A 55,835-nucleotide genomic window follows, 5' to 3' on the forward strand; every position below is an offset into this window, starting at 1 on the left:
GCCATGCTCGCCCCCAGCGTCACGAAGCGCATGCTCGAACGCTTCGCCTCGCCCGCCCCCGCCGACTCGGCCGCGGGGCGCGAGGAGGCGGCGCGGCGCCTGTCGGTGCTGAGCGAGCGGGAGCGGTCGGTGCTCGTGGCGGTGGCCCAGGGCATGTCCAACGCCGAGGCGGGCCGGGCCCTGGGGATGCGGGAGGCCACGGTGAAGGCGCACGTCAGCCGCATCCTGGCCAAGATGGGCATGTCCAACCGGGTCCAGGCCGCCATCCTCGCCCACGACGCGGGGTGGGCCTGAACCGCTGCGGGGAGCCCCGGCGCGGCAGGAGGACATCCGTCTCCGACAGATCCCGCGCACGTCCACCGACCGGCACGGAGGTGCCCATGCCCCCACTGATGAAGTTGACCGCGATCACACTCGACTGCGCTGATCCTGTGGCCCTGGCGGCGTTCTACCAGCAGGCCACCGGCCTCGAACCCCACCCGGGATCGGGTGCCGACTTCGCCGGCCTCACACGGGGGGACGGGCTCTTCGTCGGCTTCCAGCGGGTCGACGGCTACCGGGCTCCGCGCTGGCCCGACCAGACCGTCCCCCAGCAGTTCCACCTCGACTTCGCGGTCGAGGACCTGGACGAGGCGGAGGCCCGGCTGCTGGAGCTGGGCGCGGGCAGACCGGACCACCAGCCGGGCAAGGGGGTGTGGCGGGTCCTCACCGACCCGGCCGGCCATCCCTTCTGCCTGGTGAGGGGCTGAGAGCCCGTATCCCGTCCGGCGAGACAACGGTCACTCCGCGCGGCGCGGCGACGGGCGGCGCCGCCCGCGCCGACGCGGTGGGGCCGCATCGGGGCAGGTCCGGCCGCTTGGTGGCGATATGGAGGGCGATGTCGCTCTCCGCCTCAGTTGCGTCTACCGGCCGGTAGCTCGGTACGCTGCAATGCGATCCCACCCCCGGAACATCACGTCGTGGCTGATCACAGCAGCCGCAGGAGAAGAGGAGCCCCTATGTCGCGCTCGGTACTGGTCACCGGCGGCAACCGCGGAATCGGCCTGGCCATCGCCCGTGAGCTGGCCGCCGGTGGAGACTCCGTCGCGGTGACCTACCGTTCCGGCGAACCGCCGGAGGGCCTGCTCGGCGTCCGCTGCGACATCACCGACTCCGCCCAGGTGGACGCCGCCTTCAAGGAGGTCGAGGAGGCGCAGGGCCCCGTCGAGGTGCTCGTCGCCAACGCCGGGATCACCAAGGACCAGCTCCTGGCCCTGATGAGCGAGGACGACTTCTCGTCCGTCGTGGACACCAACCTCACCGGTTCGTTCCGCGTCACCAAGCGCGCGGTGCGCGGCATGATGCGCAAGCGCTCCGGCCGCGTCGTCCTCATCTCGTCCGTGGTGGGCCTCCTCGGCTCCGGCGGCCAGGCCAACTACGCCGCGTCCAAGGCCGGCCTGGTCGGCTTCGGGCGCTCCCTCGCCCGCGAGCTCGGCTCGCGCAACATCACGGTCAACGTGGTCGCCCCCGGCTTCGTCGAGACCGACATGACCGCGGTCCTGAGCGAGGACCGCCAGGCGGAGATCAAGAAGAACGTCCCGCTGGGGCGCCTCGGCTCGGCCGAGGACATCGCCAGGACCGTGGGCTTCCTCACCGGCCCGGGGGGCGCCTACATCACCGGCGCCGTCATCCCCGTGGACGGCGGCCTCGGCATGGGGCACTGAGCCGCCCCGCCCGGCCGCCGGCCGTTCCCCGCACCCCGCAGACCGCAGCCACCGGAGCTCCCCCTCCGGAACAGCAAGACAGGACGGACCACCCGAACCATGGGAATCCTCGAAGGTAAGCGCATCCTCGTCACCGGGGTGCTCACCGACTCCTCCATCGCCTTCCACGTGGCGCGCCTCGCCCAGGAGCAGGGCGCCACGCTCGTGCTCACCGGTTACGGCCGGATGAGCCTGGTGGAGCGCATCGCCAAGCGCCTGCCCGAGACGCCCCCCGTCCTGGAGCTCGACGTCACCGACGACGAGCAGCTCGGCACCCTCGCTGCCCGCGTCGGCGAGCACGTCGACGGCCTCGACGGCATCGTCCACTCCATCGGGTTCACGCCGCAGGACGCCCTGGGCGGGAACTTCCTCAACACGGAGTGGCCGGACGTGGCCACCGCCATGCACACGTCCACGTTCTCCCTGAAGTCCCTGACCACCTCCCTGATGCCGCTGATGGGCGGGGGCGGCTCGGTCGTGGCCCTCGACTTCGACAACAGCGTGTCCTACCCCACCTACGACTGGATGGGCGTCGCGAAGTCCGCGCTCGCCTCCACCGCCCGCTACCTGGCGCGCTACGTCGGCGACCGGGACATCCGGGTCAACCTGGTCTCCGCCGGGCCGCTCAGCACCATGGCCGCCCGCAGCATCCCCGGCTTCGCCGAACTGGCCCAGAACTGGCCCGAGCGCGCCCCGCTGGGCTGGGACATGACCAACCCCGAGCCCGCGGCGAAGGCCGTCGTGGCGCTGCTGTCCGACTGGTTCCCGGCGACGACCGGCGAGACCGTCCACGTCGATGGCGGCTTCCACTCCACCGGGGCCTGACCCGGCCGCCGAAGGCCCGCACCCCGGTGCGGTAGGTTGACGCGGTCGGGGGCCCCGGGGCTCCCGACCGCGTGCCGTCCCGGGGCCGGTCGCGGCGTGTGCACCCGTGTGCCCGGCGCCTTCCGTGTGACCCTGGTGGACGGCCGCGAAAACCCGGGAAGCACGACGGCGTCGGAGGTACGGACGGATGGATCTGGGACTGTCAGGGGCACGGGTGGTCGTCACCGGGGCGAGCCGCGGGATCGGCCGCGCCGTCGCCCAGGCGTTCGCGGAGGAGGGCGCCGACCTCGCGATCTGCGCCCGCGGCCCCGAACCCCTCGCCAGGGCCGCCGAGGAGCTGCGCGGGACCGGCGTGAAGGTGTTCTCCCGCGAGCTGGACGTCACGGACCACGACGCGCTGCCGTCCTTCGTCGACGAGGCGGTGACGGCGCTCGGCGGGCTGGACGTGCTGGTGTCCAACGTGTCCGGCGGCAGCGCCCCCACCGCGGACCAGTGGCAGCGCGGGTTCGACGCCGACCTGATGCCGTTCGTGCGGCTGACCGGGGCGGCCGGCCCCCATCTGCGCGCCTCCGGGCGCGGCGGCGCGGTCGTGCTGGTCTCCACGACCTCCGCACTGCACACCACCGCGCCCGCCGGGCCGCGGTCCTACGGCGCCGTCAAGGCGGCGCTCAACCACCACGCGTCCTCGCTGGCCCGTGCGTGGGCGCCGGACGGGGTGCGGGTCAACACCGTCTCGCCCGGTCCGACCGAGTTCCCCGGCGGGGGGTGGGAGCGCCGCCGCGAGAACGACCCCGCGTTCTACGAGAGCATCCGCGAGCGCATCCCCTACGGACGCCTGGGCCGCCCCGAGGAGGTCGCCCGCTCGGTGGTCTTCCTCGCCAGCCCGGCGGCCTCGTTCGTCACCGGGCAGAACCTGGTCGTCGACGGGGGTTTCCTCGACCGGGTCTGACCCCGGGGCACCGGTCGGCGGGGCGTGCACCCCTCCTCCGCGAGGGCACCCGCGCCACCGCCCGGCCACGTCGTCCTCCGGCTGCCCGATGCCGCCCTCCTCGCGGGCGCCCGCGCCCGCGCCACCGCCACCGCCGTACGGCTGTATGGTCACGTCGGTGCCCTGGTACCGTCTTGCGGTGCCCAGAACCGCAGACCACGCCCACCGGCGGGCGCAGATCACCGGGGCCGTGTGCGAGCTGATCGCCGACAGCGGCCTCGGCTCCGTCACCGTGGCCCGCACCGCCGCCCGCGCGGGGATGTCGGTCGGGCTCGTGCAGCACTACTTCCCGTCCAAGGACGACATGCTGCTGCACGCGTTCGAGCGCGTCAGCGGCGACGTCGCCGCCCGTGTCGCCGACATCGTCAGGACGGGCGCCCGCCACGAGCGGACCATCGCCGAGATCCTCGGCGCGGCCCTGGCCGAGCACCTGCCGCTGGACGGGCCCCGACGCGCGGAGTTCCGCGTGATCCGGACCTTCGCCGGACGGGCGCTGGACAACCCGGCCCTGGCCGAGGTGGACGCCCGCGCCGGAGCCGCCATGCACGCCGAACTCGTCCGCGCCGTGGGCAACGGCGTGGAGTGCGGCGAGGTGGCGCCCGACCTCGACGCCGACGCGGCCGCCGCCCGCCTGGGCGCGGTCACGGAGGGGCTGGCCACCCGGGTCCACCGGGGGAGCCCCGGCGCCGCCGAGCTGGCGCGGGCGGTGCTCGGGGCCGAACTCGCCTCCGTCTTCACGGGTGAGTGCCGCCAGTACGCCCGCTGAGGGCCGCCCCGCCCCGTCCCGGCCGGGACGCCGAGCCCGGGACGCCGAGCCCGGGGCGACCGCGTGGGGCTACCCCTCGCGCAGGATCCGGACCAGGAGGGTCGAGCGCTCCAGGGCGGCGTTGTCGCGCACGCCCGTCTCCAGCGCGCCCGCGGTGGCGTCCACGACCGACACGTGCCGGGTGGCGCGCGTCAGCGCCGTGTACACCTGCGGGCGCGACACGGGGACCTCGGGCGGGAACACCGCCACCACGGCGGGCCAGAGGCCGCCGTGCGCGGCGGCCACCGTCACCGCCCAGCCGTGGCGCAGCGCCGCCGGGTCGGTGACCCTCACCCGGGCGCCGCCGGAGAGCTCCACCACGGCCTCACCGTCCACCTCGCGCAGGTACCCGGTGTCGCCCGGGGCGAAGCCGGGGCCCGAGGCGGCCAGCAGCACCCGGTCGCCGACGTCGAACCCCCCGTGCGCGCCGGGGCCGGGGTTCAACCGCTCCTTGCACCCGGCGTTGAGCGAGCGCGTGCCCGCCGGCCCGTCCTCGCGGGCGGCCACCACCTGGACGTCCTCGGCGCCGATGCCCAGCGCGCGCGGGATGGAGTCGGTCACCAGCTGCACCACCCGGTGCGCGGCCTCCTCCGCGGAGGAGGCGGGCACCCGCACGACCTCGCGCCCGGGCGCCTCCACCTCGGGGACGCCGCCGGAGGCCACGGCCGCCGCGAGTTCCGCGAGGGGCCCGGGGGCCTCGGCGCCGGCGATCTCCGCCACGTGCGCGGTCCGCGAGGCGGCGATGTCGAGCGCGACCCGCCCCGGTGCGGCGGACGGGGCCTGGTGGGGGTCGGCCACGAGGACCAGGTGGGCCCCGTCGGGGCACGCCGCGGCCAGTTCGGCGGCGCGGGCGGCGCCCACGGACATGGCCTCGCACAGCACGACGAGCCCGACCGCCAGGGGAGCCCCGGCCGTCAGGGCGGCCAGCGGGACCGCGCGCAGGGGCGCGGGCGCTGCGGGGCCGTCCCCGGCGTCCCCGCCCTCCGGAGATCCTTGTTCGCCGTCCCCGGCGTCCTCCCCAGCCCCGGCGTCCTCCCCGGGGGCGCCGGGGGTACCGGAGCCCTCCTCCCCGGCCGGTCCGCTCCCGCCGCCGGGGTCCCCGGCCGGGGCGGGGGCTGCCGCCCGGTCCCCCTCGCCTGAGGCGTCCCGCGCGGGGCCGTCGCCGGGCCCGGCGTCCGTCCCGCGGATGCGCGCGATCTCGGCGTCGAGGGCCGCCGCGGCCTGCGCGGTCGGCGCGGCCACCGCGATCCCCACCCGGCTGTCGGCGGCGATCGCGTGCAGGCAGAGCAGGGCCCTGGCGATCTCCCCGGTGTCGCCCGGTCCGTGGCTCAGCACGGTCACCGGGCGCAGGGCCGCGGTCACCACGGCCTCGCGGGTCCGGTCGGAGACCGAGAACCCGCCCCGCTCCTCGGCGGCCTCCACGGTCTCCCCGGCGGTCGCCGTGTCCATGATCGGGTCGTTGCCGCTGATCAGCCGCAGCAGCTCCTCGCCCAGGCGCTGTTCGGCGCGGCCCACGTCCGCCAGGGCGTAGTAGCGGTCGGTGTCCTCGGGCAGCTCCGGGACCCCGCCCTCCTCGAAGTCGAAGTCGTCGTCGGGCTCGTCGGTGCTCTCCAGCACCACCGCGCTCCCGTCGGCCGCGGCCGCCTCCAGGGCCGCCGCGGGGGCGGCCACCCCGAGCTTGCCGACGGCCGCCGCGAGCCGCTTCTCCTCCACGACGGTGTTGCCGCGGCGTGCGGCCAGCCGCAGCACGTGGGCGGTCAGGGCCGCCAGGCGGCGGGGGTCGTCGGGGCGGGCGGCGTCGCCCAGGCGCCTGCGCGCGCAGAAGTCGGCCTGTTCCACGGTCACCTGCGGGAGGCGCAGCAGCAGCCAGGGGTTCGCGTCCAGGTCCGCGGCGGCGCCCGGTCCCAGTGCGGCCAGCAGCCGGGGAGCCAGGGCGCCGGGGGCGCCCATCCGGTCAAGGACGGCGTTGACCTGTTCGACAGCCTCGGACACCTCGGGTGGTTCCCCTCGTCACGCGGTTCGTGGACCCTGGGAGCCTATCGACTCGCGGTGACGTTCCGGTCCGGCGCCGACCCGCGCCGAGCTGCGGGCGGGCCGGCGGCGGGGTGCGTCCGCTCAGGCTCCGCGCCGCGCGCGCCCGCCCCCGCGCCCCCCGGCGGGCCCGTCGCCCCCGCCCACGACCTCGCGTACCGCGAGACAGGGGTCGGTGGTCGGGGAGGACTCCTGGATGCTGGTCGCCGCGCGCAGGGCGCTCGCGCGGAACAGGGCCCGGGCGGGCTCGTCCACGCCGGCCAGCACGCGCTCCTCGACGCGGTCCACCCGGTCGCGGGCGCCGGCCAGCACCTCGCGCCCGCGCTCGGTGGCGCACACCCGCCGCACCCGGCGGTCGCCGGGGTCGACCCGGCGGCGCACCAGCCCGGCCTCCTCCAGGTCGTCGAGCAGGTAGGTCATCACGCTGCGGTCGATCAGCAGGCGCTCGGCCAGGGCCGCCTGGGTGGGCGGCTCGGCGTGGACCGCCGCGGTGAGGACGTGGTAGCCGCGGCTGCCGTGCGGGATGTCGGTGAGCGAGGCCTCCGTGAGCTCGTGCCAGCGGCGCAGCACGACGGCCAGGGACCACCCCAGGGTCGTGCCGGGTCCGCTGTCCGGAGTGGTGGTCGTCATGTCCCCGAGAGTACCAGGAATACGTGGTGGCTAAGATAAGTTGTTGCCAACATCATTTGCTGAACAAACTAGTTTCGCCCCCTCCGAGGAGAAGCCCCATGCCCGACTACGGACACCCGCTGGAGTTCGGCGCCTTCGTCACGCCCGCGGCGCAGGACCCCGACCGGGCCGTCACCCTGGCCGAAATCGCGGACGAGGCGGGGCTGGACCTGGTCACCTACCAGGACCACCCCTACAACCCCGCGTTCCTCGACACCTGGACCCTGCTCAGCTGGGTGGCCGCCCGCACCACCCGGATCAGGGTGTCCGGCAACGTGCTCAACCTGCCCCTGCGCGGCCCCGCGATGCTGGCCCGCTCGGCGGCCAGCCTCGACCTGCTCTCCCGCGGCCGGTTCGAGCTCGGCCTCGGCGCCGGGGCCTTCTGGGACGGCATCGAGGCCATGGGCGCGCGACGCCTGACCCCGCGCCAGTCCGTCGACGCGCTCGGCGAGGGCATCGACGTCATCCGGGCCGTCTGGGACACCGACGCCCGCGGCGGGGTCCGCCTCGACGGCGAGCACCACTCCGTCCGGGGCATGAAGCGGGGGCCCGCCCCCGCCCACGACATCGGCATCCACCTCGGCGCCTACAAGCCCCGCATGCTCCGCCTGGTCGGAGCCAAGGCCGACGGCTGGCTGCCCAGCCTCGGCTACCTGCGGCCCGAGGACATGGCCTCGTCCAACAAGACCGTCGACGAGGCCGCCCTGGAGGCCGGCCGCGACCCCCGACAGGTCCGCCGGATGCTCAACCTCGCCCAGAACGCCTTCCTGCCGACCAACCGCGGCTTCCTCCAGGGGCCGCCCGAGCAGTGGGTGGAGGAGCTGCTCCCGCTCGTCCTCGAACACGGCTTCTCCACGTTCATCGCCGCCTCCGACGACCCCCGCACCCTCCAGACCCTCGCGGCCGAGGTCGCCCCGGCCCTGCGTGAGGCCGTGGCCGCCGAGCGCGCCGGAGCGGGCACCCCGACGGGGCCGGTCCGCCCCGTCGCCGCCCTGGCCGCCCGCCGCACCGGCATCGACTACGACGCCGTCCCCGAGGCCCTGCGCGCCGACGCCGTCGAGCCCGGGGACAAGGGCTACGCCAAGGTCCGCCACGGCTACATGCAGCACGGCAGCCCCGGACTGGTCCTGCGGCCGGGCGACGCCGAAGGGGTCGCCTCGGCCCTGGCCTACGCACGGGCCCAGGACGCCCCGCTCCACGTCCGCAGCGGCGGCCACGGCATCAGCGGCCGCTCCACCGGCGACGGCGGCGTCGTGGTCGACCTCTCCCGCATGGACGGCGTCCGGGTCCTGGACCCCGGCACCGGACTGGTGCGGCTCGGCGCCGGGGCCCGCTGGGGCGCCGTCGCCTCCGCGCTGGCACCCCACGGGCTCGCGCTCGGCTCGGGCGACCACGGGGGCGTCGGGGTCGGCGGCCTGGCCACCACCGGCGGGCTGGGCTACCTCTCCCGCGCCCACGGGCTGACCATCGACAACATCACCGCCGTCGAGGTCGTCACCGCCGACGGGGAGCTCGTGCGGGCCGACGCCGACCACCGCCCCGACCTGTTCTGGGCGATGCGCGGCGCGGGCGCCAACTTCGGGGTGCTGACCGCCGTCGAGGCCACCGCCGCACCGCTCCGCGACGTCGTCCTCGGCCAGTTCGCCTACGACGCGAGCGACACGGCCGGGTTCCTGCGGGCCTGGGGCGAGATCGCCGAGGCCGCGCCCCGCGAGGTCACCGCGTTCCTCACCACCGGTCCCGGGCGCGGGGGCGGCGGCCCCGTCGCGCAGGCGATGGTGGTCTACGCCGGGGACGACACCGACCTGGCGGTGCGGGCCCTCGAACCGTTCCTCGCGGCGGGGCCGGTGCTGGACCAGCGCGCCCAGGTCGCGCCCTACCCGGCGATCCTGCCCCATGACGACGCCCCGCACCGGGGCCACGGGCTGCCCGCGTCGCGGAGCGGGCTGCTGCGGCACATCACGCCCGAGCTGGCCGGGGGCATGGCCGAGCTGCTCGCCTCCGGCGACACGTACTTCATGCAGCTCCGGCAGGTCGGCGGGGCCGTCAACGACGTCCCCGCCGACGCCACCGCCTACGCCCACCGGACCCAGAACTTCTGCCTGGCCACCATGTCCTCGGGGCCGCGCGTGCCGCGCATGGACGAGCGCTGGGCGGAGCTGGAGGAGCACCTGGAGGGGATGTACCTCAGCTTCGACACCAGGACCGGGCCGGAGGTCCTCGCACGGGCCTTCCCCGAACCCGTCCTGGGCAGACTGCGCGGCCTCAAGGCCGAGTACGACCCCGGGAACCTGTTCGACAAGAACTTCCCGATCCCGCCCGCGACCCGGGACTGAGCGGGAGGGAGGGCGCGGCCGGGGGAGGGCCGGGGGTACGGCGTCCGACCGGGGGAGCCGGCGGCCGGAGGGGTCAGCGCTCCTGACGCGCCGTCGCGTCGTCGAGGGCGTCGCGGATCTCGGGCGGCAGTTCCACGCCCTCCACCCCCAGGACCTCCTCCAGCTGGGCGAGGGTCCGAGGACCGGTGACGGCGGCGGCCACGCCCTCCTGGTCGCGGGCCCAGCTCAGCGCGACCGCCAGCGGCGGCACGCCCAGGCCCTCGGCGGCCGTGCACACCGACTCCACGACGCGGCGGCTGCGGTCGTCCAGGTACGGCTCCACGTACGGGGCCATGTGCGGGAAGGCCGCCCGCGAGTCCGGCGGCGTCCCGTTGCGGTACTTGGCGCTGAGCACCCCGCGGCCCAGCGGCGCCCACGCGATCACGTGGGCGCCCGCGGCCGCGGCGGCGGGCCGCAGCCCCCGGTCGGCGCCCCGGTTGAGCAGGGAGTACTCGGTGCCCACGCTCACCAGCGGGACACGGCCGGGCTGCGCCCTCTGCCAGGTGGCCAGGGTGGCGAACTGCCAGGCCTCCAGGTTGCCCGCGCCCACGTAGCGCGCCTTGCCCGCCGCGACCGCGGCCTCCATCGCGGCCAGCGACTCCTCCGGCGGGGTGGCCGGGTCGAACACGTGGAGCTGCCACAGGTCGACGTAGTCCGTCTGCAACCGCCGCAGCGAGGCGTCCAGGGACGCCAGCAGGTGCCGCCTGGAGGCGTCCACCGGCCGGTAGCCCTCGGGGGTGTGGCCGGTCTTGGTGGCCACCACCACGTCGTCCCGGCGCACGGCCGCGCGCAGCAGCCGCCCCAGGATCCGCTCGCTCTGCCCGCCCGTGTAGATGTCGGCGGTGTCCACGAGCGTGCCGCCCGCGTCCACGAACGCGGTGAGCTGCTGCCCGGCCTCCTCCTCGGAGGTGTCCTTTCCCCAGGTCATCGTCCCGAGGGCGGTACGAGACACCCAGAGCCCTGATCTGCCCACCTGTCGCTGTTCCATGCGGCGGAGAGTACCCTGTTCACCCGGAGTCGGCCCCGAGTACACCCTCGCCGCGTAGTCTCGGCGCAGCCCGGACCGGGGACGTTCGCCACGATCGCGGCTCGAACACGGCGGGGACCGAACCCTCTCCGTCCCCCGGGCGGCACACAGCCCGCCCCTCCGCGTACGCGCGCCCCGGCCAGGCCGTTCCCCAGCAGTGCTCCGGCGCCCCCTGGCACCGGACTATCCAGAAAGTCCGAAACCGCGTGTCCATCTTCGAGGCGGTCGTTCTCGGCCTCATCCAAGGACTCACCGAGTTCCTGCCTGTCTCCTCCAGCGCCCACCTGCGGGTGTTCGCGGCCTTCTTCAACTGGCCCGACCCGGGTGCGGCCTTCACCGCCGTCAGCCAGATCGGCACCGAACTGGCCGTGGTCGTCTACTTCCGCCGACGCATCTGGGCGGTCATCACCACCTGGTGCCGGTCCCTGGTCGACCGCGACCTGCGCGGTGACGTCAACGCCCGCATGGGCTGGTACGTCATCATCGCCAGCATCCCCATCGGGGTGCTGGGCCTCCTCCTGGAGGAGCAGATCGACGGCGTGTTCCGCGACCTGCGGCTGATCGCGCTCTCCCTCATCGTCTTCGGCGTCATCCTCGGCGCCGTCGACCACTACGCCCGCCGCCAGAACGAGCTGGAGGACCTCACCCTCGGCCGGGGCCTGGTCTTCGGCATGTTCCAGTGCCTGGCGCTCGTGCCGGGCGTCTCCCGTTCCGGCGCGACCATCACCGGCGGGCGCCTGCTGGGCTTCACCCGGCCGGCGGCGGCGGAGTTCGCGTTCCTGATCGCGATGCCCGCCGTGTTCGCCTCCGGCCTCTACAAGATGCTGGACATCGGCGGCAACGAGTACGCGGGCTGGGTCGCCACCCTCGTCGGCACCCTGGTCGCGTTCGTGGTCGGCTACGTGGTCATCGCGTGGCTGATGAGGTTCATCTCCACCCACAGCTTCATGCCGTTCGTCATCTACCGGATCGCCCTGGGCGTCGTCATCCTCGCCCTGGTCCTCTTCGGCGTGCTCACCCCGGAGGGCGGAGCCGGGGTCGGCTGACCGGCTTCCCCGAGCGGTCCGGGGGCGCGGCCCGCCCAATCGGCGGGCGCGCCCCCGGACTCCGGCCCGGCGGCCCCGACCGGGCCTACCCTGGTGCCCATGGCGACACCAGCACCCCACGAGACCCCGACCGCGCCCGAGGCGGTCACACTCCTCCTCGTCCGGCACGGGATGACCGACGCCACAGGGCCCCGCCTGGCCGGGCGGGCCGCGGGGGTCCACCTCAACGACACGGGCCGCGCCCAGGCCGCCGACCTGGCGGCCCGCCTGGCCGGACTCCGCCCGGCGGCCCTGGTCTCCAGCCCGCTCGAACGCTGCCGGGAGACGGCCGGGGCCGTCGCCGAACGGCTCGGCGTCCCCGTCACCGAGGACGAGCGCTTCCTGGAGTGCGACTACGGCTCCTGGACCGGGCGCTCGCTGGCCGAGCTGTCCGGCGAACCCCTGTGGCGCGTCGTGCAGGACCACCCCAGCGCCGCCCGCTTCCCCGGCGGCGAGTCGCTCGCCGCCGCCTCGGCCCGCGCCGTCGAGGCCGTCCGCGACTGGAACACCCGCCTGCTGCTGCCCCCGGCGGTACCGCCCGCCGGCGGGGACGGGGACGCACCGGCCGCGCCGCCCGTGTACGTGGTGTGCAGCCACGGCGACATCATCAAGGCGATCGTGGCCGACGCACTCGGCATGCACCTGGACCTCTTCCAGCGCCTGCGCGTGGACCCCTGCTCGGTCACCTCCATCACCTACGCGCGCACCCGCCCGTTCCTCAACAAGCTCAACGACACGGGCGAGGGCCTGGCCGCCGGCCTGCCCACCCCGGCGGAGGCGGGCGGGGAAGCGGCCGTGGGCGGGGGAGCGGGGAGCCGGGCGACCGCCCCGGGCACCGCCTGAGGGGCCGTGGGCGCCGGGTCCCCGTCCGGACCCGGCGCCGGGCCGCCCCGCCCGGCCCTGCCGCTCCACCAGCGATCCGGGGGGTTTGGCGCGGGGCCCGCGCTATCCCTTAAGGTTCTTTCCATGCCCGTCTTTCAGTTCAACCCGCCGGAGCGGTTCGTCGCAGGAACCGTGGGCCAGCCGGGAGACCGCACCTTCTTCCTCCAAGCGGTGGGAGAGGGGCGCATCACCAGCGTCGTGCTGGAGAAGGCGCAGGTCGAGGCGCTCGCCACCCGTATCGAGGAACTGCTGGAAGAAGTGCACCGGCGCTTCGGCTCCCCGCCGGACGACGTCGCCTCGCCCGAGGACGACGGCCCCCTCGAGCAGCCCATCGAGCAGGACTTCCGCGTGGGCACCCTCGCCCTGGCCTGGGACGCCGAGGCGGCCCGCGTCATCATCGAGGCGCAGGAGGTCGACGAGACCGCCGGCGAGGACCTGGTCGAGGACGACGAGGAGGAGCTGGAGGTCTTCGCCGAGGAGGCCCCCGCCCACCGCGACGTCCTGCGCGTCTACCTCACGCCCGGCGCCGCCCGCGCGTTCGCCGGACGCGCGATGAAGGTCGTCGCCGCCGGCCGCCCGGACTGCCCGCTGTGCGGGCGCCCGCTCGACCCCAACGGCCACATCTGCGCGCGCCAGAACGGCTACCGCCCGGACCGCCTCGTCTGACCTCGCCGTCGACGACGCCGCCGGCGGTCCCGACACGCTCACTCCCGACCCCCGGAGGGCCGCCATGAGGGACACCGCCGACGCCTTCGACGGCCTCAGCCCCTCCGTGGGGCTCGAACTCCTCCTCCACGGAGAGATCACCGTGGAGGGGCGCCTGACCGCCGCGTCCAACGCCACCCTGTACTGCACGGTCTCCGACGGCGTCCGCTCGGCGGCGTGCGTGTACAAGCCGGTGGCGGGGGAGCGGCCACTGTGGGACTTCCCCGACGGGACGCTGGCCGGCCGCGAGGTCTCCGCCTACGCCGTCTCCGAGGCGCTGGGCTGGGCGGTCGTGCCGCCCACGGTCCACCGCGAGGGCCCCTTCGGCGAGGGCATGGTGCAGCTGTGGGTGCACGGCGACACGACGGTGGACCTGGTCGCCCTGTCGAGGGAGACCGACAACACCGGCCTGCGCCGCATGGCGGTGTTCGACGCGGTCGTCAACAACTCCGACCGCAAGATCGGCCACCTGCTGCCCACCCCCGGGGGGCACCTGTACGGCTGCGACCACGGCGTCACCTTCGCCGAGGACTACAAGCTGCGCACGGTGCTGTGGCAGTGGCAGGGGCAGCCCCTGCCCGAGGACGTCGTGGAGCGGCTGGAGGCGGTGGGGGCCCAGCTCGAGGACTCCGGCAGCGCCCTGTCCGCGACCCTGCGCCGCCACCTGACCGGCCCGGAGGCCTACGCGGTCCGCAGCCGGGTGGAGCTGCTCGTGCGCCACGGCATCCACCCCTACCCCGCCCCGGACTGGCCGGCCGTCCCCTGGCCCCCGGTCTGACCGCGGGCCGGGGGACGGCCCGCGCGGCGCCCCCGACCGCGCCCACGCCCCTCCCCGGCACGCCGGTCTCCGGCGCGACGATCCTGACGCGGGGCGGGCGGCCCTGGGTGTCGGAAGCGTGGACGAGCGGTGTTCTCCCGCGCCCCGTCCTGGACGGGCGGGTGTGAGTCGTGTCCACTACCGGGGGGTAGGAATGGTGCACTACCGACCACGGCATGCACAATGGTGCACGTGAGCAACGAGTGGAACTACCTTTTCGACATGGACGGCGTCCTCGTACGCGAGGAACACCTGATCCCCGGCGCCGACACGCTGATCGCGGAGCTGCGCGAACACGGGACCCCGTTCATGGTGTTGACCAACAACTCCATGTACACCCCGCGTGATCTGCGCGCGCGTTTGCTCAACACGGGCCTGGACATCCCGGAGGAGTCCATCTGGACGTCGGCGCTGGCGACGGCGCAGTTCCTCCAGACCCAGCGCCCCGGCGGCTCCGCCTACGTCGTCGGCGAGTCGGGGCTGACCACCGCCCTGCACAACGTCGGCTACGTGATGACCGAGCGCAACCCCGACTACGTGGTCCTGGGCGAGACGCGCACCTACAGCTTCGAGGCCATCACCCGTGCGATCCGCCTGGTCCGAGGCGGGGCCAGGTTCATCGCCACCAACCCCGACGAGACCGGTCCGAGCGCCGAGGGCCCGCTGCCCGCCACGGGCGCGGTCGCCGCGCTGATCGAGAAGGCGACGGGGCGGCGCCCCTACTTCATCGGCAAGCCCAACCCCCTGATGATGCGGTCGGCGCTGCGCCGGATCGGCGCCCACTCCGAGAACACGCTGATGGTCGGCGACCGGATGGACACCGACGTGCTCAGCGGCCTGGAGGCGGGCCTGCAGACCGTCCTGGTGCTGACGGGCATCTCCGGCCGGGACACGGCCGAGCAGTTCCCCTACCGCCCCACACGGGTGCTCGAGTCGGTGAAGGAGCTCGTCGGCCACACGCAGGACCCCTTCAACCGCGGCTAGGGGCCGGCCGGAGCCGTGGCCCGTGCGACGTGGGGGCCCCGGCCCGGATGACCTCGTACGTGCGGCCGACGCCGAACCCCGCCGCGGGTACGAGACCACGGGGCGGGGCCGCCGACCCCTTCGACCGCGGCCGGGGGGCACGGCCGCCCGTCCCGAGGGGCGGACCCCCGCACACGACGACGGGGGCGGCGGACGCATCGTCCACCGCCCCCGTGTGTCGCGGGGTGGTCAGGCGCTCTGCCGCTGCTTGGCGAGCTCCTCCACCTTGGCCGCCTCCTCGCGGCGGCGGGCGCGCAGGAGGGCCAGGCGTTCGGCGAGGACCTCTTCGAGGTCCTCCATGCTCCGGCGCTCCAGCAGCATGTCCCAGTGCGTGCGCACCGGCTTGGTGTTCTTGGGCTCTTCGCCGTTGCCGTCCCGCCGAAGGGCGCGGTCGCCGCAGAAGCGGCACTCCCATTCGACGGGGATCTCGGCCTCGGTCGCGAACGTGACCGAGAAGCGGTGGCCCCGGGTGCAGTCGTAGGTGACTTCCTGCCGCGGAGCCAGGTCGGTGTTGCGGTCGTTCTCGTAGCTCGTCGCCCCGAGCCGGGTGCCGCGAAGTGCTCGCTCGGCCATCGTGTGGGTGCCTCCAGGCGCTTGTGCGGTCTCGCGGGGTGTAACACGTCGTTCCACGTCAAGATTCCCCGCTGACCTGAGGTCGAATCACCCCGGGAGCTCTCGGGGCCACTCGTCCTCGGAAACTTCGTCCGGCGCGCAGAGTCTGGCACATGTGACCTGCGGCACTCCAGGGTGCCCTTTTCGGGTGTGTCTCTATTCCGCGCGTCCTTGGAAGAAAAACATCCCGTACACCCCCTTTGTTCCATCGGTCGGCGCGTCGCGGTTCACGTGCCGGTCGCGGGCGCCGCGTGTCCGCCGGTGCGGGCCGTATGCTCCCGCGCCGCGGGGCGGGGCGGTCCGACCGGCCGCCGCCCGCTCGGAGGCCGGTTCGGTCCACCCCGGCGGAACGGCGCGCAAACGCGCTCCGTGTCCGTCCGGTCGCCGCCGTTCGCGGAGTGCGGTCGCCCGCGCGGGGAGAGGTGCGCCGCGGACGCGCGGAGCGGCGGGGCGGCCGTCCGGCTGTTCCGCGACCCCGTGGGCGCGCTAGTCACATCTGCCACATCTGTAACACGGGGCGCTTGTGCATGCTGTCGTGGCTGTTCACGATATGTGCGCCCGGATTGTCCGGACAATGGCGTTTGCTCATTTTCCGAGGGGTCGCGAAAGTGCCTATCACGTTGGGGAAGTCCTCTGCCCGGCGGGATGCGGACGCCTGTGCCGTGTCCCCCATTGATTCTTCATTGTCCTGGCATGGTCGCTTCCATCGTCTGATGGTATGTTGACTCGCTGTGCGCCGAAAAGCGCTGGTTGAGACAATTACGTCCTTCCTTTCGGTGGACTCCCGTATGCGGAAAACGATCTTTCCGCGTGCCCTCGTGCACTGCCCGCAAGTGAAGACGCCGCCGGACGTGGAGCCCGATGACTGCCTGGAAGACCCCCCTCCCCCCGGGAGGCGCGCCGCAGGGGACGCGCGCCCCGCGCCGGCTCCTCCTGCTCCCGCTGGCCGCCCTGCCCTTCTGGGGCTGGACCCTGTGGGCCGTCCCCGGGCTCCGGGAACTCCCGGCCGCCGCGGTGTCCGCCGCGCCCCTCCTGCTGCTCGCGGCCCTCGCCCTGCTCCTGGACCGCCGCGACCGCCGGGTCCGCGAGCTCGGCGCCGAGCTCGCCGGCCTGCGCGCCGACACCGCCGCGCTCGCCGACGAGCACCTGCCCCGGCTGGTCGAGCGCCTGCGCGCCGGGGACTCCGCCGAGACCGCCCTGCACCGGCTGCCCCGGATCGACGACCCCGGAGCGCACGCCGCGCTGAAGGCGGTCGCCGCGGAGATCGCCGCCGCCGAACGCCGCAGGTCGGCCGCCATGGTCGCCTGCGCCACCGCGGCCGGGCGGGTCCAGGCGCTCACCACCACGATGCTCGCCGACCTGCGCCGGATGCAGGAGCGCCACGGCGACGGCTCCGGCGACGACGTCCTCGGCGACCTCATGCACCTGGACCACAGCACCGCCCAGGCGGGCCGCATCGCCGACAGCATCGCCGTCCTGACCGGGGCGCGCTCCGGCCGCCGCTGGGGCCGCGCCATCGCGATGGAGAGCGTCGTCCGCGGAGCCATGGGGCGGATCGGCGCCTACCGGCGCGTCCGCGTCCACAACGTGTCCGAGCAGGCCGTCGCCGGGTTCGCCGCCGAGGGCGTCATCCACGCCCTCGCCGAGGTCCTCGACAACGCGGCCAAGTTCTCGCCGCCCACCGCCGAGGTCCACGTGCACGTGGAGGAGGTGCAGGCCGGGATCGCCGTCATGGTCGAGGACGGCGGGCTGGTCATGGGGGAGGAGGCCCTGCGCCGGGCCCGCAGCGCGGTCGAGAACCGCCTCGACCTCTCCGCCATCTCCGGCACGCGACTGGGGCTGTCGGTCGTGGGCCGGATCGCCCACCGGTACGGCCTGTCGGTCTCCTTCCGCCCCTCCTCGCGCGGCGGCACCGCGGTCGTCCTGCTCCTGCCCCGCAAGCTCGTCAAACCGCTGCCCGAGCCCCCGGTCCGACCGGAGCCCGAGGAGGCCCCCTCCACCCCGGTCCGCCCGGGGACCGCGGACACCGGGACCGGACCGCTCCCCGCCGCGGCGCCGGCCGCCGCGGACGGCGGGCTGCCCCAGCGCCGCCGCGGGCAGACCCTCGCCGCCGCAGAGGGCGCCGGGCCCCGACCCCGTACGACACGTCCTGCCACCGCGGCCCAGGGGTTCGGCGCGTTCCGCTCCGCTGTGCGCGGCCAGGACCCGACCGGATCACCGAAGGACGCATGATGGACCTCGACACGTTGACCTGGCTTCTCGAAGGCCTCCTCGAACGCACGCCCGGCACCCGCCACGCGCTCGTCCTGTCACGCGACGGGCTCAAGCTGTGCCACAGCGCGGGCCTGCGCGCCGACAGCGCCGACCACCTCGCGGCCATCGCCGCCGGGGTGCAGAGCCTGGCGCACAGCGCGTCGGTGGAGTTCGGCGACGGAGGGGGCGGCGTCCGCCAGGCCATGGCCGAGTTCTACGGCGGGCTGCTGTTCATCGTCGAGGCGGGGCACGGGGCCCACCTCGCCGTCATCACGTCGGCGGAGGCCGAGCCCGGCCTGGTCGGGCACAACATGAACGAACTCGTCGAGCAGATGGGCGAGCACCTCACCACGCCGCCGCGCGCGGTCCCCGGACCGGCATGAGCGGCGCCCACCGCCACGAGGGGCCCGACCGGCTCTACGTGATCACCTCCGGCCGGAGCGGGGGAGCCGACGAGTCGCTGGACGCGGTCACCCTCGTCGTGGCCGAGAGCGAGGCCGTGCCCGGCATGCAGTCCGAGCACGCCGAGATCCTGCGCCTGTGCCGGAACCCGACGGCGGTGGTGGAGGTGTCGGCGCACCTGCGCCTGCCCGTGGCGGTCGTGCGCATCCTGCTCACCGACCTCCTGGACACCGGCAGGATCACCGCGCGCCACCCCCGGCCGGCCCCCTCGCCGGCCCAGCCCCTCGCCTCACCGGACGTCCTGGAGAAGGTCCTCGTTGCACTCCACAACCTCTGAGCCCCCCGCACCCGGGCCCCGCACCGCCGAGGCGCCGCTGCCCGGGACCACGGAGCAGGCCCTCAAGATCACCGTCCTCGGGGGCTTCGGCGTCGGCAAGACCACCCTGGTGCGCTCGGTCAGCGAGATCCGGCCGCTCGACACCGAGGAGACCATGACGCGGGCGGGCGCGGCCGTCGACGACCTGGAGGGCGTCGAGGGCAAGCGCGCCACCACCGTCGCCTTCGACTTCGGCCGCATCACCCTGGACGCCACCGCCGTCCTGTACGTGTTCGGGGCGCCCGGCCAGGAGCGCTTCTGGTTCCTGTGGGACCGCCTCTTCGCCGGGTCGCTCGGCGCGGTCGTCCTCGTGGACACCCGCCGCCTGGAGGAGTCCTGGTACGCCATCGACCGGCTGGAGGCCCAGGGGACCCCCTTCGTCGTCGCCCACAACGACTTCGGGGAGACCTCCCACGGCCTCGACGAGGTGCGCGCCGCCCTCGACCTCGACCCGGCCGTCCCGCTCGTGCGCTGCGACGCCCGCGAGCGCGACTCGGCCAAGCAGGTCCTGATCTCGCTGGTCCGGCACGTCCGCTCCCTCGTCGCGGCGCGGAGCGCCCGGTGAGCGGCCCCGGCGAGGCCCCCCGGCCCCGGCCGCCCGCGCGGCACTAGCACCGGTGCCGGCGCCGCCGAGGTCCGGCACACGCCCATCCCCAGGCCACGCGCGCGACCGGGCACGAGACGGTCGGCGCGGGGCAGCGCCCCCTCCAGGAGAGGAACCCCGTGCGAGGCCAGCCCGTCAAGCTGTACGACCCCGCGTTCAACGCCGACCCAGAGGGCTTCTACCGGTCCATGCGCGAGGAGCACGGGCCGGTCGTGCCCGTGCTCATGGACGGTGACGTCCCCGCCTGGCTGGTCATCGGCTACCAGGAGCTCCACCACGTGCTGAGCGACCACGGCGTGTTCGCCCGCAGCCCCCGGCGCTGGAACGCCTGGGACAGGGTGCCGGAGAACTGGCCGCTGCTGCCGGTGCTGGTCCCGCTCCCCAACCTGCTCTCGGCGGAGGGCGAGGACCACCGGCGGCGGGTGCGGGCGGTCAACGACGCCCTCGACGGCGCCGACCCGCACGAGCTGCGCATGGTCGCCACCCGCATCGCCGACCGCCTCGTCGACGGCTTCTGCGCCTCCTCCTCGGCCGACCTGCGCTCCCAGTACGCCCAGCGCCTGCCCTCCCTGCTCCTGTGCTGGATGTACGGCATGGACGACGACCGGGGCGAGAGGATCGCCTCCCTCATGGGGACCGTCTTCGACGCCGGCCCCGACTCCCAGAGGGCCCACGCCGAGATCGCCGCCGAGCTGGCCGGGCTGATCGCCGCGCGCAGGGCCGAGCCCGGTCCGGATGTGGTCTCCCGGATGATCGCCCACCCCGCCGCCTACACGGAGGAGGACCTGGTCGCCGAGCTCGTGGCGGTCCTGGGCGGGGCCCACCAGACCACCTCGGAGTGGATCGGCAACGCGCTGCGACTGATGCTCACCGACGACCGGTTCTCCGCCTCCCTGTCCGGGGCGCGCAGCAGCGTCCAGGAGGCCCTGACCGAGGTCCTGTGGGAGGACTCCCCGTCGCAGATGAACGCCGGCCGCTTCGCCGTCCACGACGTGGAGCTGGGCGGGAAGGTCGTCCGCAAGGGCGACCTGCTGCTGCTCGGGTACGCCGCGGCCAACAAGGACCCGCGCGTGCACGCCGGCCCGCGCGCGCCCGGCGGCGGGACCAACCACGCCCACCTGTCCTTCTCCCACGGAGAACACGGCTGCCCCCACGCCGCGCGGGGGACGGCCGAGACCATGGCCATCACGGCCATCGAGGTCCTGCTCGACCGTCTGCCCGACATCGAGCTGGCGGTACCCGCCGACGAGGTCCGGTGGCGTCCGTCGCCCTGGGTCCGGGGGGTCGTCTCCCTCCCGGTCACCTTCACTCCAGCACCCCCCCAAGGAGTCATCTGATGCCCTGTCCCGTTCAGCACACCCCCGACGGAGCGGTCCTCGTCCACGCGGTGCCCGAGGACGTGCAGGCCGACCGCGAGCGCCTGTACCAGGAGGGCCCGGTCGTCCGGGTGGAGCTGCCCGGCGGCGTGCGCGCGTGGGCCACCACCCACCACGAGGTCAGCCGGGCCACGCTCAACGACCCCCGGTTCGTCAAGAGCGTCGCGCACTGGGCCGACTTCCAGAGCGGCGCGGTCACCGCGGAGTGGCCGCTGATGGGGACCATCCCCACCGACGACACCAACATGCTCGCCCTGGACGGCGCGCCGCACCGCAGGATGCGCCGGCTCATCGCCAGCCCCTTCTCGGCGCGCCGGGTCGAGAGGCTGCGCCCGCGCATCGAGGCGCTGACCTCCAAGGCCCTGGACGCGCTGGAGGAGCGGGCGGGCGAGCGGCTGGACCTGAGGTCGGAGTTCACGTTCAAGGTGCCCATGGCCGTGATCGGCGAGCTGTACGGGGTGGCGGAGGAGGAGTACACCAACCTGGGCGAGATGTACGCCAAGCTCTTCTCCGGCACCACCGAGGAGGGGGAGCACCTCCAGATCTACGCGACCCTGTTCCAGTTCTTCGCGGAGATGACGGCCCGCAAGAGGGCGGCCGTGGACGAGCACGACGACTTCACCGCCGACCTGCTCCGGGCGGGCGAGGGGGAGGACGACGCCCTCAGCGACACGGAGATCGCCGTCACCCTGCTGACGGTGGTGGCGGCCGGGCACGAGACGACGGTCAACCTGCTCAACAACGTGGTGCGCGCGCTGCTCGCCCACCCCGGGCAGCTCGACCGGCTCAGGCGCGGCGAGGTCACGTGGGACGCGGTGGTCGAGGAGACCCTGCGCTACGACCCGCCCAACAACGTCATGATGTTCCGGTTCGCCACCGAGGACGTCGAGATCGGCGGCCAGACCATCCGCAAGGGCGAGGCGCTGATGACGCACTACGGCGCCGCGACGCGGGACCGGGAGGAGTTCGGGGAGGAACCGCACCCGTCGGTGTTCGACCCGGACCGGACGCAGGGCCGCCACATCTCCTTCGGGTACGGTCCGCACATCTGCCCCGGCGCGCCCCTGTCGCGCCTGGAGGCCGGGATCATCCTGCCGATGCTCTTCGAGCGCTTCCCCGACCTTCGCCTGGCGGTCCCGGACGAGGAGCTGGAGGTCGTGGCGGCGCTGTCGGTGACCAGCCTGCGGGAGTTCCCCGTCGTCCTGCGCCCGTAGACGGTCCGGCCGGGGCAGGGGCCGTCCAGGGAGGGGCGGCCCCTGCCCCGGCGGAGCGGGAAACCGTCGACAACTCCTTACGCCGACAAACCCCTGCATTGACGACGCCGAGTCATAGGATCGGCGGGACGTGGGTTCTCGCGGAGAACACGGGGGAAACGGGAATGGCGTCGATCCGGCTGGCCGCCGCCGCGGCCGTCATCCTCCTCGGGACCGCCGCGGTCGGCTGCGACGCCGCCGGGGTGCGCCTCCCGCCCGGCGGCGGGCACGCGCCGGCCGCGCCGTCCGATCCCGACGGCGCGCGCCCGGCGCCCGGGCCCGCCCGCACCCCCGGCGGGGAGGAGGGGCCCCGGACCAGTCCGGGGACGGACCCCGAGGAGCGGCCCTCCGCCTCCGACCCCGCGACGGGGGAGGCGCAGGAGCCGGAGGAGGCCCCCGAGGAGGCCGTCGCGGCGTACATGGAGGCGCTCGCCTCCGGCGACCCCGCACGGATGGCCGCCGGGCTGGCGTACGCGGCCGAGGGCTCCACGGCCCACGACTACCTCGCCCACCAGGTGTCCGTCGCCCGCGCCGGGGCCGACGGGGGCAGCCCCGCCGCGGCCTTCGAGGTCGAGCGCACCGCCCACGGCTGGAAGCTGTGCCGCGGGTCCGACCCCGGCGGCGCGCCGGGCTGCTCCGGGTACCGGGGCTTCACCGCGCAGGACGGGCTGGTCGGCGGCCTGCGCGTGAACGGCGGCGACCCCGGTCCGGGCCTGCTGGTCCCCGCCCCGGGCACGCGTCCCCGGGCGGAGTCCGCGGGGGTGAGCGCCACCCTGCTGACCGCCTACCGGTCGACCACGGCCAAGGCCCTGGTGGTGACGGTCGGCTTCGAGACGCGCGAGAACGCCGACCTCGACCTGGGGCAGGCCGTCTACCGGAGCGGGAGCGGACACGAGAGCCGGGTGGACGCCGTCGCGGGACGCCGCGAACTCGACGCGGGGACCCTCGCCCGCGCCGCCTTCCACCTGCCCGGGGCCTCCTCCGGCGGCGTCCTCCGGGTGGGCGGCTGCCTGGAGGAGTGCTCCTCGCTCGTCGAGCTGGCGGTGCCCGTCCGGTGAGCGCCGGGGCCGTGGCGGAACCGGACGGGGGCCGCCCTCCGGCGTCGCCGGGGCTGTGGCCCCACAGAGGCCCCGGTGATAGATTGTGGCGCCACACGGCGCAATTCGTACGAAAGCTATGAGGACCCCGGGCTCGCGCCCCCGGTCCGGACACCGCGGGTGACCACGCGGCCCGGCGCCCGGCCGCCGCGCAGACGGGCCGGGTCGCTCCCCCTACCCCCCGGGGGAGCGGCCCGGCCTCCCGCCGGGAGCGCCCGGGGGGACGGACCCGGTGGACGCCGCCGACAGGGCACGACCGGGCGGACAGGAAGCCCGGACCTCAGACACCGACCCTGTGTCGGACCAGCTCGAAGGCAGTGTCCGGCGTGTAGGCGGTCCTCGTCCAGAAGTCCCCGGCGTGGGCGGGGCCGCCGCGCGGCCCGGGTGAGGCCGGCCCGGCGAGGTAGCCCCTCCGTCTCCCCTTCCGCCGGTCCACCGCTGCCGAGCACCGGGAGCACAGGTGCCACGACCGCCGGTCGGGCCCCCACCCCGCCCGACGCCGACCGGTCGCCGGCCCGTGCAGCGCGTTGGCCTCGCACGGGGCATTCAGCGGGCTCTCCGGATCGTCCAGGAGCTGCTCCCCGTAGCGGACCAGGACGACGGCGCAGACCAGCGCGGTGACCGGCATCCCGGGCGACCGGGCGATCAGGCCGGCCGCGTCGTAGGCCTGCCGGGCGCCGACGGCCCCGGCGTGGTCGGAGGGCAGCCGCTCGACACGCCGGCGGAGGCGTCCGAGTTCGAGGGCCAGGAGGGGGCGGACGAACCAGCGCCGGGGCCGCGCCGGCGCCATGTGCACGCGGGTCCTGGCGGAGGCGGGGACCTCTCCGCCCGTGAGCGCCGCGTCCCGGCGGCCGGACCGCACGGCACCGCGCAGGCCCAGGAAGGCGGCGGCAGACACCACGCCGGCCGCCACCCCGTACGGGAGGGACCAGGGCACCAGGAAACCGCGGAGGAGGGAGGAGCGGCCCCCGTCGGGCGCCGCGTCCTGATCCGGGGCCCCGGGCCGGGTCGTGAACTCCATCGGGGCCCAGAACATCTCCGCGTCCGGGTCCGGGGTGATCCCGGTCGACGCCGCGGGCCCCGTCGGGGCGTCCTCCAACCGGTCCAGGACCTGGTCGGCCCTGCCCACCAGGCCCTCGGAGGGGTCGAGCAGCGCGGGTTCGACCTCCGGGGGCCGCAGAGTGCTGCCGAAGGCCTCCACCGCGATCCGGCTGTCGACGGTCAGGGCCACGTACACCCCGTCGCGCCCCGAAACCTCGTGCAGCGCGTGCAGGAACAGCGACGGCTGCCCCCCGGTCTCGTCGGAGGGCACGGACGGATACACGACCACGTGGACGGGGTGGTCCGCGAGGGGAGGCGAGCCGAGCCGCGCTCCGATCCGTTCCAGGTCCTCCTCCGACCAGTGGCCGACGGTTCCGTGGTGGACATAGAGGGGCGCCCGCTCCAGTTCGGCGGCCACGCGCTCCACGCGGGCCAGGTCCCCGATCTCCCCGACGGTCGTCGGGGGGCCCGTGTCTGCGGCCGCCCCGGGGGCGGCCGCCGTCCACACCGCCAGGCAGCAGGACGTGAGGAGGACCGCGCGAAGGAGTCTCCGGAGGCCGAGGTACGGCGGACACGGGGCGCGGTTCACCGCTTCCACCGCCCTGCCGTGCGCTGCCCGGCCACGCAGGCGGCGACCAGGCCCCACCCGGCGAAGAGCCCGGCCGAGACCCCCGCTGCCCCCGGCCACACGGACCCGGGGGCGGCGTCAGGCCCCGGGCCGTCCCCGTGCCCGTCGGACGCCGCGTGATACTCCGCCTCGGCTGCCAGGGCCATCTCCTCCACGTCGGGGTGGTCCGCCACCCGCAGGACGTGGTTCAGCTTGTCGGCGGGGTGCTCGTGCCGGACCCCCGTGTACGAGGCGTGGTCCACCGCGGCGCCGGGGATCCCCGACGCGTCGAGGTTGGCCCGGCCGATCATCGCCGTGTCGAGGGAGAGGACGAGGACCGGGTCGGCGCTCTCCTCGGTGGAGATCCGCGCGATCCGGTCGAGGGTGCCGAGGTCGGACACCCCCGAGACCACCAGCATGCTGAGCCGGACATCGTAGCCGTCGGCGACAGCGCGGAGGCCGTCGGCGGTCTCCTCCCGGTCGAGGACCCCGGCGAGCTCCTCGTCCACGAACACGCCGTCGTGCTCCTCCAGCATGAGGGCGTAGAAATCGCCCACGGGGTCGGCGTGTGCGGGGGCGGACGCCCCGACCAGGACGGCCGACAGGGCCGCCAGGGCGAGGACCGGAAGGAGCGGGGGAGGGATCATGTGCGGTCCTTCGGCTCGGGGCGGGGCTCCAGCTCGTCCGCGCAGGGGCCGCCCCGCTCGGGCCCCGCGCGTACCGTGCGGTCAGACGCCGCGCCGCTTGCCGCGGTGCCCGCCTTGCATGACGCGCCCCGGAAGGCCGGAGCCGAGGGTTCCGTATCCGGTCGCCGCCCATACGCTCTCCTCGGGCGGCACCGCGTAGTAGGGCAGGGGGCGCGCACCGCTGGAGTCCGGCACGGCGGCGGGTGTCCGGTGCGCCCGGACCTCCTTGCGGCACGCGCGGCAGGCCAGGACCCTGACCGAGTCGAACGAGGCGGGGGCGCGCCACCGGACGTGGGCGGTCCCGCCGTGGTGCCGCGGGTCGAAGAAGCAGTGCGGGGGAGGGGGCCCGCCGTCGAGGGCCGCGTCGCACATGTCGAGGAGGACGTGCGCTCCGACCAGGTCGGACATGTCGTCGGCGGCGTCGAGGACCTTCGCGGCGGCGTCGTAGGCCTCCAGCGCTGCCCCCACCTGCCCCGGGCCGGAGGTGTGGGACGCCACGCGCTGACCGCACCCGGTGAGGCGCTCGGCGAGCCGCTCCCGGTACTCGTCCTGCTGGGCCCGGTCGACGGTTCGCACGACCTCCTCGGTCAGGGGTGCCACGCGGACCGGTCTGCGCGCCCAGCGCAGCACCAACCGCCAGGCCCCCGCGCAGAGCAGCACGCCCACGAGGACGGAGGCCGCCGCGGTGAGGACGGAGGCCCAGCCGGGGGCCCCGGTCGGACCCCCCCGCTCCACGAGGTCGACCGCACGGCCGAGGCGTTCGTCCAGCGGGGCGCCGATGAGGCCCCGGTCGGCGTTGACCGCCTCCGCCGTCAGCCGGGCCGGGTCCTCCTCCCGGTCCGACGCCCCGCCCGTTCCCGAGTGCAGGCCGTGCAGCGTCTCCCCGTCCCGGCCCACGACGAAGAAGTGGCCGTCGGCGTCGGAGTGCCGGGCCAGGTCGGCGACGTAGTCGTCCAGACCGGCGTCCCGGCCGATGAGGACGACGTACACGGGGACGTCCGCCCGGGCCAGGCGTGCGCGCAGGGCCTGCGCGTCCTGCTCGGCCAGGTCGCCGGCGTGCAGGGGGCCGACGTAGAGGGGGTCCTCGGACAGGGCGGCCGCCCGGACCGTGGCCATCTCCTCGTAGCTCCAGTCCCCGGCCGCGGCCGGGGACGTCGGTCCGAGGGCGCACAGCACGGCGAGGGAGACAGGGAGGAGCGCCCGCACCGCCCGCGTCCCGGGTCTTCTCCGCCCGCCCGCGGGGGCGGGCTCGGAGGACGCCGGGGGCAGGGGGCGTGCGGGCCGTGGGGGATGCGGCATGGGGATTCTCCGGTGGATCCGGGGGATTCCCAGGAGGATACCCCCCCGCCCGGGCCAGGGACGCGCCCGCCCTACCTCGCGCGGCGCACCCGGGCCTCGTCCCACACCGGCTCGGGGGCCTCGTACACGCCCCCGTCCGCGCCGAACACGACGAACCGGTCGAACCCCCGCGCGAACCACCGGTCGTGCGTGACCGCCAGGATCGTGCCCTGGTAGGCCTCCAGCGCCGACTCCAGCGCCTCCGCCGACACCACGTCCAGGTTGTCCGTCGGCTCGTCCAGCAGCAGCATGGTCGTCCCCGACAGCTCCAGCAGCAGCACCTGGAACCGCGCCTGCTGGCCGCCGGACAGCGTGTCGAACGCCTGCTCCGCGGCCGGCGCCAGCTCGTAGCGGTCCAGCGCCCGCCCCGACTCCTCCCGCGGGATCCCCCGCCGGGACCCCTCGCCCCGGTGCAGGATGTCCAGGAGCGTGCGGCCCGCGAACTCCGGGTGCTCGTGGGTCTGCGCGAACCACCCGGGCAGCACGCGCGCGCCCAGCCGGGCCGTCCCGGAGTGCTCCACGGAGGGCACCCGCGCCCGCTCCTCCTCCGACAGCGGGGTCGACTCGGGGGCGCTGCCGCCCCCGGCCAGCAGCCGCAGGAAGTGCGACTTCCCCGACCCGTTCGAGCCCAGCACGGCCACCCGCTCGCCGAACCAGACCTCCAGGTCGAACGGGCGCATCAGCCCCGTCAGCTCCAGCCCCTCGCACACCAGGGCCCGCTTGCCGGTGCGCCCGCCGCGCAGCCGCATCCGCAGGTTCTGCTCCCGGGGCAGGTTCTCCGGCGGCCCCGCGTCCTCGAACCGGCGCAGGCGGGTCCGGGCCGACTGGTACCGCGAGGCCATGTCCGAGTTGTAGGACGCCTTCTGCTTGTAGGTGGCCACCAGCGCCCTCAGCTTGGCGTGCTCCTCGTCCCAGCGCCGCCGCAGCTCGTCCAGGCGCTCGAACCGCTCCCGGCGCGCCGCGTGGTAGGTGTCGAAGGCGCCCCCGTGCGTCCACGCGGTGTTGCCCGCGGCGCCCAGCTCGACCGTGACGATGCGGTCGGGGACCCGGCTCAGCAGCTCGCGGTCGTGGGAGACGAACAGCACGGTCTTGGGGGAGGCCAGCAGGGCCTCCTCCAGCCACCGCTTGCCGGGCACGTCCAGGTAGTTGTCCGGCTCGTCCAGCAGCAGGAGCGGCGACGGCCCCCGCAGGAGGGCCTCGATGACGAGGCGCTTCTGCTCACCGCCCGACAGGGTGCGCACCTCGCGCCACCTGCAGCGCTCGTAGGGGACGCCCAGTGCGGCCGTGCAGCACTGGTCCCACACCACCTCGGCCTCGTAGCCCCCGGCGTCCCCGTAGCGGGCGATCGCCCCGGCGTAGCGCATCTGCGTCTTCTCGCCGTCGTCGACCATCATCGCCGCCTCGGCGGCCTCCACGTCGGCGTGCGCCTCGCGCACCGCCGCCGGGGACACCGACACCAGCAGCTCGTGCACGGTGGTCTCGTCGCGCACGTGCCCGATGAACTGCGGCATCACCCCCAGCTCGCCGTCCAGGGTGACCGCTCCCTCCCCGGGGCGCTGATCGCCGCGCACGATCCGCAGCAGGGTGCTCTTGCCCGCGCCGTTGGCCCCCACCAGCGCCGTCTTGGAACCCTCGCCCACCCGGAAGGACACCGCGTCCAGCAGGACCCGCCCGTCGGGAAGGGTGTGACTGACCTGGTTGACGTCGATGTAACCCAAGACCGCTCTCCACGTGGGGTTCTGCCGGGACGCGCGGGGTCGCCCGGCGCGTCCCGGAAGGCTTCCACGCCCCGCTCCGCGTCGGCAACCCGTTTTCCGCGGGGCGCGGTCCCGCCCGTCCGACCCGGCTGCCCGGCCCGGCTGCCCGGCCGCGCCGCCGGGTCAGCCCGGGGTCCCGGGGGAGACCCCGTCCAGGCCCTCGCCGAGAGCGGCCACCGCCGCCCGGCCGGGCTCCGCCGCCGGACTCAGTCCAGGAGCCCGTGCATCCGGGCGCGTGTCAGGACCGCGATGGTGAAGGCGTCGGTGATCCGCCCGTCGCGGACCATCTCCTCGGCCTCGCCCGGGGACACCACCAGGGACCGGCGGAGCCCCTCCCCGACATCGAGCGGGCCCAGCGACGCCACCCGCGCGGCCCACAGCCGGGCGTGCCCGCCGAACAGCCCCGAGTCCGGGTGCACGGAGCCCAGGTCGAACAGCTCCGAGGCCTCCGTGCCGAGCTCCTCGCGGAGCTCGCGGCGCACCCCCGCCTCGCCGGGCTCGCCGTCCTCGCCGAACCCGCGCGGGGCCTCCACGTGCCAGGCCCGGGTGGCGTGCCGGAAGTGCTCGACCAGCACCACCGAGTCGCCCAGCAGGGGGAGGACGACGGCGCCGGGCTCCCGGTCCGAGCCCAGCACGCGCACGTAGGCGCCCAGCCGGCCGTCCGGGAAGCGCACGGCGTCCCGCACCACCGTGACGTACTCGTCCGCGTAGACGACGCCGACGCTCCCGCCCGCGCGCTCCCGCGCCTTGGCCACGTCCTCCGGGTCGGTGAGGATCTCGATCCCCCCGGAGAGGTTGGCGAACTCCTCCGGGCGTGAGGCGCGCAACGCGGTGTAGGGATCCACGGGTCTCCCACGGTCGGTCCCGTCCAGGGGTCACTCCTCGTCGTTGACCTGCTGGTCGGAGGGGCGTCCGGCGACACGGTCGTCGGCGTGGACCCGGCCGCGGTCCTCCCTGAACAGACGGACGATGTCGTCGAGGTCGCTCTTGGCGTTCCCCAGCCGCATGGTCGGAAACGTGATGCTGTGGGACAGGCTCCTCGCGGCGGGCGAGAACCGGTCGCGGAACACCAGGCGGGCCACCAGCGGTGCCTGGGCCGCGGCCACCCCCAGGCCCGCCAGGACGAGGTTGTCCTCCGACAGGACGGTGACCGTCATCCCCGGCGCCTGGAGGACCAGGTCGGTGACGATCGAGCGGGGACCGCCCCGTCCGGCCGCCGGACCGCCCAGCCTGCGCGCCGTGCGCAGCATCTGCGCGTGCGACCGGGCCGCGGCCCTGGTGAGCTCCGCGAACTCCTCGGCGTCGGGGACCCGGTCCCAGCTCAGGCCGGTGGTCAGGCGGCCCACCGCGTCCGTGTAGGCCCTCCACTCCGCGCTCGCCCTGAGCCGGACGACGGCCTGCAACGACAGGTCCGTGTAGGAGTTGGGCCCGTCGAGGGCGCGGTACAGGGTGTCGGCGTAGACGCCGCGGAAGGTGGTGAGCAGGCGGGCCAGGGCCTCGGGGTCCGCCTCGGGCCCCGCGCCGTCCAGCTCCTGGAGCACGCTCCGCGGGGGCGACTGGGGAGGGGTGTGGGCGTTGGCGCCGCCCAGGGTGGGCAGGGCCGTGTTGTACACGAGGTCCACCAGGTGCTTGACGGGCACGACGTGGTCGCCCTCCCGGAGCAGGCGCTCGTGCGGCAGGGTCCCCTCCCGGGTGAGGAAGCGCTGGTAGACGGTGCTGCGGGTGACCTGCCCGGTGTCCTGCTCGGCCCCGGCCGCGAAGGCCGCGACCTCCCGCAGCAGGGTCCGGCGCATGTCGTCCACCTGTTCGCGCGGCAGGTCCAGGCCCTCGGCCAGCCGGTGGGGGTCGAGCTCGTGGACGCGTGCCACGCGCTCGGTGAAGAACCGGTTGGTGTCGGCCGTGAAGGCGGAGTTGGCCTCGTCGTCCCAGGAGTAGCGCAGGCAGGCGGGACGGGTCTGGCGCACGAGCTCGGTCCACGCGTCGAAGACGCCGTCGTCCACCGTGAACGCGGGCCTCTCGTCGGCCGACCGCTCGTAGAGCAGGTAGGGGATGATCGCGCGTTCGTCGAGCAGGGTGGCCAGGGCCGCCCGCTCCCCGGGATCGCACCCCGGGGCGTAGTGGCGGTTGAGCACCGGGTTGTTCAGCAGGAAAGCACGGTTGACGAGCAGCGTTCCGCTGTTGACCAGTGCGCGGCGCAGCTCCGCGCCGGCTGCGGCGTCGACCTCGTCCGTGCCGTCCCACGGCCTGGCGTCCTGGCGCTCGGCCGCCAGGCCGGGGGGCATCCACTGGTTGTCCAGGGCCTGGGCGAAGGCCGGGGCGTCGGGCAGGTCGTCGAAGCCCAGCCTGGTGCCGTCGTCGGGGGAGCGGTCGTCGGTGACGGGCGGAGGGGGCATGGGGGCGGCCCTTCCTCGGGAAGTGCCCGCGGGGCGGAGCCGGGGCGGAGTGGCCGACCCGCGGACCGGGAGGGCCTCCCCGTCGCCTCTCGGACAGCGGGGGCTCCCGGAGAGCCCCCGGAGGCCTTCGCCCCCCGCTCCGCGGCGGCCCGCTCTCCACGCGACGCCGTCCCGTCCCGCGGCGCGGACCGGCGCACGGGCCGACTCGGCCGCTCCGGGAACACCGGCCGCGCCGGCCCCGGTCGGGGGCGTCCACGCCGTGTGCCCACTCCTGCGAGCGGGGCGGACCCCTCCGGCACACCACGCTCCGGACAGCCGCCGGAAAACCTGTCGCCTCCCGAGCGGTTCCCCCGTAACGTCCTCCTCGCAGAACCTCCGGCTCCGTCCACCCGCAAGGCACGGCAGTGACGGCGTGCCGGGGCTCGGGAGCGGCCGGGCAGTAAGCATCCGCAGCCGACCAGGAGAAGAGATGCCGAGCACCCGTTCCCGCGACACGAGCGCCCGCAACCCCGGCGACGAGGACCGGGCGTGACCGCGGACACGAGCCTGCTGCCGCCCCCGGCGACGCGGTGGGTGCTCCCCGCACTGGTCCGCTACTCCTTCTCCGTGGCACCTGGCGCGGCCACACTGACCACGGTGCTGGCCGTTCTCGCCGGTGCGGCCCCGGTCGGCATCACCATCGGGATCGGCGGGCTGGTGGACGGGCTCACCCCGGCCATCGGCCAGGGGCTGGACACCCCGGCGGCACGGGAGTGCTACCGCTGGGTCGCCCTCGTCGTCGCGCTGTTCTTCCTCGCGCATGTCACCGAGTCGGCGCGGACGGCTCTGGGGCGGGACCTCGGCCGGCGGGTCACCGGCCGGCTGAGCGAGCGCGTGATGACGGCCGCCTCGGAACCGGCGACCATCGGCCACCTCGAGGATCCGGCCTACCTGGGCCGTCTCGCGCGGGCGCGGGGCAACGGGACCATCGACATGCCGCCCGGTGAAGCGGTCTTCGGCTTCTCGGCCAAGGCCTCCCTGTGGGTGACCGGCGTCGGCTCCGCGGCTCTGCTCACCCAGGTCACCTGGGGACTGGGGCTCATCGTCTTCGCCGTCTTCGCCGTGCTCCACGTCCGGCTGGTCCGGAACTACCGGACCGCCGTCATCGAGACCGTGAACCAGACGGAGAAGCTCCGCCGTACGTCCTACCTCCGGGATGTGCCGACCACGCCGGGCGCGGCCCGGGAGGTGCGCCTCTTCGGTCTCACGTCCTTCTTCCGCGACGCCTACCACGCGGAGTGGCGCGTGAACATGGCGGAGGTCTGGCAGCGGCGGCATGAGCACCGCCTGTTCGTCGTCGTGGTCGTCGTGGTCACCGGCGTCACGGTCGCCTCGGTGCTCTACTACCTGGCGTACCGGGCCGCCACCGGAGGCACGACGGTGGGCGACCTGGCGCTCGGCGGCCTCGCCCTGCGGGCCCTGCTCCAGGTGCTGCGAGCGGACGAGGACGACCTCCGCACCGGCTTCGGCTCGAAGGCGGCCGCCGAGGCGTTCGCCTTTCCGGTCGCGGAGTCGCCGGACGGGTCGGACACCGCCCCCTGGGCCGCACCGGTCGCGGCCGTCGCCTGTGAGGACCTGCGCTTCCGCTACGGCAGCGCCGCGGACGAGGTGCTGCGCGGCATCGACCTCGACATCCCCGCTGGCCAGTCGCTCGCCGTCGTCGGTCTCAACGGGGCCGGCAAGACGACGCTGGCCCGGCTCCTCGCCGGCCTGGACGCTCCGAGCGGGGGGTGCGTGCGCGTCGGCGGGACTCCGGTCGAGGGCGCCGACCGCCGCAGCTGGCAGCGCCAGGTGGTCGCCGTCTTCCAGGACTTCGGCCGCTACGAGCTGACCGTGCGGGACAACATCGCCTTCGGTTCCCTGACTCACGCGGACGACGAGGCGGGCCTGCGGGCCGTGGCGAGGCAGGCCGGACTGCTGGAGTTCATCGAAGGACTTCCGAAGGGCTGGGACACGGTGATGTCCGGTGGGTACGCGGGCGGGGTCGACGCGTCGGGCGGCGAGTGGCAGCGCATCGCCATCGCCCGCGCGCTGTTCGGCCTGCGGCACGGCGCGCGGCTCCTGATCATGGACGAGCCAGCCGCGAGCCTCGACGCACGCGCCGAGGCCCAGCTCTACGACACGTTCCACGAGCTGACCGCAGGGGCCACGACCGTCGCCATCTCCCACCGGTTCGCGACCGTGCGCAAGGCCGAGCGGGTGGTCGTGCTCGATCAGGGCCGGATCGTCGAGGACGGCGCGCACGACGACCTGATGGCCGCCGGCGGCAGGTACGCCGAGCTGTTCCGCCTGCAGGCGAAGCGCTTCGAGGAGGCGTCGTCGTGATCGGCGCACTGCGCTTCGTCCTCACGGCCGGTCCACGCATCGACCGGTTCCGTTCCCTGGCCGTGGTGGCGGTGGCGATCCTCGAACAGGCCACCGGGATCGGCCTCGCTGTGGCGATCGGGCTGTTCAGCGAGGCGGCGAGCGGGCATTCGACCAGAGGCCTGGTGGTGATCGCGCTGTGCACGGCGGTCTTCGTCATGCTCACCCAGGGCACCTTCATCGCCGGCTACTTCACCCGCCTGCGCCTGCAGGAGGAGATACAGAACGAGGTCGAGCACCGGTTCATCGACGTGGTCGGCACGACGCCGACCTTGGAGGTCCACGAGCGTTCGAGCCGCTCCGACAAGGCGGCGGTGGTCCGCGGTGCGCGAGGCGAGATCGGGCCGGGCTTCGACCGGCTGATGTGGCTGGCCGGAGCCGCGCTGGCCCTGATCGCCTCGGCCGTCCTGATGGCCTCGGTCGTCCCCGTCCTGGCCGTCCTGCCGCTCTTCGCCGTCCCCGCGGTGCTGGCCACCCGGGCGGCGGACCGGAAACGGGGCCGGGCCGTGGAGCGTGCTGCGCCCCGGACCCGGCTGGCCGACCACTTGTTCACGCTCGCCACGACGGCCGCACCCGGCCGCGAGACCCGCCTCTTCGGCCTGGCGGGCGAGCTGCGGCGCAGGCACCGCGAGGAGTGGGACTCCGGAGGCCGGGACATCGCCGGGACCGACCGGCTGGCCCGGGTACCGGTCGCACTGGCCTGGATGCTCTTCGTGCTGGCGTACGCTGCCGCCGTCGTCCTGATGGTGCGGGCCGGCCTGGCCGGCGATGCCCCGCTCGGCCTCATCGTCGCGGCCGTCGCCGTCAGCAGCCAGATCACGGGCCAGGTGCAGGGTTTGCTGAACCTGTCCTTCTGGACGCTGGAGTCGCTCCGGGCGACCCGGGCGTTCCTCGACGTGGTCGAGGACGGCGCCGTGGAGCGGGCCGCCGTCGTGCCGGCCGCGCCGGTGGCGGTGCCCGCCCGGCTGGAGGGCGGCATCGAGGTGGAGGGGCTCGGCTTCCGGTACTGGAACCGCGATCGGCCCGCGCTGAGCGGCATCGACCTCGCACTCCCGGCCGGCGCCGTGGTGGCCCTGGTCGGTGAGAACGGCGCGGGGAAGTCGACGTTCGCCAAGATGCTCAGCGGTCTCTACCGGCCCGGTGAGGGGCGCGTCCTGGTGGACGGCGCCGATCTCGCGCAGTTCGCCCCGGACGAGTGGCGCGCCCGGATCACGGCGGCCTTCCAGGACCCGGTGCACATCGAGATGTCCCTGCGGGACGCGGTCGGGCTGGGCCGGCTCGAGCACCGCGCCGACCCGGAGCGTGTCCTCGAGGCGCTGCGGACGGCCGGCGGCGACAAGCTCCTCGCCTCGCTGCCCGAGGGCCTGGACACCCGGCTCGGGCGGAGTTCGTGGGACGGCGAGGGGCTGTCCGGCGGCCAGTGGCAGACGGTCGCCAACGCCCGGTCGGCCATGCGGCGGGCGCCGCTGCTGCGGATCCTGGACGAGCCCACCGCCAGCCTCGACGCACGGGCCGAGGAGTGGCTGTTCCAGCAGTACGCCGACCTGGGCCGCCAGGAGGGCGGCGTGACCGTCCTGGTCACGCACCGCTTCACGACCGCCCGGGCGGCCGACCTCATCGTGGTCCTGGACGGCGGCCGCGTCGTCGAAACCGGTGACCACGACGCGCTGGTCCGGGCCGACGGGCTCTATGCCGAGCTGTTCCGCCTCCAGGCCCGGTACTTCGTCTGACCGGGTGTGCCGGACCTGTGGTGACGGAGGAGGCGGCCGTCCGTGTCGCGATCGGGGAGAGCCCGCGCCTGAGGAGGACGGGTGAGGTTGTCCGGAGGGGTGCGGCGCCCGGCCCGTTGCCGTCCGCGCTCCGTCCACCGTGGGCGGGGCGGGCCCTGCCGGGCACGCCCGGACGCCGTTGACCTGCCCGAAAACGGTCGCGCGGGCCCGGAGTCCGGGAGCGGGACCCACTGTGTGTCGGAGCGCCGCCGACGCCCCGCGCGGTAGTTGTATGGGTGCTCGGGGAGAGGGGACGGGGGCCGGGGCGTCCGTCCGCCACCCGTACGTGAACGGGGCCGGGCCGGGGGAGTGCGGCCGGGCGCCCGGGACCACCACCGAGCAGGGGGACGCATGCAGATCGGGTACAAGCTGGCGACCGAGGCCTTCGGGCCCGAGGAGCTCATCCGGCAGGCGGTGCTGGCCGAGCGCGCCGGGTTCGACTTCGTGGAGATCAGCGACCACTACCACCCCTGGCTGGACAACCAGGGCCACTCACCGTTCACCTGGACCGTGCTCGGCGCCATCGCGGCCAGGACCGAGCGGATCGGGCTGGTGACCGGGGTGACCTGCCCGACGGTGCGCTACCACCCGGCGATCATCGCCCAGGCCGCCGCGACCCTGGCCCTGGTCTCCCAGGGGCGCTTCGTCCTCGGCGTCGGCTCCGGGGAGCGGCTCAACGAGCACGTCGTCGGCCAGGAGTTCCCCGACTCGGTCCACGTGCGCCACGACATGCTGCGCGAGGCCCTGGAGATCATCCGCCTGCTCTGGAGCGGCGGCTACCAGTCCTACGAGGGCGACTACCTGCGCCTGGAGGACGCCCGCGTCTTCGACCTGCCCGACACCCTGCCGCTGATCGCCGTGGCGGCCAGCGGAGGGGTGTCGGCCAGGCTCGCGGCCGAGTTCGGCGACGGGCTGTTCGCCACCGAGGCCAAGGGCGAGATCGTGCGGGACTACCGCGACGCCGGCGGCGACGGTCCGGGCTACGCCGAGGTGCCCATGGCCTGGGCGCAGGACGAGCACACCGCCGCGCAGGCGGCCCTGGAGACCTCCCGCTGGGCCCTGACCGGGTGGAAGGTCATGAGCGAGCTGCCCAACCCGGTCAACTTCGCGGCCGCCACCACCACGGTCCGGGAGGAGGACGTCCTGGCGCACTTCGCCTGCGGGCCCGATCCCGAGCGCTACGTCGAGGCCGCCCGCAAGTACGTGGACGCGGGCTTCGACCGCCTGGTCATGCAGAACGCGGGGCCCGACCCCGACGGGTTCGTCGACTTCTACCGGCGCGAGCTGGACGGACCCCTGCGCGCGCTCTCCCCGTCCTGAGCCGTGCCGTCCGCCGGGCCCGCAGTGCCCGGCGGACGGCGGGGAGCGCGAGGCTCAGGCCCGCGGGGACCGAGCCGCTCAGGCCCGCCGGGGCTCCGGCACCTCGACGCCGCCCATCCACCGCGCCAGTCCGTCCCGGTCCACCAGGACCATGTGCTCCGCGCCCTCGCGGGCCGCGGCCTCGGTGAACCCGTTGGAGGCCACGAAGATCCCCTGGTAGCCCTCGAAGCTGCTGTTCAGGATCCCGATGAAGGCGCGGACGTCGTTCGGGGGCACGGGGTGGCGCCACCGCTTGCACTGGACCACCACCTCGCTCCCGCCGGGGGAGCGCGCGGTGATGTCCGCCCCGCCGTCGTCGGCCCCGCCGACCACGATGACCGCCGTGTAGCCGTGCACCCGCATCAGGCCCGCGACGTACTCCTCGAACTCCGTGCCGGACATCAGGTCCAGCTCCGACAGGTCGGTCCGCGCGAGCGCCCGCCCCTCCCGGGTCCTGCGCACACGGCCCACGGCCCACCAGGACAGGGCGGCCACCGCCACCGCCGCCGCGACCCACAGCAGGGGCCGCGGGGCGCTCTGGGCCACCCACGCGCCGACCATGAGCGCCACCACCGCGGCGAGCACGGCGCCGTGCCGGTGTCTCCACACGAACCGTCGTTCCCTCGTTCCGACGTCCACGTTCCTCCTGGGGGCAGGGGTCCTCTGCCGGACCCCTTCCCCGGGAACGCCGTTCCTCACGGGGATCCGGGCCGCGTCCCTGTGGCGGTTCCCACGGCGCCGGGCGGTGCGGAACGGGACGACACGGGGTCCCGTCCCTGGTCCGCGGGCACCCCGGACGAAACACAGGCGTCACCGGCGGACTACCATGGCCGCGCGGTGCCGACCGGCAACGGCGGCAACCGTCCGGGGACAGTACCCACCGCCCCCGGGGCACACACGGAAGTAGTCCGATGACGGTCATCAAGAACATCGCCGACTTCGTCGGCCGGTGGTTCGCCCTGCTGGTCCTGGCCGGAGCGGTCGTGGGCCTCGCGGTCCCCGACCAGGCCGCGCTCGTCGCCCCGCACGTCTCCCTGCTCCTCGGCGTCATCATGTTCGGCATGGGACTGACGATGCGCCCTGTCGACTTCGCGATCGTCGCCAAGCACCCCAAGGCCGTCGTCCTCGGCGTCCTCGCCCAGTACACGGTCATGCCGCTTCTGGGCTGGGGCATCGCCCACGCGCTCGGCCTGCCGCCCCTGCTGGTCGTCGGCATGGTCCTGGTGGGCTCCGCGCCCGGAGGCACCGCCTCCAACGTCATCGTCTACCTCGCCCGCGGCGACGTGGCCCTCTCGGTGGCGATGACCTCCATCTCCACCATGCTCGCCCCGTTCGTGACCCCGCTCCTCGTGCTGGGCCTGGCGGGGTCGTCCCTGCCCGTCTCGGCCTCCGACCTCTTCCTGTCGATCCTCCAGGTGGTCCTCTTCCCGGTCGTCGCCGGTCTGCTGCTGCGCATGGCGGCGAAGCGGTTCGTGGAGAGGATCCTGCCGGTCCTGCCGCTGGTGTCGGTCGTGGGCATCGTCCTCGTCGTCGCCGCCGTGGTCGGCGCCAACGCCGACGCGGTGCTGTCCACCGGACTCCTCGTCGCCCTGGCCGTGGTGCTGCACAACTCCCTCGGCCTGGGTCTGGGATACCTGGTCGGCATGGTCGGCGGGATGCCCGAGAGCGCCCGGCGCGCGGTCAGCGTCGAGGTGGGCATGCAGAACTCCGGCCTCGCCGCCGCCCTCGCGACCGCGCACTTCGCCCCGCTCGCGGCGCTGCCCGCCGCGCTCTTCTCCGTGTGGCACAACCTGTCGGGCGCGCTCGTCGCGACCTACTGGGCCCGGCGCGCGCCCCGCGACGCGACCGGCACGGAGGAGGCCGCTTCCACGGAGGCGTCGCCCCGGGACTGACCCGCAGCGGCACGGAGGGACGGCCCGGTCCGGGCGCCGTCCGGGGCCTCCGCCCGGCGGGCCCGCTACGACGCGGCGGCCTGGGCGATGGCCTGGGCACTGCCCCGCAGCATGTTCCGGCTGATCCACCGGAGCATGCGGTTGGCGATCCGGCCCCGCACGGCGTTGGGCCAGTCCATGAGCAGGTGCAGTCGGGCGTGGTCGCCGACCGGTTCGACGACGATCCGGACCCTGCGGGGGGTCCCGGAGTCCGGGTCCCGCGTCCAGGTGACCTCGCGGTCGGGGACGCTGTGCGTGACGGACTCCCGGCTTGTCTGCCCCGACATGGCGGTCAGCTCCACGACACCGCCGCCGAGCTGCCGCGACGACATGGCGGACGGCTCCCACTCGCTCCGGCGCCCCGGGTCGCTGACCAGATCCCAGACCCGTTCCGCCGACACGGGCACCTCGAGGTCGTAGGTCGTGTACTCCCGCCCTTCGGGCGGCTGACCGTCGGCGGGGGAGCTGTTCGCCGGGGACGGCTCGGGGATCTCCAGGGCCTCCAGCGGCTCATCGAGGTCGCGCCGGAGCTTGTCGGTGTCCACGTCCAGCTGGTCCAGCAGCCTGCGCACCCGGCCGCCCTCGTCGTCGATCAGCGCCGCGAGCAGGGGTGCGTCGCCCCCGCTCCACGGGCAGTCGAGCTCGATCTCCTCCAGGCGGGGGTTGAGCGGAAGGAGCCCCGGCTGACCACCACCGGAGGGGGGCGGCACGGGCACGTCGATCCCGAGCAGGGCGAGATCCTCGCGGAGGATCCCGTCGATCGCCGAGCGTCCCTCGGACAGGTTCACCCCGGCGTTCATGAGCAGACGGGCGCCCGGGCCGCCGTTGACGAGTATCCCCAGGAGCAGGTGCTCGAAGCCCACCTCGTACCGGCCCGCGCGCGCCGCCTCACGGCTCGCGGCCTCCTGGATCGCGGCCCGGTCGTAACTCCTGCTGAGCAGACCCTGCTTCGGCGACGGGTTCGTCATCCTTGTCCTCTTTCGGTCGCTTCGATATGACGCAGCCGTTTCCCGTACTTCTTGTGGACGGCCTGACGGGTCACCCCGAGTGCGGCGGCGATGGAGGACCACGACTCGCCCGAGCGCAGAGCCTCCTCGACCTGCCGCAGTTCCAGGGAATCGACCACCGCGCGCAACGAGGCGACGGCACGCAGCCCCTGTACGGGGGTCGACGTGTCCGATGCGACGGCTGCCAGTTCTACCGCGTCCATGCTGTCAACCTAGGTTGCGCGACCTTGGCTGTCAACCTAGGTTGCGCACGTGTGTCGGTGCGCGTCCGCGCAGCCGGGAAGAAGGGCGCTCCGGGTGTCATGGGGGTCGAAAACGCCCAAAGGGACTGTTCTGTCGCCTTCGGTGTCGAAGCGCTACCCGTGTCGGACGGGGTTCATGTGTCCTCCACATGGCCTGAACCGGACACGGCTCTTCCTGTGATCGGCGCACGACCCAGCGTGATTGTTGTCAGGCTTGACGTATGCCTGAGCAACGACGTCCGCTCTTCATCCCCTGCTCCGGGTTCCTCGCGCTCGCCCTCACGGCAGCCCTGGGAAATCCGCACATGCTCCTCACTCCCTGCGCGCCTCCCACGCAGACCGCCGCCCCGGCCCCCGCCCCCGCCGATCAACGGGAGACGGCCGCCCGCCGCCGGGCCCGCGGCGGACACGACCGCGTCCGCGCGCTCACCCGCTGTCCCCGGCCCCCGAAGCGCCCCCTGGGTCGGGTCCCGCACCCCCGCTGCCACTTCGACTGACCCCCACCCAGACGCCGGCGCCCGGGGCCGTGGCGGACCCGGGCGCCGGCCCCCAGGGGGTGCCACGGTGCGCCGACAAAGCGCCCTCAGGCGTCCGACCCCGGGATCGCGCAGGCGTCGGCGACGGCGGCGGTGTCCCAGTAGAAGGGGCGCACCTCCGTGATGAGCCCGCCCTCCACCACGACCGTCTGAAGGATCGGGAAGCCGATCCGCCGCCCGGTCTTCCGCGCGCGTGCGCGCACCTGCGTCAGCACCACGAGCGGCTCCCCCGGGGAGAGGAACCGCTGCTCCACCATGGCGAAGGACTCCCAGGTCCGGCTCATTGCGGTGAAGAACCGCTCCATCCCCCGGTGTCCGCGCCAGGTGCCGCCGTACGGCAGCCCCTCGGCCTGGTGCAGCACCACGTCCTCGGAGAAGTAGGGCGCCAGCTCGGCGAAGTCGGCCCTGCCCGGGCCGCCCGCCGCCAGGTAGCGGGCCTCGGCCGCGTACATGCCCTCCAGCACTGCCACGCCGTCTGTCGGTGTCGTCGTCATCCCAACACCCTGCCAGCAGGGGCCGCGCGTGTGCTGGCGGCAATCGGACACCGCGTTCGGAGGGAGAGCGGTTCCACCGCTCCGCCCGCCCCGAACCCCGGACGTCGGCCTCCCCGCCCCGGCCGTGGGAGAAGATGCGGGGGCACCGCATAGAAGTCGGGGTTCTGACACGAACACCCTCTGGGCCTCTGAGCTGCACTGTCAGCGTTGTGAGCCCGTTCGACTGTGGAACGAACACCCGAGGGACAGGCCGACAACCGCTGACAGGGCGACTCCGTCAGCGGGCCGTTGGCCGGGCAGGGGCGTGCGTGTGCGTGTCCTCGGGTCAGCCCCGGCCGGGAGGTGCAGGCCAGGCCCCGGAGGTCGGGAACCCGGGGCCGCGGCCGTGACCGGTCGGCCTTCACGCGCTGCCGTCGAAACACCTGCAGCGGGCCTGCACGGAGTCGGACACCGCGCCGTGCAGTGCGGTCAGGTGAGCAGCACCGCCATCAGGACGAGGCCGACGAGCAGGCCCAGGAAAGCGGTTTGCCACGGGAGGACGCGCAAGGGTCCGGTCGGCGTCGCGTGGGTGCCCAGCCCACCCTCCTCCCGGAGCCGGGCGAGCTCCGACAGGGCTTCGGCGGCACGCCGCTCCTCGTTCCGCGCCCGCTCCCGGTGGAGGTCGCACTGGCCGGCCAGTTCGGCCACCGTCTGCTCGAGCTCCTGTTGGACCTGCAGGAGTTCGCTCTCCCGGGCCTCTGCCTCCTGACGCGCACGGACGAGCTCGTCACGCGTTCCGGCGACGCGCCGCTCTTCCTTATCCGGCGCGGTGGCATCTACTGGATTTCCGACCGCCTTCTCGTCCTGCCCCTGACTACGACCGGGAGCCGCATCCGCAGCGCCCCGTCGTGGTGATCAGCGGCAACGCCGAGAACGACGCCTGGCCGATCGTCTCGGCGGTGCCGTGCTCGAGCCGGTCCTCCCGTAATACCCGGTAATGCGTGGGACTCAGCCACGGTGCCGACCACGTGCAGAGGAAGTGCTGGGTCCGCGTGGTGGCCGCGCAACCGGTGGCCAAGGACCACATCGGCGACCTCGTCGGCCATTCCCGACCCCTCTGCTGGAGGAGGTGTACGCGAACCTCGCCGAGTACACGGGCCAGGTCTGAGCCTTATGCGAAGGACGCATCGCATCTTGTGGTCGAACTGGAACGAGGTTGTCAGCGCGTGTTCACTACGAAGACCCTCTGCTCAACCCTGCCGAGAGCGCAGTAATGACGAGGGGCTTGGTTCCTGCGGTGGCCGAAACCGGCCATTCTCGCCATAGGGATCTTCTGACCAGCTCTTTTGGAAAATATGTCATTCGATGTGGATGTGCTTACTCATGGTTATGGCTGCTAGCTTACGGAATATCCCTGTTCTGTGCCCCTGACCGGAGGAGTTCCCCGATGACAGACGAGGTCGGCGCCAATCCGATCGAGGCTCTCGAGGGCGGGGAGCTCGCCGAAGTCCTTGCTGAGGCCATGGCAGGCTTGGCCGACATGTTCGACCTGGTCATGGAGGACGCGGAGACGGTTGCCCAGCGCGACGAGGTCTCCTCGGCCCTTCGCGCCTACAAGGAGGAGTACGCTCCCGCTCTCGTCGAGATGCAGGAACACGGACTGCAGCTGGCCAACAACATCCAGGCAGGGGCGTCCCGGACAGCCCTCAACGACCTGGAGGCCGCAGAGGAGTACAAGACGCCCTGGGATCTCGACGTCAACTTCTGACCCCTTTTTCCTGCCTCCCCGTCTGACGAAGCGAGCCATGGCCACTTTCGACCTCACTTTTCAGGCCCGCACCACCAGCGCCAACCCCGAAGCGATCAGGGCACGTGTAGAGGAGCTGAACCTCCTCCAGGATCGGTTGATGGGACGGGCCGACGACCTGACCGGACAGTTCAACTCCACAGCCACACAGTTCACCGACATCCTCGGCTGGAACATCAAAGGGCTGTCCGAGGAGGACTACCAGTACTGGAAGGACGCCGGGGTGGCGATCGCCTACGCCGCATCCCAGCTCGAACAGTGGGCGCAACACGTGGAGGAGTTCAAGGAGGAGCGCGAGGCCCAGAACTCCGAGTGGTTCGACTTCCGCACCTCCAAGGAGGGTGAGATCCCGGCTGACTTCCAGGGTCAGACCATCACCGCCACCCATCCCGAGCGCGGGGGTGTGTTCGGTATCAGTGACGCCAGCAAGTGCCGCGACATCTACGACGAGGTCGCGACGAAGCTGGCCGCACTCCAGGAGCGCGAGCGCACTAACTACCGGAACTTCGAGGACCACGCAGAGGAGGTCGCCGAGGACCTGCGGGAGGGGCCGACCAAGGCCAACGTGCAGGCCCTCATCGACGCCGGTATAAATCCCTGGGCCTTCTACAGCCTCGACCCCAACCGGTACACGATGCTCGTGGACGGCCAGGAGCTGACCGAGGAGAACGCCCAGGAGTTGGCCGACGAGCTCTCGCCCTACTGGTCCGGCGACAAACCCCTGGACGAGAACTACCACGAGCTCATGCTCATGATGAGCATGATCACCACCAACGCCATGCAGGCCCAACAGGGCGGCACCGGCTACCGCTCTGAGGAGATGGACTTCCTCGACGCGTTCTACGACGAGCTGGAGCGCAGCCAACCCGGAGGTGTCATCGACATACCTCCTTCGATGGAGGGCGACCATCTGACGGACGAGGAACGCGACCATGCGCTCGGTGTACTCGGCGACGGCCTCCTCGCGCTCTCGGACCACCGCGTGGGCGGAGGTTACGACGACCTGCCGGCCAGCGTCCGGGAGGCTGCCGAAGGGCCGCACCTGGCTCCTTCCGGCAGCACGCCGCCCTCGTCCCACACCTGGGCAGAGGATGCCCGATCCCTTGCCGCGATGCTGGGGAACGCCCACGAGTCGATGGAACCCGGATACGGGCTCTCCATGACCCTGAGCCTTTCCATGGGCATGTACTCGGACGAGTACTCCGAAGGCATGGACCAGTTCATCCCCGAGGAAGACGTCCTTGCGCTCCTGGACGTGGCCAACCGCAACGAGGATGCGATGCACGACCTCTTCGCGGGGGTCGAGAACGAGGACGGCGAACGCGAACCCTACGTACACCCCAACCTCATGCGAACCCACGAGGACGAGGACGGCCAGTTCCAGCGGTTCAGCCCGCACACCGAACAGTGGGGTTCCTCCGAGGACATGATCAACACCGCTGTCGAGGGCCTCTTCACCCACCCGTGGGAAGACGGAGGAGAGATTGTGGGCGACATGATCGAGTGGATCGCCCAGGACGCGCTCAGCGAGGACCAGGACGTGCAGGACCGGGCCGGTCGTGCGGCAGCCGGTTTCATCGGGATGATCACCACCGAGGAGATGCAGGAAGCGCTCACCAACACCGGTGTCGACGTCACCGAAGGCGGGGACGATTACAATGATGCGAGCTTCACCGCCTTCAATACGCACCTCGCCGAGGATCTCGGTGATGTCTTCGATGCTTACATTTACAGCTTCGCTGGAGGCGAGATTGTAGAAGCCAATGACGATACCGTGCCGCTCACAGGGGTCGGTGAATACGAGTCGAGCTACAATGGTTTCACCATCGGGCCTCAGGAGAGGGCTGCGTATCTGCAGTACCTGATGGGCAACGACGACAGTGCGATCAGTGCGATCAATTCTGCCTCTGCCTATCAGAGTCTAGAGATGGAGGCGTACCTGGAGACAGGGGACCAGTACTCCACATCGAGGGGTGCGTCCACCCTCTACTCCCTCATCGAGGTCGCCCTTGAAGCAGAAGCTGAGAACAGAAGGCTTGATCTCCAGGGAACCGAGGACAGAAAAGAGCAGCTCTACACTTTTGCACTGGAGAAGGCTGGAGAGTATTCAGCCAAGATTCCTGTTGTCGGAGAGGGTATCAGCAACGCCTTAGGGCTTGGCTCGGAATGGCTGACCGGAAAGCTCATAGACGAGGATATATCTACCAGTCCGAGGTATCCGATGAGCGATAACCTTGAAACCAGGGAGCGGGAGCACCACCTAATTTTTCTGGAGCATATCGCGAACTCGGAGAATGTGCATATCGACCGGCGTGCGCCCCAAAGTTTTATCGATGAACTTGAGGGATTCGGTGTCATCGAGGTGGGCTCGGACGGTTCTGTCGTTGTTGAGATGGACCCTTCAGAGTGGTCGATCAGCAGCGCTCCAGGAAATGACATGGATGCGTTGGACAATGCACTGGCGGGTGCTTTGAACGGAACGCAAATATCCCCGACTGAGCGAGAGACGGCCAGTGCCGAGGAGATGGCTGTTACCTTCTCCGGGGTATATGATGCTCGTTATGAACTCATCAAGGCGCACGCTGTGAGGGGAAGTTGAGGATAGAGACAGGAGGATGGGTCGGTTGAATAAAAAAAATATGAGAAATCTGTTTTTTTTCCTCTCCTTCTTTTTCCTTTCCGTCCAAGGATGCTCTTCGGTGGGTGGAGTCGGTGGCAGTGTGCCGACAGAAGAGCCCTCGGAAGAAGAGTCGTATGTGAACATGGAGCGGGTGGCTCTGGTGGCCAATGTGGCAACATTCGACAGGATGATAATCGAAGGAAACCCCGATGAGATATTTTCCAGGGCTGCCGACGAAGATGTCGAAGATAAGCTCCTGAATGCAGGAGTCATCTCTGTCGATGGAGAAATTTATCGTGTCGAGACCGACATTTCCGAATGGGATGTGACGTCTGGTCCAGTGGCCGTGGAGACGTCCATGGCGGCTGTGGAGTCGGGGCTGGGAGATATCCTGAACCACAACGATGTCACCTGGTGTGGAACGCCTGCCCGAGGTGACAGGTTCGTGACGGCTTATCTTGACCGCTATCGGGACGCCTTCGCCACGAACGAAGAATACATGGCCAGCATCGATGACTATGTCGACTGCGGTACCGGTCGTCCCTAGAGGCAGGCTCCACCGCCCTAGGCAGGCCGGATGGAAACTTTTCCTCCGTTCTGTGCCCCGCCTGTTCTCCTCCATGGGTACCTTCCGGATCGCCAATCCGTGCATGCCCCGGAAGAGTGCGAAAGGCCTTGCAGTCGTGGGAACCACCCCTCTGGTGTCAAACACCACCCCGTATGAAGAGGCCTCCGGGCTAACACCCGTCACAGACCCCGTCCGGGCCGCTGGAGGACCGGACCAACGCGGCGGCACCGATCCGTTCAGGGAGACCCGTCCCGTTCTGCGCACCGGGGACCAGTTGCCCCCGGAGTCTCCACACCGAGAGCGCGCTCCAACCGCTGTGGAAGCAGTTGGAGGAGATGAACATCGAGCCGGTCGGCGCCTGACCGGTCCGTCCTTGCCGACCGCGCCTCCCCAGGGGAGCCGCGGCCTCCCCTCTCCCTTCCCCCACCGGAGGCACACATGTTCACGCAGGGCCACCTGACCCGAGGCCAGGGCCACGACCCGAGGCGGATGCTCTTCGCCGTCCTCGACATCAGCACCACGGGTTACGAACCAGCCCGAGGGGACCGCATCCACGAGGTCGCCGTCGTACGGATGCGCGGCGACGGCACCGTCGTGGACGAGTACTCCACACTCGTCAACCCCCAGCGCCCGGTGCCCTACGACGAGCACTCCGAGATCACCGACACCCAGGTCGGCAGGGCGCCCGCCTTCGACCGCGTTGCCGGAGACCTGCTCGCCTACCTGTCCGACGCGGTGGTGGTCGCCCACAACCTCGACCACGAGGACCGCTTCCTCGACAGCGAACTGAGGCGGCTCGGCATCCGTGCTACCGATGTCCCCGGCCTGTGCACCCTCCGCCTCATGCGCACCCAGCTGGACACGTTCCCCTACAAGGGGAGGCACCTCTACCGGCTCATGACCGGGGACTGGCCCGCCTGGAACTCCAACGCCCTGGCCAACGCGCGCCAGCGCGCGCACATGCTCCGCACCGTCATCGACCAGAGTCCGGTACCCCTGAGCTGGACCGGTCCCGACCACACCGCCCTGCCCGCGGTTGCGCGCACCGGCGTCATCGCGCCGCACATCGTCGGGTTGCGCAAGGGGGAGGAGGGGTGGCTGGCCAACCTGGTGGCAAGCCTGCCCGACATGAACCCCTCTCCGCGTCCCAACCCGCAAGGGGCCGCCGCCTACCGGTCGATGCTCGGCCACGCTCTCGCCGACGGGAAGATCGTGGGGGAGGAGGCGCACCAGCTCGCCGAGCTCGCCACGGGGGCCGGGTTCACCCAGGCCACGATCCGCCAGGTCCACGAACAGGTCCTGCTGGAGGCCCGCAGCCGTGCCGAGGCTGACGGGGTGGTGACCACCGCCGAGCTCCGTGAACTGGAGAAGGCGGCCAAGGCCCTGGGCGAGGGGCACGCCATCCAGGACCTGCTCCACATCGCACGGAAGGAGAAGGAGCGCAGGAACGGCCCGCTCAAGGGGTGGCGGATCGTCCCGGTGGGGGAGTCGGCCGCGATCAGCGCCGTCGTGGAGCATGCCGTGGTGCAGGGGGCGACCATCGGGGTCAACGTCTCCAAGACCGTCCGCCTGGTGGTCGCGGAGGAAGAGGCCGACCCGAAGGTCCAGCAGGCCCTCCAGGCCGGACACCAGGTCGTGACGCCGGCCCAGGCATGGGAGGTGCTCAAGGCGGCTTCCTACCGGGCGGACCGAAGCCTGTTCGAGGACGGCGAGAGTGCTCAGGTGGCGGCCCGGATGAACGCGGAGCGCGAGGAGCGCGCCGCCGAGGGCCAGCAGCCCTGGCAGGCGTGCTGGCGTCCCCGTGAGCTCACGGAGCGGGAGTACCACCGGGAGTTCGTCGCTCCCCACGCCGCACGTGACCGGGTGGCCAGGCAGGCTGTTCCCCAGAGGCAGGCCGCGTCACGGCAGGCTGTTCCGCGACAGGCGGTGAAGCAGCAGAAGGGCGGCGGGTGCGCCGGCGCGGCGCTGTTGTTCATGGCCACCGGAACGGCGGCAACAGTGGCAGCCTCGGGTGTGTGGCCCTTCTAGCCGACTCGCCCGCTCACGTGTTCGGCCCCGCCTGCTGGCTCACAGCAGGCGGGGCGGAGGGCGGAATGCTCTGGGGGAGTGTCAGGGGAGGTCTCTCCGCGCGGTGCCGAGGAAGGCCTGCCACTCGGGGGCTGCGAAGAAGAGCGCGCCCAGTTCGCGGTGTTTGGTGTCCCGAACTCCGGTGACCGGCCCTTCCGAAACCTCCACGCAGGCGCCCCGATCGTTGGTGTAGCTCGCTGTGTGCCACAGGGAGGTCGGTGCGAGTGGCATTGGGGCGCGCCCTACCTCAACGCAGTTGTTGTCCCCTCCGCTGTAGCTGGACTTGAACCACTGAATCACCGGAACTCCCTTGCCAACGCGTCGATGTACTCCATCGTGTCAGATGGCGGAAGAGCCGACTGACGCAGGCTTTCGAATGCGTCTCTGTAGCGGCTGACGCTCTCGGAGCTCTCCAGATACAGGTCGCCCATCATGCCTTCGATGTAGACGACGTCTGGATACAGCTCCTTCGGGAACGAGAAGACGGTGAATGCCCCTTCCATGCCAGCGTGCGTGCCTGTGTGGAAGGGAAGGAGGCGCAGAGTTGCTGTTGAGGTTCCAGCGACCTGGTGCAATGTCTGGAGCTGTTCAATCATGACCTCGCGTCCACCCACATTCCGCCTGATGGCAGCTTCATTGAGAACGAAGTCCAGGTGGAGGGGCTTCTCTCGCTCGAGGACCCTCTGACGTGCCATGCGGGCGGCGACGCGGCGTTCCACACTTTCGGAGTCGTAGCTCGGACGTAGGGCCTGGATGACGGCACGCGCGTATGACTCGGTTTGGAACAGGCCAGGAACGAGCTCTGAAGAGTAGTACCGGATGAGGTGGGCTTCGTCTTCCAAGGCAACGAACGAGCCCGTGAAGACGTCTTGGTAAGTGGTCCACCAGCCGCGTTTCTTGGAGTCCTTCGCCAGTTGGATGAGGGCCTCACGTTGCGGGCTTGCCACTCCGTAGAGGTCGAGCAACCCTTGAATGTCCAGCCAGTTCACTCGAGGGCTGCGCGCGTTCTCCAAACGGAAGAGCTTGGACACGTGCCAGTCCATGCTGGCGGCAACCTGCTCCTGGGTCATCTTCGCCCCGGCGCGAAGCTCCCTCAGGTCCTGCGCCAGCCGATACTGGCGCACGGTGGGGATCGGATCAGCCATCTCATCCTTCGTTCATAGACGTCGTGACTTTACTCTGCCATGCCTTTGAACTGCGCTTATGGATGGAAAAAGGAACTTGGAGGATAATCTACACGCCTTCAAGATGCAACCTTGTAAGTTGATGCCTTCTGGGTTTAACTGTAGTCAGCTCAGCGCTCTCAGTGTTGCGGAGGGCGCATTCTCCCGGTGAGAGGACTGTCATGACCGTTGAACAGCGGATACGTAAGCACGGGAGCGGCGGAGGCGCCGATGGTGCGCCTCCGGAGCCCTGGACCCGGTTCGGGGCACGGGTGCGGGCCGCGCGGGAGAGCGCCGGGATCTCCCTCCAGCAGATCGGCTCGGACCTCGTCACCGACCACCGAAAGATCAGCCGGATCGAGGAGGGGGACCAGATCCCCGATCTGCGCACGGCGATGGGCCTGGATCGGGCGCTCAACGCCGAGGGGGTCCTCTGGGACGCGTGGGCGCAGACCCACATCACCACGCGGCTCAAGGAGGGCGCGACCGTCGCCGACCTCCTGGAGCAGGTCTTCCAGCTGCGCGCCTACGCGCCCCTGATGATTCCCGAACCCTTCCTCACCGGCGACTACTCCGGGGCCCTCGACCGGATCGAACGCCCCCTGGAGGACCACCGCCGACTCAAGGACCGTCCCCGCATCGGCAGCCACCACATCACCGGTTCCGGACCGCCCTACTTCGGGCTCGTGGTGGACGAGACCGCTCTCACCCGCGTCGTCGCCGACGCCGGAGTCACACGGCGCCAGCTCGAACACCTGCATGAGCTCACCACACGCGAACGCGTCGCCCTCCACGTCATCCGCGAGGACGTCACCCACCACCCCGGCCTGCGCGGCGCGTTCTGGACGCTGTCCTTCTCGCCCCGGCACGCGCTCGCCTACACCCCGCACCCGCGCGGTCCCGGCCACCTCGTCACGGACGCAGTTCAGGTCAAGGGCTACTCCGACCTCTTCGCGACCCTCCAGGGCGTGGCCCTGCCCGCCCACGAGTCGATCCGGCTCCTGGAGAAGGCCGTCGAACGGTTCTCACCGCCCGCATCGGCTCCGAGCCCCGGCACGGCCGCGCCGTCCCAGCCGTCCCCCGGCAAGCCCTTCCCGGAAGCCGAACTGCGGGCGCTGACCACGGGACACGTTCCGGCGCACGTGCTCGGTCACTGACAGGTCCGCGCCCCGACGTCCGGAGCGCCATGGCTCCCGGACCCCTGTTCCATCCCCCACGTGCCCCTGGCCGGGCATGAATGAGCTCTGGCGGGTGGGTCGAAGCACCCCCAGAGCACGGCCAGCGTCCACCCCTTCTCACAAAGGAAACACTGACATGGCCATTGTGCCGCAGACCGCCACGTCCGCCTACCCGGGACGGTCCTGGAACGCCCGCCTGTACCCCGGGTCCCTCGCCACCACCGCACGCTTCCGCGACGACCTCCGCCACGACCTGGCCGAACTCGCCGGAAGCGCTCCCGACCTGCTGGACGACCTCCTCCTGTGCGGCAGCGAGATGTTCGCCAACGCCGTCAACCACACGCGCTCCGGCCGCTCCGACGGCCGGGTCGTCCGCACCCTGTCCGTCCCCGCCGCCACCGACCGCGGGACCACCCTGCGCCTGTCCGTCATCGACGACGGCCTTCCCGATGACAGCGCCGGGCTTCCCCGCATCCCGGTGCAGCGCACCGCCCAGGAGTGGGAGGACGCCGAGTGCGGCCGGGGCCTGCTGCTCGTCTCCAACCTCGCCGCGGCGTGGGGAACACGCGCCGTCGTCGACTTCCCGTTCTGCGGCGCGCTGGGCACGGTCGTCTGGGCCGAGTTCACCCACGTCACCTGCTCCTCCGGCCTTGCGGCGGGGTGCTGATGAGCGCCGAACCCTCCACACGCGTCCGGCGGGCCCTGGACACACCTCGGGGACAGCGCTCCGCCCACCCCGGAGCGGCCCATCCACGCTCTGCGACCCTGACCGGTCGCAGTGCCCGCGAACAGCGGCTCCTCGCCCAGATGCGCGACAATCCCCGCGTCGCCTACCGCCTCGAACACGGCGTCCTGCCGGCCTGGATGGAGATCCAGGACGCGCGTCTGGCCCAGAGGCCCTCGGTCACCGCGCCCTCGCCGTCACGTCCGACCGTGCTTTCGGTGCCGCGTCCACGACCCGCCTCCGACGACGGACCTCCGTCACCGGTGCCCGGCTCGCGCCGGACACGACCGCCCCTGCCCCGCCGACCGCACAGCCACCGCAAGCCGCGTCAACGGGCCCGCGCCGCCTGGCGCCTGACCGCCTACACCCTCGCCGCCGCGGTCGGCGCCCTCGCCCACCACCTGTCCACCCTCATCCTCTGACCCTCGACAGGCCTCAGGCCGGGTGGCTTCCGCTGCCCGGCCTCGCGGGTCGTGGTGGCGTCCAGAGTTCAAGATCCTGAAAGACTGAACCCATGCAGGACAACCGATTCTCGCTCACCCGGGTGCGATTGAAGCACTACAGGAGCATTGCGAAGACCGACGTCAGGCTCGGGGATCTGCTCTTTCTGGTGGGCCCCAACGGCTCGGGCAAGAGCAACTTCCTCGACGCGCTGAGACTGCTCTCCGAAGCTCTCCAGACGTCGCTCGACCAGGCCTTGCGCAGCCGGGGCGGGGTGGCGGAGGTGCGTCGCCGTTCCACCGGTCATCCGAACCACTTCGGTATCGACCTGGAGTTCCGGGGGCCTGACTTCTCGGGCTCGTACGGCTTCGAGGTCGGCGCTGTCCAGGGCGGCGGTTTCAGGATCACTCGCGAGGAGTGCCGCGTCCACACCACCGGTGAGGGCGAGTCCCGACACGGATACTTCAAGATCCGAGGAGGAAAGCTGACGGAGCAGTCGGAGCCTGTCATGCCTCCCTCGAGTGAGAAGCGGCTGTACCTGGTTTCTGCTGCGGGCATCGGCATCTTCGAGCAGGTCTTCGAAGGCCTCGTCGGCATCAACGTGTTCAGCCTCAACCCCGACGCCATGCGGGATCCCCAGACACCGGACTCGGGGGAATTCCTTCGCAGGGACGGGTCCAACGTCGCGAGCGTCCTGCACCGGCTGGAGAACACCGCGCAAGGCCGCATCGAGGACTACTTGCGGCACATCGTTCCCGGGATGCGCGGGGTGTCGCGCAAGGACCTCGGCAACTGGGAGACCCTGGAGTTCGCCCAGGACGTCCAAGGCTCTGACAACCCGTGGCGTTTTCCGGCCCAGTCCGTCTCCGACGGCACCTTGCGTGCTCTGGGAGTCCTCGTCGCGCTCTTCGCCGATACCGGGCACACACTGAGCACCATCGGGATCGAGGAACCTGAGAGCGCTCTGCACCCAGCGGCTGCCGGTGTTCTTCTGGACGCCCTGCGCGACGCCAGCGAACGACGGCAGGTCATCATCACCAGCCACAGCCCGGATCTGCTGGACCGGGACGACTTCGGGATCGAAGAGCTCTGCGCAGTCCGTTCCGTGGGAGGCGAAACGAGAATCGGCCCGATCGACACGGCTGGCGCCATGGCGATGCGCGAACACCTCTACACCCCGGGCGAACTGCTCCGCACCGACCAGCTGCTCCCCGAGCCGGAACAGCTCTCCCTGCCGTCGAAGGGGGACTGAATGTCGCAGGTGACGGTCGCCCCCATCGTCGAGGGTCATGGGGAGATGCCTGCGGTCCGTACCCTCATCGACCGGATCAGTCTTGAACTGATGGGCACCTACGTTGAGGTGACTCAGCCGTTCCGGCTCGATTCGGCGAAGATGCGTAAACCCGAGGAGCTGGCCAAGGCGGTCAGGTTCCAGTCGGCGCGGGTTCGAGACCGCGGAGGTGTCCTCGTGCTTCGTGACGGCGACGACTCCGATATCACCTGCCCGGTCGCATTAGCTGCGTCCTTGGCTCCGGAGCCGGATCTGGTCACCGTACCCGTAGAAATCGTGATCGCCCGCCATGAGTACGAGGCATGGTTTCTGGCCGCCGCAGAATCCCTACGTTCGCACCCCTCGGTCCACGATGACGCGAAGGCTCCTGAGGACCCTGAAGGCAAGCGCGACGCCAAGACTCAGCTGCGCGGCATCATGAACGAGTCCTACAAGGAGACCCTCCACCAGGCGAAGTTCACCGCTGTGATGGACCTGAACCTGGCGGTGGAGCGAAGCCGATCCTTCCGGCGCATGGTCAACGCGATCCGCTCGCTGAGCGGGTAGAGGCCCCGAAGAGAAGTGGAAGTGTCCGCCAAGGTCGGCAAATTTCTGGAACTCACCCGACCCACGACCCCCGAAGGCTCGACCGACAACCGCTCCACCTGGGACGACTGGAAGAACGGTTAAGGAGTCAGTATGGAGACCGCCAGGGTTCGGGGCGCGAAGGTGCTCCTGCCCAGCGACGACGAGGCCCCGGCGGCCTCGTGGACATATCCGAACCCGCTGGAGGAGGAGAGGGTCGCTAACACCGACTTCCGGTTGGTGGACCTGTCCTCACACCGCCTGGTGGACGTGACCGTCGATCGGTGCCGGTTTCGGACGTCGAGGCTGATGGGGGTATCGCTGGTGCGGGTGTCCCTGCGGAATGTGGTCTTCGAGGGCTGTCAGTTCGACTACGCCACCTGGGCCCGTGTCCGGGCCGTGAGCGATGTGGCGTTCGTGGGCTGTTCGTTCAGGGAGACCGTGTTCGAGGGGTGCGATCTGCGGAATGCGGTCTTCGACGACTGTGCCTTCGGCGTGGATCTGCAGGGGACCTCTCTGGTAGGCGCGGACCTGCGGGGCTGCGACCTGTCGGGTTTGTCGGGGCTGGCGTCGTTGCGCGGGGCCGAGGTGAGCACGATGCAGTTGCGTCAGCTCAGCGAGGTCATGGTCCGAGACCTGGACCTGACCGTGTCCGAGGTACCGCTGTAACCGGTCCGCGCCGGCCGCGCAGCGCGGAACTGTCCACCGCCCGCTCCCGACGGTGTGAAGTCGTCGAAGCAGGTACCAGCGGATGGTGGGGCGGGTCGTGGACCGATCGCCGGGTGCCGTTGTCTGCACGGTCTTCCCTGACTCGTCGCCGCAGCCCCTATAGGTGAGCCCTGAGGGAGTGTCCACGGAACCGAGGCCTCACAGGCGTCGGGTGTTGATCCGCTCCTGGAGCTGTCGCAGGGTGTTCTCATCGACAGTGGAGGCGACCCCGGAGCGCTGGGCGAGTACCGCGGGGGTCGGGTTCCCACGCTGCTTTCGTTTTCCGCTCCGCCGCGATTCGTCTGAGGCCTTGTCCGTCGCAGGAACCGGCCGTCCCTGCCGTGGGACGAGGGGAACACGTGACGGGGCACGGTCTTCCTGCACCGGGGGGCCGGCCGGGGCCTCATGCGCTTGGGGCGCGCGCAGTGCGGTGGGTCGCTCCTTCTTCCTCGGGACCAGGACGGGTTTGGGCAGCAGACCTCTCAGAGCCTTCCCGCTCACCTCCAGCAGCTCGTCTGCCTCGTGCCGGTACCGGGTGATGCCGATGTCGCTGGTGTTCAGGATCTGCCTGAGCCGGGTGCTGTACTCGCGGACGTCCCGCCACTTCCGTTGCTCCAGAGCTGTGCGCAGACGGCCGATGAACGGGTGAGGCAGGACCTCGCCGGGAGCGCGCGCCCCCGAGGACCGTGGGACCGGCACGGCCTGGGCCTGCTGCGTTTTCCCGGGCAGTGTCACCGCAGGCGGTTCCGTGGGCCGCTTCATCTCCAGGGAGCACTCCTCGATCGGACGCCACCAGGTCCGACCTTCGAGGGAGGTCGTTCCGACATCGACCTTCCGCTCGAAGCCCTCGGTCCGCATGCGGAAACGGAGGGCGTGCCCCTCGGACCGGGTGAGCCGGTGTACCAGCTCGGTGTTGTCCCGCACGAACCAGGCCTGTGGCCTGTCGGCCCCTTGGTCGAGCAGGCGTCGGACACCGGGGCCGATGCGCTCGGTGAACTCGAAGAGGATTGCCGGACCTTTGCCGGTGGCCGGCAGGGTGAGCCGGTGACAGGTGCCGCCGTTCTCGAAGTCGCCCTCGAAGAGCGTTTTCCGCCTGGGCAGGCCCTGGGCGTTGAGCCAGCGGTTGACCTGTTTGCCGGCGAAGAGGTGGTCGGCGCTTTCGATCCCACCGTGCTGGCGAGTGCACTGGTTGGTGCTGGAGTGGTGCGCGAAGTGCGCCACCTTCTCCCGGTAGATCTTGACCCCCACTTGGCCACCGCAACCGCCGAGCAGCTCGCCGCACCAGAAGGTGGCGTCCTGGTGCCGGTCCCTGAAGCCCAGGGCCAGGTGCCGTTCCATGGGGAGGAACACGGGCTCATCGGAACGGCGCCCGCCGAGAGTCGCGGTCTGGACCAACCGGTGATCGTAGGTCATGGAGAACGAATAGCAGCGGGTCGGCGGGTCCGGTAGGGGCCGAGTCCGGTTGGCCGGGTTCGGTCATGCGGTGAACCGGTTGTGTCGCGGGGGCGGCCCTTTTCGCGAGGCAAACTCGGATCGGGGCGTGTGCGCTGGGCGTCGGTGCTACCTCCACCCGGGGTCGTGTGGGAACCCTGCCCGCGTCCGGGAGGCCGGCATGGGCTCGGAGGGCGAAGCGTCAGCGGACGGTCGGCATTCCGTGCGCTGACACAGGGCAGACGCCGCGCCCACAGGCTTGCCGGCGCAGGGTGGCTTCCCAAGCCTCATCGAGACATGCCGGACGGGCTCGGTGAGCTCTACGCCGAGCACCACACCGTTGACGGGGACATCCTCGACACCTGCACCGACGTGGCCCTGGACGCTTTCCTGGCCGCTGTGGAAGAGGGCGATGCCCGATGTTCCCAGGTATGGAGCGAATGGAGCGTCCGTGAGGGGCGAGAGAGCTACGGACATCGTGGTCCGGCAGCGCCACTACTACAACCGGTACCTGTCCAAACGGCTCGCCAACCCCTTGTGGGACGCCAAGCAGCTTGTGCTCTTCCGTAACATCCCGATGTCGGATTCTGTGATGCTGACCGAGGCGCTGACCGGTGTACGAGAGTCGTTCGGCACACACAATCTCACCCGCGTCTATGCGGCCCTCGCCCCTGGAAAGGAGTGGTCTTCAGTGGCTCTGATCGAGGTCGAGCGCAAGCGGGCGCTGGAAAATCGCCAGGTCCTGAAGCAGCGCTTGGAGGATCTGAGGTTTGTCGCCACGGGG

At 72.3% G+C, this 55,835-nt stretch carries 53 protein-coding genes (2 of these 53 only partly in view); 35 read left to right on the forward strand and 18 right to left on the reverse strand.

The window, feature by feature from the left end:
• The 6 genes from ACFQBR_RS26640 to ACFQBR_RS26665 all read left to right on the forward strand — a co-directional run.
• Positions 1-294, forward strand: the 3' end of a protein-coding gene (locus tag ACFQBR_RS26640; protein WP_267949228.1) for a response regulator. The gene continues 366 nt to the left of window position 1, outside the view; the window shows 294 of its 660 coding nt (coding positions 367-660); the start codon falls outside the window, past its left edge; it ends in the stop codon at positions 292-294.
• Between the two features lie 86 nt (positions 295-380).
• Positions 381-749: a VOC family protein gene (locus ACFQBR_RS26645; RefSeq protein ID WP_344184904.1), complete on the forward strand. Its 369-nt coding sequence runs from the start codon at positions 381-383 to the stop codon at positions 747-749.
• 249 nt (positions 750-998) lie between these two features.
• Positions 999-1,703, forward strand: coding sequence for a beta-ketoacyl-ACP reductase (gene fabG / locus ACFQBR_RS26650; protein WP_267949230.1), 705 nt, complete (start codon positions 999-1,001; stop codon positions 1,701-1,703).
• A gap of 99 nt (positions 1,704-1,802) precedes the next feature.
• Positions 1,803-2,567: an enoyl-ACP reductase FabI gene (gene fabI / locus ACFQBR_RS26655; RefSeq protein ID WP_267949231.1), complete on the forward strand. Its 765-nt coding sequence runs from the start codon at positions 1,803-1,805 to the stop codon at positions 2,565-2,567.
• Positions 2,568-2,754: 187 nt separating this feature from the next.
• A complete protein-coding gene (locus tag ACFQBR_RS26660) occupies positions 2,755-3,516 on the forward strand; it encodes an SDR family NAD(P)-dependent oxidoreductase (RefSeq protein ID WP_344184903.1) in 762 nt (253 codons plus the stop codon).
• A gap of 178 nt (positions 3,517-3,694) precedes the next feature.
• Positions 3,695-4,321, forward strand: a complete 627-nt coding sequence (locus ACFQBR_RS26665) for a TetR/AcrR family transcriptional regulator (RefSeq protein WP_267949233.1) — start codon at positions 3,695-3,697, stop codon at positions 4,319-4,321.
• Positions 4,322-4,390: 69 nt separating this feature from the next.
• Here ACFQBR_RS26665 and ACFQBR_RS26670 read toward each other — a convergent pair whose 3' ends face one another.
• Both ACFQBR_RS26670 and ACFQBR_RS26675 read right to left on the reverse strand, forming a co-directional pair.
• Positions 4,391-6,352, reverse strand: coding sequence for a helix-hairpin-helix domain-containing protein (locus tag ACFQBR_RS26670; protein WP_378554708.1), 1,962 nt, complete (start codon positions 6,350-6,352; stop codon positions 4,391-4,393).
• Positions 6,353-6,475: 123 nt separating this feature from the next.
• Positions 6,476-7,021, reverse strand: coding sequence for a MarR family winged helix-turn-helix transcriptional regulator (locus ACFQBR_RS26675; RefSeq protein WP_267949235.1), 546 nt, complete (start codon positions 7,019-7,021; stop codon positions 6,476-6,478).
• A 98-nt stretch (positions 7,022-7,119) separates the two neighbouring features.
• Between ACFQBR_RS26675 and ACFQBR_RS26680 the strand changes: the two genes are divergently transcribed.
• A complete protein-coding gene (locus ACFQBR_RS26680; RefSeq protein WP_344184013.1) occupies positions 7,120-9,396 on the forward strand; it encodes an LLM class flavin-dependent oxidoreductase in 2,277 nt (758 codons plus the stop codon).
• A gap of 73 nt (positions 9,397-9,469) precedes the next feature.
• Here the strand turns inward: ACFQBR_RS26680 and ACFQBR_RS26685 are convergent, their stop codons facing one another.
• Positions 9,470-10,423 carry an aldo/keto reductase gene (locus ACFQBR_RS26685; protein ID WP_344184014.1) on the reverse strand — a complete coding sequence of 318 codons (954 nt, stop codon included), beginning with the start codon at positions 10,421-10,423 and terminating at the stop codon, positions 9,470-9,472.
• Between the two features lie 245 nt (positions 10,424-10,668).
• Between ACFQBR_RS26685 and ACFQBR_RS26690 the strand changes: the two genes are divergently transcribed.
• The 5 genes from ACFQBR_RS26690 (at position 10,669) to ACFQBR_RS26710 (ending at position 14,935) form a co-directional block, all read left to right on the forward strand.
• On the forward strand, positions 10,669-11,508 hold the full coding sequence (locus ACFQBR_RS26690; RefSeq protein ID WP_344184015.1) for an undecaprenyl-diphosphate phosphatase: 840 nt from the start codon (positions 10,669-10,671) through the stop codon (positions 11,506-11,508).
• 99 nt (positions 11,509-11,607) lie between these two features.
• The gene (locus ACFQBR_RS26695) at positions 11,608-12,390 is read left to right on the forward strand and encodes an MSMEG_4193 family putative phosphomutase (RefSeq protein ID WP_344184016.1); all 783 of its coding nucleotides are present in this window, start codon (positions 11,608-11,610) and stop codon (positions 12,388-12,390) included.
• A gap of 123 nt (positions 12,391-12,513) precedes the next feature.
• A complete protein-coding gene (locus ACFQBR_RS26700) occupies positions 12,514-13,095 on the forward strand; it encodes a DUF3090 domain-containing protein (protein WP_344184017.1) in 582 nt (193 codons plus the stop codon).
• Between the two features lie 64 nt (positions 13,096-13,159).
• Complete coding sequence (locus ACFQBR_RS26705; RefSeq protein WP_344184018.1) at positions 13,160-13,912, forward strand: SCO1664 family protein; 753 nt, start codon at positions 13,160-13,162, stop codon at positions 13,910-13,912.
• Positions 13,913-14,134: 222 nt separating this feature from the next.
• Positions 14,135-14,935, forward strand: a complete 801-nt coding sequence (locus ACFQBR_RS26710; RefSeq protein ID WP_267949242.1) for an HAD-IIA family hydrolase — start codon at positions 14,135-14,137, stop codon at positions 14,933-14,935.
• Positions 14,936-15,163: 228 nt separating this feature from the next.
• On the opposite strand, the gene ACFQBR_RS26715 is transcribed toward ACFQBR_RS26710, so the two are convergent.
• Positions 15,164-15,547 (reverse strand): RNA polymerase-binding protein RbpA, encoded by a 384-nt coding sequence (locus ACFQBR_RS26715; protein WP_267949243.1) that lies wholly within the window; start codon positions 15,545-15,547, stop codon positions 15,164-15,166.
• Positions 15,548-16,447: 900 nt separating this feature from the next.
• On the opposite strand from ACFQBR_RS26715, the gene ACFQBR_RS26720 reads away from it, so the two are divergent.
• The 7 genes from ACFQBR_RS26720 (at position 16,448) to ACFQBR_RS26750 (ending at position 22,908) form a co-directional block, all read left to right on the forward strand.
• Positions 16,448-17,818 (forward strand): ATP-binding protein, encoded by a 1,371-nt coding sequence (locus tag ACFQBR_RS26720; protein WP_352986812.1) that lies wholly within the window; start codon positions 16,448-16,450, stop codon positions 17,816-17,818.
• Positions 17,818-18,222, forward strand: a complete 405-nt coding sequence (locus ACFQBR_RS26725; protein WP_267949245.1) for a roadblock/LC7 domain-containing protein — start codon at positions 17,818-17,820, stop codon at positions 18,220-18,222. The genes ACFQBR_RS26720 and ACFQBR_RS26725 overlap by 1 nt, the downstream gene beginning before the upstream one ends.
• Positions 18,219-18,578, forward strand: coding sequence for a DUF742 domain-containing protein (locus ACFQBR_RS26730; protein WP_267949246.1), 360 nt, complete (start codon positions 18,219-18,221; stop codon positions 18,576-18,578). The genes ACFQBR_RS26725 and ACFQBR_RS26730 overlap by 4 nt, the downstream gene beginning before the upstream one ends.
• Positions 18,559-19,182 (forward strand): GTP-binding protein, encoded by a 624-nt coding sequence (locus ACFQBR_RS26735; protein ID WP_267949247.1) that lies wholly within the window; start codon positions 18,559-18,561, stop codon positions 19,180-19,182. Before ACFQBR_RS26730 ends, ACFQBR_RS26735 begins: the two co-directional genes overlap by 20 nt.
• A gap of 158 nt (positions 19,183-19,340) precedes the next feature.
• A complete protein-coding gene (locus ACFQBR_RS26740; RefSeq protein WP_267949248.1) occupies positions 19,341-20,558 on the forward strand; it encodes a cytochrome P450 in 1,218 nt (405 codons plus the stop codon).
• Positions 20,558-21,811, forward strand: a complete 1,254-nt coding sequence (locus tag ACFQBR_RS26745) for a cytochrome P450 family protein (protein WP_344184020.1) — start codon at positions 20,558-20,560, stop codon at positions 21,809-21,811. The genes ACFQBR_RS26740 and ACFQBR_RS26745 overlap by 1 nt, the downstream gene beginning before the upstream one ends.
• Before the next feature lie 164 nt (positions 21,812-21,975).
• Positions 21,976-22,908, forward strand: a complete 933-nt coding sequence (locus ACFQBR_RS26750; RefSeq protein WP_344184021.1) for a hypothetical protein — start codon at positions 21,976-21,978, stop codon at positions 22,906-22,908.
• A 319-nt stretch (positions 22,909-23,227) separates the two neighbouring features.
• On the opposite strand, the gene ACFQBR_RS26755 is transcribed toward ACFQBR_RS26750, so the two are convergent.
• From ACFQBR_RS26755 to ACFQBR_RS26780, 6 genes are all read right to left on the reverse strand, one after another.
• Positions 23,228-24,586, reverse strand: a complete 1,359-nt coding sequence (locus tag ACFQBR_RS26755; protein WP_378554709.1) for a hypothetical protein — start codon at positions 24,584-24,586, stop codon at positions 23,228-23,230.
• On the reverse strand, positions 24,574-25,242 hold the full coding sequence (locus ACFQBR_RS26760) for a hypothetical protein (protein ID WP_344184023.1): 669 nt from the start codon (positions 25,240-25,242) through the stop codon (positions 24,574-24,576). Before ACFQBR_RS26760 ends, ACFQBR_RS26755 begins: the two co-directional genes overlap by 13 nt.
• Positions 25,243-25,323: 81 nt before the next feature.
• Complete coding sequence (locus ACFQBR_RS26765) at positions 25,324-26,580, reverse strand: hypothetical protein (protein WP_344184024.1); 1,257 nt, start codon at positions 26,578-26,580, stop codon at positions 25,324-25,326.
• A gap of 71 nt (positions 26,581-26,651) precedes the next feature.
• On the reverse strand, positions 26,652-28,337 hold the full coding sequence (locus ACFQBR_RS26770; protein ID WP_378554711.1) for an ABC-F family ATP-binding cassette domain-containing protein: 1,686 nt from the start codon (positions 28,335-28,337) through the stop codon (positions 26,652-26,654).
• Positions 28,338-28,582: 245 nt separating this feature from the next.
• On the reverse strand, positions 28,583-29,221 hold the full coding sequence (locus ACFQBR_RS26775; protein ID WP_344181638.1) for an NUDIX hydrolase: 639 nt from the start codon (positions 29,219-29,221) through the stop codon (positions 28,583-28,585).
• 30 nt (positions 29,222-29,251) lie between these two features.
• Positions 29,252-30,769, reverse strand: a complete 1,518-nt coding sequence (locus tag ACFQBR_RS26780; protein WP_344181636.1) for a hypothetical protein — start codon at positions 30,767-30,769, stop codon at positions 29,252-29,254.
• A 528-nt stretch (positions 30,770-31,297) separates the two neighbouring features.
• Between ACFQBR_RS26780 and ACFQBR_RS26785 the strand changes: the two genes are divergently transcribed.
• The 3 genes from ACFQBR_RS26785 (at position 31,298) to ACFQBR_RS26795 (ending at position 36,261) form a co-directional block, all read left to right on the forward strand.
• Complete coding sequence (locus tag ACFQBR_RS26785; protein WP_344181634.1) at positions 31,298-33,133, forward strand: ABC transporter ATP-binding protein; 1,836 nt, start codon at positions 31,298-31,300, stop codon at positions 33,131-33,133.
• Entirely contained in the window at positions 33,130-34,902 is a 1,773-nt protein-coding gene (locus ACFQBR_RS26790) for an ABC transporter ATP-binding protein (RefSeq protein ID WP_344181632.1), read from the forward strand. The genes ACFQBR_RS26785 and ACFQBR_RS26790 overlap by 4 nt, the downstream gene beginning before the upstream one ends.
• 390 nt (positions 34,903-35,292) lie before the next feature.
• Positions 35,293-36,261 carry a TIGR03557 family F420-dependent LLM class oxidoreductase gene (locus tag ACFQBR_RS26795; RefSeq protein ID WP_267949254.1) on the forward strand — a complete coding sequence of 323 codons (969 nt, stop codon included), beginning with the start codon at positions 35,293-35,295 and terminating at the stop codon, positions 36,259-36,261.
• A gap of 78 nt (positions 36,262-36,339) precedes the next feature.
• Here the strand turns inward: ACFQBR_RS26795 and ACFQBR_RS26800 are convergent, their stop codons facing one another.
• Positions 36,340-36,861, reverse strand: coding sequence for a restriction endonuclease (locus ACFQBR_RS26800; RefSeq protein ID WP_378554737.1), 522 nt, complete (start codon positions 36,859-36,861; stop codon positions 36,340-36,342).
• Between the two features lie 350 nt (positions 36,862-37,211).
• Here ACFQBR_RS26800 and ACFQBR_RS26805 point away from each other — a divergent pair, with 350 nt between their 5' ends.
• Positions 37,212-38,192 carry a bile acid:sodium symporter family protein gene (locus ACFQBR_RS26805; RefSeq protein ID WP_344181628.1) on the forward strand — a complete coding sequence of 327 codons (981 nt, stop codon included), beginning with the start codon at positions 37,212-37,214 and terminating at the stop codon, positions 38,190-38,192.
• Between the two features lie 65 nt (positions 38,193-38,257).
• Here ACFQBR_RS26805 and ACFQBR_RS26810 read toward each other — a convergent pair whose 3' ends face one another.
• Both ACFQBR_RS26810 and ACFQBR_RS26815 read right to left on the reverse strand, forming a co-directional pair.
• Positions 38,258-39,199, reverse strand: a complete 942-nt coding sequence (locus tag ACFQBR_RS26810; RefSeq protein ID WP_344181626.1) for an SRPBCC family protein — start codon at positions 39,197-39,199, stop codon at positions 38,258-38,260.
• Positions 39,196-39,441, reverse strand: coding sequence for a hypothetical protein (locus ACFQBR_RS26815; protein ID WP_267949257.1), 246 nt, complete (start codon positions 39,439-39,441; stop codon positions 39,196-39,198). Before ACFQBR_RS26815 ends, ACFQBR_RS26810 begins: the two co-directional genes overlap by 4 nt.
• A 260-nt stretch (positions 39,442-39,701) precedes the next feature.
• Here ACFQBR_RS26815 and ACFQBR_RS26820 point away from each other — a divergent pair, with 260 nt between their 5' ends.
• Complete coding sequence (locus tag ACFQBR_RS26820) at positions 39,702-39,977, forward strand: hypothetical protein (RefSeq protein ID WP_344181624.1); 276 nt, start codon at positions 39,702-39,704, stop codon at positions 39,975-39,977.
• An 86-nt stretch (positions 39,978-40,063) separates the two neighbouring features.
• On the opposite strand, the gene ACFQBR_RS26825 is transcribed toward ACFQBR_RS26820, so the two are convergent.
• Positions 40,064-40,510, reverse strand: coding sequence for a nuclear transport factor 2 family protein (locus tag ACFQBR_RS26825; protein ID WP_344181622.1), 447 nt, complete (start codon positions 40,508-40,510; stop codon positions 40,064-40,066).
• 468 nt (positions 40,511-40,978) lie between these two features.
• Positions 40,979-41,197, reverse strand: a complete 219-nt coding sequence (locus ACFQBR_RS26830) for a hypothetical protein (RefSeq protein ID WP_344181621.1) — start codon at positions 41,195-41,197, stop codon at positions 40,979-40,981.
• A gap of 814 nt (positions 41,198-42,011) precedes the next feature.
• On the opposite strand from ACFQBR_RS26830, the gene ACFQBR_RS26835 reads away from it, so the two are divergent.
• The 4 genes from ACFQBR_RS26835 to ACFQBR_RS26850 all read left to right on the forward strand — a co-directional run bounded on the left by ACFQBR_RS26835 (position 42,012) and on the right by ACFQBR_RS26850 (position 47,512).
• Positions 42,012-42,257 carry a hypothetical protein gene (locus ACFQBR_RS26835; RefSeq protein ID WP_378554717.1) on the forward strand — a complete coding sequence of 82 codons (246 nt, stop codon included), beginning with the start codon at positions 42,012-42,014 and terminating at the stop codon, positions 42,255-42,257.
• 37 nt (positions 42,258-42,294) lie between these two features.
• Positions 42,295-44,895, forward strand: coding sequence for a TPR repeat domain-containing protein (locus ACFQBR_RS26840; protein WP_344181617.1), 2,601 nt, complete (start codon positions 42,295-42,297; stop codon positions 44,893-44,895).
• 40 nt (positions 44,896-44,935) lie between these two features.
• On the forward strand, positions 44,936-45,463 hold the full coding sequence (locus tag ACFQBR_RS26845; RefSeq protein ID WP_378554720.1) for a hypothetical protein: 528 nt from the start codon (positions 44,936-44,938) through the stop codon (positions 45,461-45,463).
• Between the two features lie 459 nt (positions 45,464-45,922).
• A complete protein-coding gene (locus ACFQBR_RS26850; RefSeq protein WP_344181613.1) occupies positions 45,923-47,512 on the forward strand; it encodes a 3'-5' exonuclease in 1,590 nt (529 codons plus the stop codon).
• Between the two features lie 81 nt (positions 47,513-47,593).
• Here the strand turns inward: ACFQBR_RS26850 and ACFQBR_RS26855 are convergent, their stop codons facing one another.
• Both ACFQBR_RS26855 and ACFQBR_RS26860 read right to left on the reverse strand, forming a co-directional pair.
• Positions 47,594-47,851 carry a DUF397 domain-containing protein gene (locus ACFQBR_RS26855; protein ID WP_330156200.1) on the reverse strand — a complete coding sequence of 86 codons (258 nt, stop codon included), beginning with the start codon at positions 47,849-47,851 and terminating at the stop codon, positions 47,594-47,596.
• The gene (locus ACFQBR_RS26860) at positions 47,848-48,696 is read right to left on the reverse strand and encodes a helix-turn-helix domain-containing protein (RefSeq protein WP_344181611.1); all 849 of its coding nucleotides are present in this window, start codon (positions 48,694-48,696) and stop codon (positions 47,848-47,850) included. The genes ACFQBR_RS26855 and ACFQBR_RS26860 overlap by 4 nt, the downstream gene beginning before the upstream one ends.
• Before the next feature lie 200 nt (positions 48,697-48,896).
• Here ACFQBR_RS26860 and ACFQBR_RS26865 point away from each other — a divergent pair, with 200 nt between their 5' ends.
• From ACFQBR_RS26865 to ACFQBR_RS26890, 6 genes are all read left to right on the forward strand, one after another.
• Entirely contained in the window at positions 48,897-49,871 is a 975-nt protein-coding gene (locus ACFQBR_RS26865; RefSeq protein ID WP_344181609.1) for a helix-turn-helix domain-containing protein, read from the forward strand.
• 157 nt (positions 49,872-50,028) lie between these two features.
• On the forward strand, positions 50,029-50,559 hold the full coding sequence (locus ACFQBR_RS26870; protein ID WP_344181607.1) for an ATP-binding protein: 531 nt from the start codon (positions 50,029-50,031) through the stop codon (positions 50,557-50,559).
• Positions 50,559-51,038 (forward strand): hypothetical protein, encoded by a 480-nt coding sequence (locus ACFQBR_RS26875; protein ID WP_344181605.1) that lies wholly within the window; start codon positions 50,559-50,561, stop codon positions 51,036-51,038. The genes ACFQBR_RS26870 and ACFQBR_RS26875 overlap by 1 nt, the downstream gene beginning before the upstream one ends.
• A gap of 92 nt (positions 51,039-51,130) precedes the next feature.
• On the forward strand, positions 51,131-52,309 hold the full coding sequence (locus ACFQBR_RS26880; RefSeq protein ID WP_344181603.1) for an AAA family ATPase: 1,179 nt from the start codon (positions 51,131-51,133) through the stop codon (positions 52,307-52,309).
• Positions 52,310-52,894: a DUF4276 family protein gene (locus ACFQBR_RS26885; protein WP_344181601.1), complete on the forward strand. Its 585-nt coding sequence runs from the start codon at positions 52,310-52,312 to the stop codon at positions 52,892-52,894.
• 132 nt (positions 52,895-53,026) lie between these two features.
• Positions 53,027-53,581, forward strand: a complete 555-nt coding sequence (locus ACFQBR_RS26890; RefSeq protein WP_344181599.1) for a pentapeptide repeat-containing protein — start codon at positions 53,027-53,029, stop codon at positions 53,579-53,581.
• Positions 53,582-53,779: 198 nt separating this feature from the next.
• Here ACFQBR_RS26890 and ACFQBR_RS26895 read toward each other — a convergent pair whose 3' ends face one another.
• Positions 53,780-55,033, reverse strand: coding sequence for a competence protein CoiA family protein (locus tag ACFQBR_RS26895; RefSeq protein WP_344181597.1), 1,254 nt, complete (start codon positions 55,031-55,033; stop codon positions 53,780-53,782).
• 469 nt (positions 55,034-55,502) lie between these two features.
• Here ACFQBR_RS26895 and cyaB point away from each other — a divergent pair, with 469 nt between their 5' ends.
• Positions 55,503-55,835, forward strand: the start of a protein-coding gene (cyaB, locus tag ACFQBR_RS26900) for a class IV adenylate cyclase (protein ID WP_344181595.1). It continues 507 nt past the right edge of the window; only the first 333 of its 840 coding nucleotides appear in the window; its start codon is at positions 55,503-55,505; its stop codon lies off the right edge, out of view.

It is taken from the genome of Nocardiopsis tropica, from assembly GCF_042660575.1.
Taxonomy (GTDB): domain Bacteria; phylum Actinomycetota; class Actinomycetes; order Streptosporangiales; family Streptosporangiaceae; genus Nocardiopsis; species Nocardiopsis tropica.

Bases quoted from the DNA above. Each gene is read 5' to 3' on its own strand.
- ACFQBR_RS26645 (WP_344184904.1), top strand. From the start codon at position 381: ATGCCCCCACTGATGAAGTTGACCGCGATCACACTCGACTGCGCTGAT.
- fabG (WP_267949230.1), top strand. From the start codon at position 999: ATGTCGCGCTCGGTACTGGTCACCGGCGGCAACCGCGGAATCGGCCTG.
- fabI (WP_267949231.1), top strand. From the start codon at position 1,803: ATGGGAATCCTCGAAGGTAAGCGCATCCTCGTCACCGGGGTGCTCACC.
- ACFQBR_RS26660 (WP_344184903.1), top strand. From the start codon at position 2,755: ATGGATCTGGGACTGTCAGGGGCACGGGTGGTCGTCACCGGGGCGAGC.
- ACFQBR_RS26675 (WP_267949235.1), bottom strand. From the start codon at position 7,021: ATGACGACCACCACTCCGGACAGCGGACCCGGCACGACCCTGGGGTGG.
- ACFQBR_RS26680 (WP_344184013.1), top strand. From the start codon at position 7,120: ATGCCCGACTACGGACACCCGCTGGAGTTCGGCGCCTTCGTCACGCCC.
- ACFQBR_RS26685 (WP_344184014.1), bottom strand. From the start codon at position 10,423: ATGGAACAGCGACAGGTGGGCAGATCAGGGCTCTGGGTGTCTCGTACC.
- ACFQBR_RS26695 (WP_344184016.1), top strand. From the start codon at position 11,608: ATGGCGACACCAGCACCCCACGAGACCCCGACCGCGCCCGAGGCGGTC.
- ACFQBR_RS26700 (WP_344184017.1), top strand. From the start codon at position 12,514: ATGCCCGTCTTTCAGTTCAACCCGCCGGAGCGGTTCGTCGCAGGAACC.
- ACFQBR_RS26705 (WP_344184018.1), top strand. From the start codon at position 13,160: ATGAGGGACACCGCCGACGCCTTCGACGGCCTCAGCCCCTCCGTGGGG.
- ACFQBR_RS26710 (WP_267949242.1), top strand. From the start codon at position 14,135: ATGGTGCACGTGAGCAACGAGTGGAACTACCTTTTCGACATGGACGGC.
- ACFQBR_RS26715 (WP_267949243.1), bottom strand. From the start codon at position 15,547: ATGGCCGAGCGAGCACTTCGCGGCACCCGGCTCGGGGCGACGAGCTAC.
- ACFQBR_RS26720 (WP_352986812.1), top strand. From the start codon at position 16,448: ATGACTGCCTGGAAGACCCCCCTCCCCCCGGGAGGCGCGCCGCAGGGG.
- ACFQBR_RS26725 (WP_267949245.1), top strand. From the start codon at position 17,818: ATGGACCTCGACACGTTGACCTGGCTTCTCGAAGGCCTCCTCGAACGC.
- ACFQBR_RS26730 (WP_267949246.1), top strand. From the start codon at position 18,219: ATGAGCGGCGCCCACCGCCACGAGGGGCCCGACCGGCTCTACGTGATC.
- ACFQBR_RS26745 (WP_344184020.1), top strand. From the start codon at position 20,558: ATGCCCTGTCCCGTTCAGCACACCCCCGACGGAGCGGTCCTCGTCCAC.
- ACFQBR_RS26750 (WP_344184021.1), top strand. From the start codon at position 21,976: ATGGCGTCGATCCGGCTGGCCGCCGCCGCGGCCGTCATCCTCCTCGGG.
- ACFQBR_RS26760 (WP_344184023.1), bottom strand. From the start codon at position 25,242: ATGATCCCTCCCCCGCTCCTTCCGGTCCTCGCCCTGGCGGCCCTGTCG.
- ACFQBR_RS26765 (WP_344184024.1), bottom strand. From the start codon at position 26,580: ATGCCGCATCCCCCACGGCCCGCACGCCCCCTGCCCCCGGCGTCCTCC.
- ACFQBR_RS26780 (WP_344181636.1), bottom strand. From the start codon at position 30,769: ATGCCCCCTCCGCCCGTCACCGACGACCGCTCCCCCGACGACGGCACC.
- ACFQBR_RS26795 (WP_267949254.1), top strand. From the start codon at position 35,293: ATGCAGATCGGGTACAAGCTGGCGACCGAGGCCTTCGGGCCCGAGGAG.
- ACFQBR_RS26800 (WP_378554737.1), bottom strand. From the start codon at position 36,861: ATGGTCGGCGCGTGGGTGGCCCAGAGCGCCCCGCGGCCCCTGCTGTGG.
- ACFQBR_RS26805 (WP_344181628.1), top strand. From the start codon at position 37,212: ATGACGGTCATCAAGAACATCGCCGACTTCGTCGGCCGGTGGTTCGCC.
- ACFQBR_RS26810 (WP_344181626.1), bottom strand. From the start codon at position 39,199: ATGACGAACCCGTCGCCGAAGCAGGGTCTGCTCAGCAGGAGTTACGAC.
- ACFQBR_RS26815 (WP_267949257.1), bottom strand. From the start codon at position 39,441: ATGGACGCGGTAGAACTGGCAGCCGTCGCATCGGACACGTCGACCCCC.
- ACFQBR_RS26820 (WP_344181624.1), top strand. From the start codon at position 39,702: ATGCCTGAGCAACGACGTCCGCTCTTCATCCCCTGCTCCGGGTTCCTC.
- ACFQBR_RS26825 (WP_344181622.1), bottom strand. From the start codon at position 40,510: ATGACGACGACACCGACAGACGGCGTGGCAGTGCTGGAGGGCATGTAC.
- ACFQBR_RS26835 (WP_378554717.1), top strand. From the start codon at position 42,012: ATGGCAGGCTTGGCCGACATGTTCGACCTGGTCATGGAGGACGCGGAG.
- ACFQBR_RS26840 (WP_344181617.1), top strand. From the start codon at position 42,295: ATGGCCACTTTCGACCTCACTTTTCAGGCCCGCACCACCAGCGCCAAC.
- ACFQBR_RS26845 (WP_378554720.1), top strand. From the start codon at position 44,936: ATGAGAAATCTGTTTTTTTTCCTCTCCTTCTTTTTCCTTTCCGTCCAA.
- ACFQBR_RS26850 (WP_344181613.1), top strand. From the start codon at position 45,923: ATGTTCACGCAGGGCCACCTGACCCGAGGCCAGGGCCACGACCCGAGG.
- ACFQBR_RS26860 (WP_344181611.1), bottom strand. From the start codon at position 48,696: ATGGCTGATCCGATCCCCACCGTGCGCCAGTATCGGCTGGCGCAGGAC.
- ACFQBR_RS26865 (WP_344181609.1), top strand. From the start codon at position 48,897: ATGACCGTTGAACAGCGGATACGTAAGCACGGGAGCGGCGGAGGCGCC.
- ACFQBR_RS26870 (WP_344181607.1), top strand. From the start codon at position 50,029: ATGGCCATTGTGCCGCAGACCGCCACGTCCGCCTACCCGGGACGGTCC.
- ACFQBR_RS26875 (WP_344181605.1), top strand. From the start codon at position 50,559: ATGAGCGCCGAACCCTCCACACGCGTCCGGCGGGCCCTGGACACACCT.
- ACFQBR_RS26880 (WP_344181603.1), top strand. From the start codon at position 51,131: ATGCAGGACAACCGATTCTCGCTCACCCGGGTGCGATTGAAGCACTAC.
- ACFQBR_RS26885 (WP_344181601.1), top strand. From the start codon at position 52,310: ATGTCGCAGGTGACGGTCGCCCCCATCGTCGAGGGTCATGGGGAGATG.
- ACFQBR_RS26890 (WP_344181599.1), top strand. From the start codon at position 53,027: ATGGAGACCGCCAGGGTTCGGGGCGCGAAGGTGCTCCTGCCCAGCGAC.
- ACFQBR_RS26895 (WP_344181597.1), bottom strand. From the start codon at position 55,033: ATGACCTACGATCACCGGTTGGTCCAGACCGCGACTCTCGGCGGGCGC.